The 57,056-nt window shown below is 67.3% G+C and carries 55 protein-coding genes (2 of these 55 running past the window's edge); 22 read left to right on the forward strand and 33 right to left on the reverse strand.

Annotated features, from left to right (window positions below):
- The 6 genes from rpsF to JF543_RS01625 all read right to left on the reverse strand — a co-directional run.
- Window positions 1–165: the 5' end (the start) of a 30S ribosomal protein S6 gene (gene rpsF, locus JF543_RS01600; RefSeq protein WP_179409612.1), read on the reverse strand. 201 nt of this gene lie to the left of the window's left edge; 165 of the gene's 366 nt are visible here — the first part of the coding sequence; the start codon lies at window positions 163–165; its stop codon lies off the left edge, out of view.
- A gap of 120 nt (window positions 166–285) precedes the next feature.
- Window positions 286–1,611, reverse strand: a complete 1,326-nt coding sequence (locus tag JF543_RS01605; RefSeq protein ID WP_206822545.1) for a DUF6716 putative glycosyltransferase — start codon at window positions 1,609–1,611, stop codon at window positions 286–288.
- Window positions 1,608–2,480 (reverse strand): N-acetylneuraminate synthase family protein, encoded by an 873-nt coding sequence (locus JF543_RS01610; protein ID WP_206822546.1) that lies wholly within the window; start codon window positions 2,478–2,480, stop codon window positions 1,608–1,610. Before JF543_RS01610 ends, JF543_RS01605 begins: the two co-directional genes overlap by 4 nt.
- Before the next feature lie 122 nt (window positions 2,481–2,602).
- On the reverse strand, window positions 2,603–3,892 hold the full coding sequence (locus JF543_RS01615) for an acylneuraminate cytidylyltransferase (RefSeq protein WP_206822547.1): 1,290 nt from the start codon (window positions 3,890–3,892) through the stop codon (window positions 2,603–2,605).
- Complete coding sequence (locus tag JF543_RS01620) at window positions 3,889–5,244, reverse strand: polysialyltransferase family glycosyltransferase (RefSeq protein WP_206822548.1); 1,356 nt, start codon at window positions 5,242–5,244, stop codon at window positions 3,889–3,891. Before JF543_RS01620 ends, JF543_RS01615 begins: the two co-directional genes overlap by 4 nt.
- Window positions 5,241–6,212 carry a glycosyltransferase family 2 protein gene (locus JF543_RS01625; protein WP_206822549.1) on the reverse strand — a complete coding sequence of 324 codons (972 nt, stop codon included), beginning with the start codon at window positions 6,210–6,212 and terminating at the stop codon, window positions 5,241–5,243. Before JF543_RS01625 ends, JF543_RS01620 begins: the two co-directional genes overlap by 4 nt.
- A gap of 185 nt (window positions 6,213–6,397) precedes the next feature.
- Between JF543_RS01625 and JF543_RS01630 the strand changes: the two genes are divergently transcribed.
- Genes JF543_RS01630 through JF543_RS01645 form a run of 4 tightly spaced genes read left to right on the forward strand, consistent with a single transcriptional unit; the run spans window position 6,398 to window position 10,234 of the window.
- The gene (locus JF543_RS01630) at window positions 6,398–7,354 is read left to right on the forward strand and encodes an ABC transporter substrate-binding protein (RefSeq protein WP_206822550.1); all 957 of its coding nucleotides are present in this window, start codon (window positions 6,398–6,400) and stop codon (window positions 7,352–7,354) included.
- Between the two features lie 40 nt (window positions 7,355–7,394).
- Complete coding sequence (locus JF543_RS01635; RefSeq protein ID WP_347401065.1) at window positions 7,395–8,399, forward strand: FecCD family ABC transporter permease; 1,005 nt, start codon at window positions 7,395–7,397, stop codon at window positions 8,397–8,399.
- A 3-nt stretch (window positions 8,400–8,402) separates the two neighbouring features.
- The gene (locus JF543_RS01640) at window positions 8,403–9,455 is read left to right on the forward strand and encodes a FecCD family ABC transporter permease (RefSeq protein ID WP_206822551.1); all 1,053 of its coding nucleotides are present in this window, start codon (window positions 8,403–8,405) and stop codon (window positions 9,453–9,455) included.
- The gene (locus JF543_RS01645) at window positions 9,452–10,234 is read left to right on the forward strand and encodes an ABC transporter ATP-binding protein (protein WP_206822552.1); all 783 of its coding nucleotides are present in this window, start codon (window positions 9,452–9,454) and stop codon (window positions 10,232–10,234) included. Before JF543_RS01640 ends, JF543_RS01645 begins: the two co-directional genes overlap by 4 nt.
- 83 nt (window positions 10,235–10,317) lie before the next feature.
- On the opposite strand, the gene JF543_RS01650 is transcribed toward JF543_RS01645, so the two are convergent.
- From JF543_RS01650 to JF543_RS01670, 5 genes are read right to left on the reverse strand one after another with little or no spacing between them, the layout of a single operon-like run.
- Window positions 10,318–11,175: an ABC transporter ATP-binding protein gene (locus JF543_RS01650; RefSeq protein ID WP_206821416.1), complete on the reverse strand. Its 858-nt coding sequence runs from the start codon at window positions 11,173–11,175 to the stop codon at window positions 10,318–10,320.
- Entirely contained in the window at window positions 11,168–11,959 is a 792-nt protein-coding gene (locus JF543_RS01655) for an ABC transporter ATP-binding protein (RefSeq protein ID WP_206822553.1), read from the reverse strand. The genes JF543_RS01650 and JF543_RS01655 overlap by 8 nt, the downstream gene beginning before the upstream one ends.
- Window positions 11,956–12,864, reverse strand: a complete 909-nt coding sequence (locus JF543_RS01660) for an ABC transporter permease (RefSeq protein ID WP_224818416.1) — start codon at window positions 12,862–12,864, stop codon at window positions 11,956–11,958. Before JF543_RS01660 ends, JF543_RS01655 begins: the two co-directional genes overlap by 4 nt.
- On the reverse strand, window positions 12,861–13,922 hold the full coding sequence (locus JF543_RS01665) for an ABC transporter permease (RefSeq protein ID WP_179409601.1): 1,062 nt from the start codon (window positions 13,920–13,922) through the stop codon (window positions 12,861–12,863). The genes JF543_RS01660 and JF543_RS01665 overlap by 4 nt, the downstream gene beginning before the upstream one ends.
- A 14-nt stretch (window positions 13,923–13,936) precedes the next feature.
- Window positions 13,937–15,532, reverse strand: coding sequence for an ABC transporter substrate-binding protein (locus tag JF543_RS01670; RefSeq protein WP_206822554.1), 1,596 nt, complete (start codon window positions 15,530–15,532; stop codon window positions 13,937–13,939).
- Between the two features lie 199 nt (window positions 15,533–15,731).
- Here JF543_RS01670 and JF543_RS01675 point away from each other — a divergent pair, with 199 nt between their 5' ends.
- Window positions 15,732–16,265 (forward strand): Lrp/AsnC family transcriptional regulator, encoded by a 534-nt coding sequence (locus JF543_RS01675; protein WP_179411729.1) that lies wholly within the window; start codon window positions 15,732–15,734, stop codon window positions 16,263–16,265.
- A gap of 41 nt (window positions 16,266–16,306) precedes the next feature.
- Here JF543_RS01675 and JF543_RS01680 read toward each other — a convergent pair whose 3' ends face one another.
- Window positions 16,307–16,663 (reverse strand): hypothetical protein, encoded by a 357-nt coding sequence (locus tag JF543_RS01680; RefSeq protein ID WP_274367950.1) that lies wholly within the window; start codon window positions 16,661–16,663, stop codon window positions 16,307–16,309.
- A 155-nt stretch (window positions 16,664–16,818) separates the two neighbouring features.
- Between JF543_RS01680 and JF543_RS01685 the strand changes: the two genes are divergently transcribed.
- Window positions 16,819–17,853: an NAD(P)-dependent alcohol dehydrogenase gene (locus JF543_RS01685; protein WP_179409599.1), complete on the forward strand. Its 1,035-nt coding sequence runs from the start codon at window positions 16,819–16,821 to the stop codon at window positions 17,851–17,853.
- A gap of 112 nt (window positions 17,854–17,965) precedes the next feature.
- Here the strand turns inward: JF543_RS01685 and JF543_RS01690 are convergent, their stop codons facing one another.
- Window positions 17,966–18,406, reverse strand: a complete 441-nt coding sequence (locus JF543_RS01690; RefSeq protein ID WP_206822555.1) for a hypothetical protein — start codon at window positions 18,404–18,406, stop codon at window positions 17,966–17,968.
- On the reverse strand, window positions 18,403–18,609 hold the full coding sequence (locus JF543_RS01695) for a type II toxin-antitoxin system VapB family antitoxin (RefSeq protein ID WP_179409597.1): 207 nt from the start codon (window positions 18,607–18,609) through the stop codon (window positions 18,403–18,405). Before JF543_RS01695 ends, JF543_RS01690 begins: the two co-directional genes overlap by 4 nt.
- Before the next feature lie 90 nt (window positions 18,610–18,699).
- Between JF543_RS01695 and JF543_RS01700 the strand changes: the two genes are divergently transcribed.
- The gene (locus JF543_RS01700; protein ID WP_206822556.1) at window positions 18,700–19,701 is read left to right on the forward strand and encodes a hypothetical protein; all 1,002 of its coding nucleotides are present in this window, start codon (window positions 18,700–18,702) and stop codon (window positions 19,699–19,701) included.
- A 9-nt stretch (window positions 19,702–19,710) separates the two neighbouring features.
- Here JF543_RS01700 and JF543_RS01705 read toward each other — a convergent pair whose 3' ends face one another.
- The 5 genes from JF543_RS01705 to JF543_RS01725 all read right to left on the reverse strand — a co-directional run bounded on the left by JF543_RS01705 (window position 19,711) and on the right by JF543_RS01725 (window position 25,331).
- On the reverse strand, window positions 19,711–20,103 hold the full coding sequence (locus JF543_RS01705) for a DUF779 domain-containing protein (RefSeq protein WP_206822557.1): 393 nt from the start codon (window positions 20,101–20,103) through the stop codon (window positions 19,711–19,713).
- Window positions 20,103–21,650, reverse strand: a complete 1,548-nt coding sequence (gene exaC / locus JF543_RS01710; protein WP_206550896.1) for an acetaldehyde dehydrogenase ExaC — start codon at window positions 21,648–21,650, stop codon at window positions 20,103–20,105. Before exaC ends, JF543_RS01705 begins: the two co-directional genes overlap by 1 nt.
- Before the next feature lie 130 nt (window positions 21,651–21,780).
- A complete protein-coding gene (locus tag JF543_RS01715; protein WP_206821410.1) occupies window positions 21,781–23,130 on the reverse strand; it encodes a GAF domain-containing protein in 1,350 nt (449 codons plus the stop codon).
- 81 nt (window positions 23,131–23,211) lie between these two features.
- Window positions 23,212–24,684, reverse strand: coding sequence for a CCA tRNA nucleotidyltransferase (locus JF543_RS01720; protein WP_206822558.1), 1,473 nt, complete (start codon window positions 24,682–24,684; stop codon window positions 23,212–23,214).
- Between the two features lie 26 nt (window positions 24,685–24,710).
- A complete protein-coding gene (locus JF543_RS01725; RefSeq protein WP_179409591.1) occupies window positions 24,711–25,331 on the reverse strand; it encodes a TetR/AcrR family transcriptional regulator in 621 nt (206 codons plus the stop codon).
- Between the two features lie 74 nt (window positions 25,332–25,405).
- Here JF543_RS01725 and JF543_RS01730 point away from each other — a divergent pair, with 74 nt between their 5' ends.
- Entirely contained in the window at window positions 25,406–26,635 is a 1,230-nt protein-coding gene (locus JF543_RS01730; protein ID WP_206822559.1) for an FAD-dependent oxidoreductase, read from the forward strand.
- A gap of 60 nt (window positions 26,636–26,695) precedes the next feature.
- On the opposite strand, the gene JF543_RS01735 is transcribed toward JF543_RS01730, so the two are convergent.
- Together JF543_RS01735 and JF543_RS01740 are read right to left on the reverse strand one after the other, a co-directional pair.
- Window positions 26,696–27,754: an LLM class flavin-dependent oxidoreductase gene (locus tag JF543_RS01735; protein ID WP_206822560.1), complete on the reverse strand. Its 1,059-nt coding sequence runs from the start codon at window positions 27,752–27,754 to the stop codon at window positions 26,696–26,698.
- A 29-nt stretch (window positions 27,755–27,783) separates the two neighbouring features.
- A complete protein-coding gene (locus tag JF543_RS01740) occupies window positions 27,784–29,289 on the reverse strand; it encodes a DUF7059 domain-containing protein (RefSeq protein ID WP_347401248.1) in 1,506 nt (501 codons plus the stop codon).
- A gap of 97 nt (window positions 29,290–29,386) precedes the next feature.
- Between JF543_RS01740 and JF543_RS01745 the strand changes: the two genes are divergently transcribed.
- The 4 genes from JF543_RS01745 (at window position 29,387) to trxA (ending at window position 34,577) form a co-directional block, all read left to right on the forward strand.
- Complete coding sequence (locus JF543_RS01745) at window positions 29,387–31,501, forward strand: DUF6049 family protein (protein WP_206822561.1); 2,115 nt, start codon at window positions 29,387–29,389, stop codon at window positions 31,499–31,501.
- Window positions 31,498–33,117 (forward strand): murein biosynthesis integral membrane protein MurJ, encoded by a 1,620-nt coding sequence (gene murJ, locus JF543_RS01750; protein WP_206822562.1) that lies wholly within the window; start codon window positions 31,498–31,500, stop codon window positions 33,115–33,117. The genes JF543_RS01745 and murJ overlap by 4 nt, the downstream gene beginning before the upstream one ends.
- 106 nt (window positions 33,118–33,223) lie before the next feature.
- Window positions 33,224–34,192 (forward strand): thioredoxin-disulfide reductase, encoded by a 969-nt coding sequence (gene trxB / locus JF543_RS01755; protein WP_206822563.1) that lies wholly within the window; start codon window positions 33,224–33,226, stop codon window positions 34,190–34,192.
- Window positions 34,193–34,253: 61 nt separating this feature from the next.
- The gene (gene trxA / locus JF543_RS01760) at window positions 34,254–34,577 is read left to right on the forward strand and encodes a thioredoxin (RefSeq protein WP_179409585.1); all 324 of its coding nucleotides are present in this window, start codon (window positions 34,254–34,256) and stop codon (window positions 34,575–34,577) included.
- 159 nt (window positions 34,578–34,736) lie between these two features.
- On the opposite strand, the gene JF543_RS01765 is transcribed toward trxA, so the two are convergent.
- The 11 genes from JF543_RS01765 to rpmH all read right to left on the reverse strand — a co-directional run bounded on the left by JF543_RS01765 (window position 34,737) and on the right by rpmH (window position 43,847).
- The gene (locus JF543_RS01765) at window positions 34,737–35,027 is read right to left on the reverse strand and encodes a tryptophan synthase subunit alpha (RefSeq protein ID WP_179409584.1); all 291 of its coding nucleotides are present in this window, start codon (window positions 35,025–35,027) and stop codon (window positions 34,737–34,739) included.
- A gap of 9 nt (window positions 35,028–35,036) precedes the next feature.
- Window positions 35,037–36,491 (reverse strand): sugar porter family MFS transporter, encoded by a 1,455-nt coding sequence (locus JF543_RS01770; protein ID WP_206822564.1) that lies wholly within the window; start codon window positions 36,489–36,491, stop codon window positions 35,037–35,039.
- A gap of 91 nt (window positions 36,492–36,582) precedes the next feature.
- A complete protein-coding gene (locus JF543_RS01775; protein WP_206822565.1) occupies window positions 36,583–37,620 on the reverse strand; it encodes a ParB/RepB/Spo0J family partition protein in 1,038 nt (345 codons plus the stop codon).
- A complete protein-coding gene (locus tag JF543_RS01780) occupies window positions 37,620–38,501 on the reverse strand; it encodes a ParA family protein (RefSeq protein ID WP_206550885.1) in 882 nt (293 codons plus the stop codon). Before JF543_RS01780 ends, JF543_RS01775 begins: the two co-directional genes overlap by 1 nt.
- A gap of 1,635 nt (window positions 38,502–40,136) precedes the next feature.
- Complete coding sequence (locus tag JF543_RS01785; RefSeq protein WP_179409580.1) at window positions 40,137–40,448, reverse strand: GIY-YIG nuclease family protein; 312 nt, start codon at window positions 40,446–40,448, stop codon at window positions 40,137–40,139.
- Window positions 40,449–40,645: 197 nt separating this feature from the next.
- A complete protein-coding gene (gene rsmG, locus JF543_RS01790; RefSeq protein ID WP_206822566.1) occupies window positions 40,646–41,287 on the reverse strand; it encodes a 16S rRNA (guanine(527)-N(7))-methyltransferase RsmG in 642 nt (213 codons plus the stop codon).
- Between the two features lie 156 nt (window positions 41,288–41,443).
- Entirely contained in the window at window positions 41,444–41,938 is a 495-nt protein-coding gene (locus JF543_RS01795; protein ID WP_179409579.1) for a protein jag, read from the reverse strand.
- Complete coding sequence (gene yidC / locus JF543_RS01800; protein WP_206821398.1) at window positions 41,938–43,002, reverse strand: membrane protein insertase YidC; 1,065 nt, start codon at window positions 43,000–43,002, stop codon at window positions 41,938–41,940. Before yidC ends, JF543_RS01795 begins: the two co-directional genes overlap by 1 nt.
- A 3-nt stretch (window positions 43,003–43,005) precedes the next feature.
- A complete protein-coding gene (gene yidD / locus JF543_RS01805; RefSeq protein ID WP_179409577.1) occupies window positions 43,006–43,356 on the reverse strand; it encodes a membrane protein insertion efficiency factor YidD in 351 nt (116 codons plus the stop codon).
- A complete protein-coding gene (gene rnpA, locus JF543_RS01810; RefSeq protein WP_206822567.1) occupies window positions 43,353–43,703 on the reverse strand; it encodes a ribonuclease P protein component in 351 nt (116 codons plus the stop codon). The genes yidD and rnpA overlap by 4 nt, the downstream gene beginning before the upstream one ends.
- A gap of 6 nt (window positions 43,704–43,709) precedes the next feature.
- Complete coding sequence (gene rpmH / locus JF543_RS01815; RefSeq protein WP_022879826.1) at window positions 43,710–43,847, reverse strand: 50S ribosomal protein L34; 138 nt, start codon at window positions 43,845–43,847, stop codon at window positions 43,710–43,712.
- A gap of 318 nt (window positions 43,848–44,165) precedes the next feature.
- Here rpmH and dnaA point away from each other — a divergent pair, with 318 nt between their 5' ends.
- The 7 genes from dnaA (at window position 44,166) to JF543_RS01850 (ending at window position 54,043) form a co-directional block, all read left to right on the forward strand.
- On the forward strand, window positions 44,166–45,560 hold the full coding sequence (dnaA, locus tag JF543_RS01820; protein ID WP_179409575.1) for a chromosomal replication initiator protein DnaA: 1,395 nt from the start codon (window positions 44,166–44,168) through the stop codon (window positions 45,558–45,560).
- A gap of 416 nt (window positions 45,561–45,976) precedes the next feature.
- Window positions 45,977–47,119, forward strand: coding sequence for a DNA polymerase III subunit beta (gene dnaN / locus JF543_RS01825; RefSeq protein WP_179409574.1), 1,143 nt, complete (start codon window positions 45,977–45,979; stop codon window positions 47,117–47,119).
- 63 nt (window positions 47,120–47,182) lie between these two features.
- Window positions 47,183–48,367, forward strand: coding sequence for a DNA replication/repair protein RecF (recF, locus tag JF543_RS01830; protein WP_206822568.1), 1,185 nt, complete (start codon window positions 47,183–47,185; stop codon window positions 48,365–48,367).
- Window positions 48,354–48,845, forward strand: coding sequence for a DUF721 domain-containing protein (locus JF543_RS01835; protein ID WP_179409572.1), 492 nt, complete (start codon window positions 48,354–48,356; stop codon window positions 48,843–48,845). Before recF ends, JF543_RS01835 begins: the two co-directional genes overlap by 14 nt.
- Window positions 48,846–48,964: 119 nt before the next feature.
- Window positions 48,965–51,013, forward strand: a complete 2,049-nt coding sequence (gene gyrB / locus JF543_RS01840) for a DNA topoisomerase (ATP-hydrolyzing) subunit B (protein ID WP_206822569.1) — start codon at window positions 48,965–48,967, stop codon at window positions 51,011–51,013.
- 43 nt (window positions 51,014–51,056) lie between these two features.
- The gene (gene gyrA, locus JF543_RS01845) at window positions 51,057–53,618 is read left to right on the forward strand and encodes a DNA gyrase subunit A (protein ID WP_206822570.1); all 2,562 of its coding nucleotides are present in this window, start codon (window positions 51,057–51,059) and stop codon (window positions 53,616–53,618) included.
- Window positions 53,619–53,638: 20 nt separating this feature from the next.
- Window positions 53,639–54,043 carry a DUF3566 domain-containing protein gene (locus JF543_RS01850; protein WP_179409569.1) on the forward strand — a complete coding sequence of 135 codons (405 nt, stop codon included), beginning with the start codon at window positions 53,639–53,641 and terminating at the stop codon, window positions 54,041–54,043.
- 58 nt (window positions 54,044–54,101) lie between these two features.
- Here the strand turns inward: JF543_RS01850 and JF543_RS01855 are convergent, their stop codons facing one another.
- Window positions 54,102–54,815 carry a VIT1/CCC1 transporter family protein gene (locus JF543_RS01855; RefSeq protein ID WP_206550876.1) on the reverse strand — a complete coding sequence of 238 codons (714 nt, stop codon included), beginning with the start codon at window positions 54,813–54,815 and terminating at the stop codon, window positions 54,102–54,104.
- 117 nt (window positions 54,816–54,932) lie between these two features.
- Here JF543_RS01855 and JF543_RS01860 point away from each other — a divergent pair, with 117 nt between their 5' ends.
- The 3 genes in view from JF543_RS01860 to JF543_RS01870 are tightly spaced (each overlapping or abutting the next) and all read left to right on the forward strand, a layout consistent with a single transcriptional unit that may run on beyond the window.
- The gene (locus tag JF543_RS01860; RefSeq protein ID WP_206822571.1) at window positions 54,933–56,258 is read left to right on the forward strand and encodes a sensor histidine kinase; all 1,326 of its coding nucleotides are present in this window, start codon (window positions 54,933–54,935) and stop codon (window positions 56,256–56,258) included.
- A complete protein-coding gene (locus tag JF543_RS01865; RefSeq protein WP_179409566.1) occupies window positions 56,246–56,917 on the forward strand; it encodes a response regulator in 672 nt (223 codons plus the stop codon). Before JF543_RS01860 ends, JF543_RS01865 begins: the two co-directional genes overlap by 13 nt.
- Window positions 56,917–57,056, forward strand: partial view of a DUF4097 family beta strand repeat-containing protein gene (locus JF543_RS01870; protein WP_206821392.1) — the 5' portion only. It continues 658 nt past the right edge of the window; 140 of the gene's 798 nt are visible here — the first part of the coding sequence; its start codon is at window positions 56,917–56,919; the stop codon falls past the right edge of the window. Before JF543_RS01865 ends, JF543_RS01870 begins: the two co-directional genes overlap by 1 nt.

Here is a 57,056-nt window from a genome sequence, read left to right on the forward strand (position 1 = left end):
CTTGTTGATCTCGTAGGCGAAACGGCGCTTGCCCCAGACGTCGACCTTGTCAATCGAGCCACCATCGTTGGTGATGACCTTCAGGAACTTGTCGAGGTTGGGGGCAACCTGGCGCTCGTCCAGCTCAGGGGTCAGAATGACCATGAGCTCGTACTGGTGCGTCACTTACCCACCTCCTTCGGACTAGAACGGCTCCCGGGACTTTCCCGGCAGCAGGAGGGTGTGTTGCACGTCGCCCGCCCGCGCATCCCGAATGGATGCCACAAGGCAGACAACCACAACAGTCTACCGGATACGCGGCGATGCTGCCGTCCGCCGCCGGATCGGCTCCACCAGCGGGCTCGGCGCCAGCGTGACGTCATCCATGACGGCATCCGCCCCTCCCGCGCGGCGATGCCGCACCCGCGCCAGCGCGGCAAGCAACGGAGTGACGGCGATCGACGCTGCCCACCCCGAGAACGTCGTGTCCTCTGCGCCGAGCACCTGACGGCGGTGCCAGGCGGCGTGCAGAGCGCCGCCGCGCTCGGCGGGCACGACCCGGGCGGGTAAGTCTCCGCGACGGCGCTGCGCGACCAGCATCCGCACCTGTGCCCACCACCCCGAGTCGCGAGGATCGTGGAAGTAGTTCGTCGCCGCCCAAGCAGGATCCGGATGCCGGAAGCGGCGCGCCACGACGTCATCGGCGCCACCGAGCAGGCCGCTGCCGGTGAAGACGTGGTTGAGCATCGCCGGTTGCACGCCGAACTCATCGAGCGCGATCACCGGTACACCGGCCGCCATCGCCTCGATCGCCGCGGTCGAGCTGACCGTGACCAGCCCCTCGGCGGTGTCGAGTGCCTCACGCATCGGCGCGAACGAGAAGATGAGGTTCTCGGGGGCGTTGTCGAGCAGGTCGGTGTAGCCGTCGCGCTCCTGGTGCGCCTCGACCTCACCGGGGCGGGAGCGCAGCTTGACCACGACCCGCCTGGTCGGGTCGGCGACCGCCGCCAGGCGCAGGATCTCAGCGATGCGACGACGATCCTCGCGCTGGGCGGGCACCAGCGCCTGTGCGGCGAAGACCAGATCGGTGCCGCCGCTGCGGGCATGCCTGCGCCCCGCGAACGGCAGCGTCGCCAGCGCGATCGGCACGTTCACGCCGAGCGCACGACCCAACCGTTCGAACGCGTCGACCTCGCGGTGCGAGTGCACGACCATCAGATCGCAGTGCCGGCGGTACTCCAACGCACCGCGCAACGCCGGGATCGACATGCCCGGCAGGCCCGATACGACGACCGGGCGTCGACGCAGTCGGTCGATCTCGCGACCCATCAGCCGCACGAACGGCGCCCGCCCGGCGAGCACCACCACGTCCGGGGCGTCCTTCGCGAGCCACGAGGTCACCTCGGAGAAGCGGATGCGGGTCACCGACCGCGGATGCCGCGCGAACCGGGTGCCCGCCAGCGCGGCGTCGCGCTGCGCGTCGCTGACGACCAAGGGTGTCTGCACCAGCAGAAGATGCTGGCTGATGTCATCGACCTGGTCGACGAGGTGCGCGGCCCACTTCACGAACGAGTCGGCGTCGCCGATCGCCACGACCCGCAGACGGGGCGGCGTGCTGCCGGGAAAGCTCATGCGCTGACGCGTCGCAGCTTGGCCATCGGGGCGAGCTCGCCCTGATAGACCCGCTTGACTCCGTCACCGAGTGCCTGCTCGATCACCCGAATGTCGCGCACCAGGCGTGCCAGTCCGCCCGGTTCGAGCGACGCGGCATGGTCGGATCCCCACATCGCACGGTCGAGGGTGATGTGCCGCTCGACGGCGACCGCACCGAGCGCCACCGCGGCCAGCGAGATCTGCAGACCACGCTCGTGACCCGAGTACCCGATCGGCACTCCGGCATAGCGGTCGCGCAGCGTCGGGATCATCTTGAGGTTCGCTTCGCCCGGCTCCATCGGATACGTCGACGTGGCGTGCAGCAGGATGGTGCGGTCGGTCCCGAGGGTCTCCAGGGCGCGGTCGATCTGCTCGATGGTCGACATGCCGGTGGAGAGGATCACCGGCTTGCCGCTGGCGCGCAGCGCCTGCAGCAGCTCGGTGTCGGTCAGGCTCGCGGAAGCGACCTTGTGCGCGACGACATTGAGGTCTTCGAGAAAGCCAACGCTCGGCACATCCCAGGGCGACGCGAACCAGTGCAATCCCGACATCGTCGCATAGTCGCCGATCTCGATGTACTGATCGCGGTCGAACTCCACCCGACGGCGGTAGTCGAGGTAGCTCATCGTGCCCCACGGCGTCTCACGCGGCACGTCGCGCATGTGCTCGGGCGTCGCGATCTCGGGGGTGCGCTTCTGGAACTTCACCGCGTCGGCACCGGCCTCGCGCGCGACATCGATCAGCCGCTTGGCGATCTCGACGTCGCCGTTGTGATTGAGTCCGATCTCGGCGATGACGTACGTGGGGTGTCCCCCACCGATCACGCGGCCCTCGATGCTCACGGTCATGACAACTCCATTCCCCCCGAGGCTGGGTGCTCCAGCCGGTTCATCCCGGTCTACGCAGGCGAGGTGAACCCGAGGCGGCGGCAGGGTGACGTTCGGCAGAAGCGTGGCGGTCGGACAGGTCGTCAGCGCGGCAGCATCCGCTCGATCACCTCGCGCACGGCACCGCGTCCACCGCCGCGACTGAGCACGACGCGCGCCACCGCCTTCACGGCAGGGTGCGCGTCGGCGACCGCGATCGGCCAGCCGACGAGGCCCAGCGGGCCGAGGTCGTTGACGTCGTTGCCGACATAGGCGATATCGGTCAGGGCGATGCCGTTCTCGTCCGCCCATGCGGCGAGCGCCGACGCTTTGTCGTCAACGCCGTGCAGCACCGGCACCTGCAACTTCTCGGCGCGGCGTGCGACCACCGGATTCTGCTCGGTGGACAGGATGAGCATCGGGATGCCCGCGCGCCGTAGCCGCGAAACCCCCATGCCGTCCTCCCGGCTGACGCGCACGGTCTCGCGGCCCTCGCTGTCGACGAAGGCGGTGTCGTCGGTGTGCACGCCGTCGAAGTCGGTCACGAGAACGGATGCCGGAATGCGGGCAGGTGCGGCGATGCCGGCAGGTGCTGGGTTTGTGGCATCCGCCCGCTCGGAGTTCTGCGCAGTTTCGGAACCATCCGCCGGGATCGTTCCGAGATTGTGCAGATCTCCGATGTTGTGCGGCGCGAGTGCATCGCCCGCCGCCCGCGCGAGCGCGTCGGCAAGGGCGAGCTGCTGCTCGTCGTCGATCTCGATCGCCGTCGACGCGGGCACCTCGACGATGCCGATGCGTCCGAAGAAGCGGTGCCCGGCAGCGCGGAACCCCTCGGCGTCGAACGCGTAGAACGCCCCCGTCTCGAGGTAGTGCGGCTCGCGATCCTGTCGCCGCGGCCGGTGCGCGGCGACGTGGTTGATCGCGACCGCGTTCCCGTCGCCGTCGCGGCGCCAGAGGAACCCGTAGGTCTCGTGAGCCGAGAACACGCTGTCGAAGCGCCCGGCGGCGATGTGCGCGGCGGCCTCGGCGATCCCAGCGCTGGGAAGGAACGGCGAAGTCGCCTGCACGAACACGACCGTGGCGACGCGGATGCCGTCCGCCTCGAGCACGTCGAGGGCATGCAGCAGGGCGCTCTCCGATGACGCGGTGTCACCCGACAACTCGGCAGGGCGGGCGATCGTGCGCGCGCCGGCGGCGTTGGCGACCGCAGCGATCCGTTCATCGTCGGTGCTGACCGCGACCAGGTCGATACCGTCGGCGGTGGCGGTCGCCCGCACTGCGCGCTCGACCAGGGACACCCCGCCGACACGGCGCAGGTTCTTGCCCGGAACACCCTTCGATCCGCCCCGCGCCGGGATGATCGCCACTGTGATGCCCGTCGTCGTCCCCGTCATCGTCCGCTCGCCGCCTTCCATACGCGCCCGGCGCGGCGCTTCGCGCCCACGACCGTCAGCCTCAGTTCTTCGATCCGGCCCACTCCCCCGCGCGGCAGCAGCAGACGTTGCAGCCGCGTGCGCGCTGGCGCCCCCGGCAGGTCAAGGGTGCGCAGTCGCGCGGGGGGCACGTAGCGTTCGCGCTCGCTCGGCGGCAGAGCGGCGAGCGTCCGCACCGCCCGCGGCCGCAGGTGTGCGACGATCTCGGGCTGCATGGCGTATCCGACCGCGTCGACGAGCTGTTGCAGGCGACCGTCCCACTCGGATCGGTTCATCGCGTCGACGATGGTCGCGGGCATCCGATTGCTGTTCTCGTAGGGGGTGAGGCCGGCAAGTACCTCGGCGGTCCCGACAGCGTGCACGGCCGTGCCGGCGATCGCCCGGATTGTGGGCAACGCCGTCGAGAACCCGGCGATGACGTCGGTGGCCCCCAGCCGCAGGGCGACGAACTCGGCCGGCTGGTCTCCGGTGTACGCATCGAACCGCAGGCCGCGGGCCGTGGCTCGGGCGGCGAGATCGACCACCAGCGATGGTGGCGCGGAGGGGTGCGGTTTGACGACGACCCGCTCGGCTCCGGCATCCGCGGCGCGGTCGATCATCCGTGCCTGCATCTGGGTCTCCTCGGCCGGCGTGACGAGCCCGAGCGCGGCCAGGTACTGGCCGATGACCAGGGCCGTGCGTTCCGACCCCGCGGCGAGCGCGTCGAGCGCCGGATCGGACCGCGCCTCCCCCACCTCGCGCAACACGGTGCCGAAGGTGGCGGCGGGTACGGGCACGCGTTCGCCCCCGGTCTCGACGAACACCAGCGGAGAGACGCCCGCGACCACGTCGGGGTACACGACGCGCGTCACGCGTTCGGTGATCTGCCGCGGCAGCAGGCTGCGGATCGGCGCATAGGTCATCAGTCCGTCACCGATGACGCCGAGGCGGGCATCGGCGAACAGCGCCATCAGCGTGCGGGCGGGCGCCACCTGCGGCGATTGCACGAACAGTTCGACCGGGGCGGCGCCGAGGTTCCATGCGCGGCGCAGCAGCCGCTCGATCATCGGCAGGTCCTGCGGGTCGGGATCCCAGGTCGTCGGATGCCGCGGATCGACCAGCGGGTTCAACGGTTCGACCGTGTCGAATCGTGCGCGCAGGCGCGCGAACCGGGGCGCGGTGGCGAGGTCGATCGCCGTCTCGGGCACGTGCGCGGTATTCATCGGCACCAGGATGCGCCGCTCGGCGTCGCCGAGCAGGCCCGCATCGAGCGCGGCGACGGCGGCCATCAGACCGTAGGGGCTGTGCAGGGCGAAGATCTGGATGCTGCTCATCGGGCCCCTCGCAGTGTGCGGGCGAGCACCCGTCGGCGCGGCCCGTCGAACCGGGCGATCGCGGCATCGGTCTGGTCTCGGGGCAGGCGGGCGAGCAGGTCGCCGATGCCGCGGCGCATCTCGCGGCGCACGGTGGCCGGCATCCGCCGTGACCGCACGAGGTGGTGCGCGCTGAGCGCGAGCACCGTGGTGACGGCTTTGGGCAGCATCCGCTCGGCCTCGCGATCCGACGTGACGATGTCGAGTACCTCGCCCATGGCGCGGGTGAAATGCAGCTGGCGTGCATCGGGGGCCTGAGACAGCGACCCGGGCAGGCCGCGCCGGTAGAGCAGGTGCGGGGCGTCGACGACGGCGAACCGTTGCGCGTGCAGGTGCAGCCGCCAGATCCAGGGGCGGTCCTCAGCCGTGAACAGGCCGTCGCTGAAATCGGCGAGGCCCTCGTCGATTACGCGCCGATGCAGCAGCCCCGCCCACGCGTAGGGGTAGTCGACCATGCTGCGGTCCTCGACCGGCAGCACCGCCGCGCGGGGGTCGGTGACGACGCCGCGATGGGTGAACGGCGCCCGCACCAGGCGGCGGTCGGCGCCGGTGACGGTGACGTGATCGGTGCGCACGAAGTCGCAGCCGAGGCCGTGCAGTGCGCGGGCGAGCACGGGCAGGCGGCCGGGCTGCATCCAGTCGTCGCCGTCGATGAAGCAGAACGCATCGCCCTCGACGTGCGCCAGCCCCTGGTTGCGGGCGGTGGCAAGGCCCCGAGGCACCTCGTTGCGAAGGACCTCGGCGTGCGCGAAGCGCTCGGCGTACTGCCGCATGATCTCGCCCGTACGGTCGCGGGAGCCGTCGTCGACCGCGACCAGTTTGAGTGCCCGGTCGTCGTCGAACTGTCGGGTGAGCGTCTCGAGTGTCGTGCCGATCATCGCGCCGGCGTCCTTGGCCGGCACGATCACGGTCATCGACGCGCCACGCACCGCCCCATCGTGCGACGCCGTCGTTACGCGTGTGCATCCGGCGGGTGAACGGGTGGTTGAGGGGTGAGCGGCGTGCACGCCACCCGCATTTCGAGTTAGGTTAGCCTTTGCTAATTTCTCAGATGCTGCCGTTCGCCTCGCACTACCTCGACAGGCAGCACCGATCCCGACTGAAAGGTCTCGTTGTGAAGCGATACGCCCTGCCCGCAGTCCTGTCCGTCAGCATCCTCGCACTGAGCGGGTGCGGTTCCAGCCCCGCCTCGTCGGATGCGTCCGACGAGACCGCCGACGAGATCGTGCTGACGCACCCCACCGAGGCGGGCCTGTCTATCGCGTTCGACGCGCAGCCCGAGACGCTGGTCATGGACTGCTATGCCTACAGTTCGCTGCACGAGTACGGCGTCGAGCCGGTGGCGCTGTTCGGCTACGACTGCGACAACCCGTTCGTCATGGGTGACATCGACATCAGCGACATCGAGCGCGTCGGGCAGGACGGCGAGATCGATGTCGAGAAGCTCGCCGCGCTGCGCCCCGATGCGATCCTGGGCCACGGCGGTGCCGACGGCTGGTCGTGGTTCGATGACGACGTCAACGCTCAGCTGACGCGGGTCGCGCCGTTCGTTCCGGTGCAGTACACCGACTCGGTGGATGCCGGGATCGCCGCCGTCCGCGACCTCGCCGCGTTCTTCGGCGCCGACGTCGAGGCCGACCACATCGTCGCCGCGGACGCCGACTATGAAGAGGCCAAGAAGACGTTCAGCGCCGCGGTCGCCGACAAGGACCTCGGCATCATGTTCACCAGCCCCGGAAAAGAGATGCTCTACACGGCCGTTGGCTTCGCCCCGTCGGATCTGCTCGCCGAGCTGGGCGCCACGGTGATCGGACCCGACAAGCCCGAGAGCGGCAACCCGTGGGGTCAGGTCGCCTGGGAAGAGGCATCGACCCACCCCGCCGACATCATCCTCGTCGAGGGGTACTCGGACGACTTCGCGTTCACGGCAGAGCTGTGGCAGAGCCTGCCGGCGGTGTCGGCCGGCCAGCTGGGGCCCTGGGGTTCGAAGGGTGCCATGACCAGCAGTGCGTATGCCGCGTGGCTGAACGCCATGGCCGAGCTGGTCACGGCGTCCGAGGACGTCGCCTGACACGTCGGTGAGAACCACGGATGCCACGGCGCAGCCACCTGTGACCACCGCGCCCACGCTGCGCGGCGTGGGGCTCATCCCCCTCGCGGCCCTGTGCCTCGCTGCTCTCACCCTGAGCATGCTGGTCGGGTCGCGAGGGGTGTCCCCCGCCGAGATCACCCAGTTCCTGTTCGCTCCCGACCCAGCCGACCCGCTGTCGAACGTGGTCTGGCAGTCGCGCGTTCCGCGCACGCTGCTGGTGCTGCTGGCCGGCGCCGCACTGGGCGTCGCCGGTGCGCTGATGCAGGCGGTCACCCGCAACCCCCTCGCCGACCCCGGCATTCTCGGCGTCAACGCCGGAGCCTCGCTCGCCGTCGTGTTCGGGCTCGCGTTTCTCGGCCTAACCGACGTCGCCGACTACATGTGGTGGTCGTTTGCCGGGGCCCTGATCACCTCGGTACTCGTCTTCGCCATCGGCAACAGCGGCCCGGTGCGATCAAGCCCCGTGCGCATGACTCTCGCCGGGGTCGCCCTCGGCGCCGTGCTGTCGGGGTTCGCCTCGGCCGTGCTGCTGTCGAACTCCGATGTACTCCGGCGCATGCGCGGGTGGTCGGCCGGCACGACGGCGTCGCAGTCCCTCGACGCCGTGCTGTCCATCGCCCCGTTCATCGTCATCGGGCTGGTCATCGCGCTGCTGAGCAGCCGCTCTCTTGACGTACTCGCCCTCGGCGAGGCATCCGCGATCGCCATGGGCGCCAAGCCCCAGCGCATCCGCCTGATCTCACTCGTCTCGATCGCGCTCCTCGCCGGCGGTGCCACGGCCGTCGCGGGCCCCATCGGGTTCATCGGGCTGATGGCTCCGCATCTTGCTCGGATGCTCGTGGGTCCGCATCAGGGGTGGATCATGGCCTACTCGATCGTGCTGGCGCCCACGGTGCTCGGCTTCGCCGACGTGCTCGGGCGGGTGCTTGTCGCCGGTGAGGTTCCCGTCGGTGTGGTCACCGCCTTCATCGGCGCCCCGGTGCTGATCGCGATGGTGCGCCGCGCACGAGTCCAGGAGGTCTGAACGATGACACAGCTCGATTTCGGTCGCACGGTCTATCGGGTCGGAAAGCCCGAGCGCCCCGTGCTGATGCTCGACGCCCGCTCGGTGGTCGTCTGCTCGGTGCTCTGGGTTGCCACGTTCGCCCTCGCCTGTTTCGCAATGGCCACCGGTTCGGCGCAGATCACCCTCGGCGAGGTACTGCAGGTGATCGCGGGGGCGGGCGATGACTACACGAACATGGTCGTCGCCGAGTGGCGCGCCCCGCGCATTCTGCTGGCGATCCTGTTGGGCGCCTGTCTCGCGATCAGTGGCGCGATCTTTCAGAACCTCACCGGCAACCCGCTCGGTTCGCCCGACGTGATCGGCTTTCAGACCGGCTCGTTCACGGGTGCGCTGATCGTGATGCTGGTGCTGCGCGGCGGCTCGGTCGAGACGATGATCGCCGCGCTGATCGGAGGCATGGCGACCGCGCTGGTGGTGTTCTCGCTCTCGATCACGCGCGGCGCTGTGCGCGGCGTGCGCCTGATCATCGTCGGCATCGGCGTCAGCGCGATGCTGGCCTCGTTCAACGTCTGGCTCATGCTGACCGCCACCGTCGAGGACGCCCTGATGGCGGGCCTGTGGGGTGCGGGCAGCCTGGCGGGCGTCACGTGGTGGCACGTCGCGCTGGCCGGTGCGGCCGCCGCTGTGTTCCTCGTGGCGGCCGGTCTGCTCTCGCGCCCGATGCGGCTGATGCGCATCGGCGCGCCGTTCGCCACGGCGCTGGGCCAGCGGGTGCGCTCGGTTCAGGTCGCGGCGGTCATCGTGGGTGTCGCGCTCACGGCGATCGCGACGGCGACGATCGGGCCGGTGTCGTTCATCGCCCTCGCCGCGCCGCAGATCGCGCGGCGGCTCGTGCCGAGCGACGGGCTCGCCCTCGCACCCACCGCCGCCGTGGGGGCGTTCCTGCTGTTGCTGGCCGACGTCGTGGCGCAGCGCATCCACCCCCATTCCCCGCTTCCCGTCGGCATCGTCACGGTGTGCATCGGCGGGCTCTACTTCTTGTGGTTGCTGATGAGAGAAGGCAAGACCCGATGACCCGACTGCTCGTAGAAGAGGCAACCCTCGGCTACGCCGACCGCACGATCTGCACAGACGTCTCGGTCGACATCCCCGACGGCCGGTTCACCGTGATCATCGGCCCGAACGCCTGCGGCAAGTCCACGCTGCTGAAGAGCCTGACCCGCCTGCTCACGCCCACCAGCGGGCGGGTGATGCTCGACGGCCATGCCCTGCACGCCCAGCCCACCAAGCAGATCGCGCGCACGGTGGGTCTGTTGCCGCAGGGTCCCGTGGCGCCCGATGGCATCCGCGTGGTCGATCTCGTGCAGCGCGGTCGATATCCGCATCAGCGGCTGTTCTCGCCGTGGTCACCCGAGGACGAGCGGATTGTCGCCGACGCCATGGACGCCACCGGTGTGCGGCACCTGTCGGGCCGGATGGTCGACGAGCTCTCGGGTGGGCAGCGGCAGCGGGTGTGGATGGCCGTGGCCCTCGCCCAGAGCACGCCGATCCTGCTGCTCGACGAGCCGACCACCTATCTCGACCTCAGCCACCAGTTGGAGCTGCTCGAGCTGTGCCGCGACCTGAATCGGAGTCACGGTCACACGCTCGTGGCGGTGCTGCACGACCTCAATCAGGCGGCCCGCTACGCCGATCACATCATCGCGATGCACGACGGCAGCGTCGTCGCCACCGGAGCCCCCGATGAGGTGATCACCGAGAGCCTGCTCGCCGAGGTCTTCGGTCTGGATGCCCGGGTGCTCACCGACCCAGAATCCGGCAGCCCGCTCGTGGTGCCCCGGTGGCACCACTGAGCGGGACCCGCGGGGTGGTGAGGGCGATCCGACACTGTCGGATCGCCCTCACCGTCCGACGTGGAATCGTCGCGGGATAGCGCTCAGCGCACGACCGCGGGCACGTCGGCCCACAGCGCCCGCTCGGCGGCTTCCGGTGCTGCCGGAATCCGCCCCGCGCCGTCGGGCTCGGGGATGGCTGCCAGCAGCGCCTGCGTGTACGGATGCTGCGGATCGCCCCACAGCTGATCGGTCGGGCCCGACTCAAGCACGCGCCCGGAGAACATCACGAACGTGCGGTCGGCGATGCGTCGCACCACGGCGAGGTCGTGCGAGATGAACAGCATTCCCGCGCCGGCTTCCGAGACGAGGTCGCGCATGAGCGCCGCGACGCTGGTCTGCGTCGACGCGTCCAGTGCCGAGATCGGCTCGTCGGCGACGAGCAGCTGCGGACGCGCGGCGAGTGCCCGCGCAATGGCGATGCGCTGCTTCTGCCCGCCCGAGAACTGGTGCGGGAACTTCGTGGCGGATGCCGTCGGCAGGCCGACACGCTCCAGCCACTCCTCCACACGCGAGCCTTCGGCTCCGCGGGCCAATGCGGTGGCGACGCCGTCCTGGATCTGATCGCCCACGCGGCGGCGCGGGTTCAGCGACGTCGACGGGTCCTGGAAGACCATCTGGATGCCCGTCAGGCGCTTCGGACGACGGCGCATGCGCAGCGGGGTGATCTCCTCACCACGAAAGCGCGCGCTACCGCCGGCGAGGCGCTCGATGCCGACGGCCGCGCGGGCCAGGCTCGACTTGCCACTGCCGGACTCGCCGACCAGGGCGACCGTCTCACCGGCGTGCACCTGGATCGAGACGTCGTTGACGGCGACGACGGGCGGGTGGCCCGGGTAGCTCACGACGATGTTCTGCGCGTCGAGAACGACGGTGTCGGAGGTGGCCTTCGCGTCAGGCATCCTGATCGTCTCCTTCGATGCTCGATCCGGGCAAGGCGGCCAGCAGCTGTCGGGTGTACTCGTGCTGCGGCGACCGGAAGAGGGTCTCGCGGTCGGCGCGCTCGACCAGACGACCGTCCTTCATCACGGCCACCTCGTCGGCAATCGCACTCATCACGCCGAGATCGTGGGTGACCAGCAGCACGGCGATCTGCCGTTCGTCGGCGAGTTCGCGCAGCAGGGTGAGGATGCCCGCCTGCACGGTCACGTCGAGCGCGGTGGTCGGCTCGTCGGCCAGCAGCACGTCGGGGTCGCACGCGAGTGCGCAGGCGATCGCGATGCGCTGACGCTGCCCGCCCGAGAACTGGTGCGGGTAGCGCTTGAGCGCCGCCTCGGGGGCAGGCACCTGCACGCGTTCGAGCAGTTCAATCGCCCGGGCGCGAGCGGCGTCCTTCTTGAGCCCGAGGTGCACCTTCATGTGGTCGGTGAGCTGACGGCCCACCTGGATCTGCGGGTGCAGCGACGCGGACGGGTCCTGGAACACCATGGCGATGCGACGGCCGCGCACCGTGTTCAGGGCGCGCCGACGCATGCCGATCAGCTCGGTGTCGCCGAGACGGATCGAGCCGCCCGTGCGCGCGTGACGGGGCAGCAGACCGAGCACGGCCATCGCCGTGAGGGTCTTGCCCGAACCGGATTCGCCGGCCAGGCCGTGGATGCGTCCGGCTTCCAGCGTCAGCGTCAGGCCCTTGACCAGCGGCCGGCCGATGTCGACGGTGAGATCACGGATGTCGAGGATGCTCATGCGCTGCCTCCGCTCGATGCGGCCAGGTCGCTCTGCTTCTCGTGCGTGACCTCGGCGGTCGGGTCGAGCACGTCGCGCATCGCGTCGCCGATGAAGTTGAAGGCGAGCACCACGGTGAGGATCGCCAGACCCGGGAAGACACCGAGCCACCAGGCGTCGAAGTTCTGCATGGCCGCCGAGATCATCGATCCCCATTCGGCCATCGGCGGCTGCGCGCCGAGGCCCAGGAACGACAGTCCCGACAGCAGCAGGATCGCCGTGCCGATGTCGAGGGTGGCCAGCACCAGCAGGGGGCCGGCGGTGTTGGGCAGAATGTCGACGAGCAGGGTGCGCGCCGGCGAGTGGCCGAGCAGTCGCCCGGCGATGACGTAGTTCTGGCCGCGCAACGACAGCACGATGCTGCGCATCACGCGGGAGTACTGCGGCCATGACACCACGACCGCGGCGATCACGGCGTTGAACAGCGACGGCCCGAGCGAGGCGGTCACGACCATCGCGAGGATCACGGTCGGGAACGCCATGAACAGGTCGGTGATGCGCATGAGGGTCTCATCGACCCAGCCGCCGAAGTATCCAGCCAAGGCGCCGATGGTGGCACCGATCACCAGGGCGGCGATCACCAGTGTCAGGGCGAGGGGGATGGTGACGGTCGCGCCGGTCATCAGGCGCGAGAAGATGTCGCGGCCGTTGCCGTCGGTGCCCAGCAGCGTGTCGATGCCCGGCTCCTGCAGGCGCGGCAGCACCTGAGCGTTGGGCGGGTAGGGCACCCACCACTGGGCGGTGAAGGCGACGATCACCCAGGCAATGGCGATGACCGAGCCGATGACGCCGAGCGGCGTACGCCAGGCCCGGGGCCAGCGCAGCTTCAGACGCCGCGGCATGCGGGGTTGTTCAAGGGTGCTCACGCGATCCTCACTCTCGGATCCAGCACTCCGTAGAGCAGGTCGACGATGAAGTTGATCAACAGGTAGATGATGCCGACGACGAGACCGACGCCCATGATGCCGGGCAGATCGAGGTTGGCCGCCGAGTTGTAGGCGTATGTGCCCAGGCCCGGCCAGGCGAAGACGGACTCGACGAGGACGGTGCCCGACAGCAGCGCCCCGAAGGCGACACCGACGACGGTCAGCACCGGCAGTGCCGCGCCGCGCAGCACGTAGTCGACGATCACGCGCATCGCGGGCAGGCCCTTGGCGCGGGCGGCGCGCACGTAGTCGCTGGCCAGCACTTCGAGCACCGAAGTGCGAATGAAGCGGGTGAGCAGGCCGATGGTCACCAGCGAGAGCACCATCACCGGCAGCGCCAGGTGTGCCATCGCGTCGGCCCAGCCCACGGCGTCGCCGTTGAGCAGATAGTCGATGGTGTACAGCCCGGTCACGCGGGGCGGCGGGATGATCGACGGTGAGATGCGTCCCGATCCCGGAGCGATGCCGAGGTTCAGGAAGAAGAAGTAGAAGCTGACCAGGGCCAGCCAGAACGTGGGGACGCTCAGCCCGATCAGGGTGACCACCCGCACGACCTGGTCTGTGACCAGGCCGCGCCGGTAGGCCGCCAGGGTGCCGAGCACGAGGCTGACGGCGAGACTGAGGATGATCGCGCAGATCGCGATCTCGATGGTCGCCGGTACGGCCTTGGCCAGGTCGGCGGTGACCGGCTGCCCGGTGACCAGGGAGGTACCCAGGTCACCGCGCAGCAGGTTGCCCATGTAAATGAAGTACTGCACGAACAGGGGCTGGTCGAGACCGTGTGCCTTGATGAAGGCCTCACGCGTCTCGGGGTTCTGCGACGCCCCCTCACCCAGTGCCGCGGAGACAGGGTCTCCGGGCACCAGGTTGGTGAGGAGGAACGTCACGATCGTGACGCCGAGCAGCAGCAGCAGAGACGTGCCGCCCCGGCGCAGCAGGTACCCCGCGAGGGGAGATTTCTTACGCTGCGCCTGAGTCTGCACAGCCACTGTCGTCATCACAGGGGGTCCTGTCAGCCCGCGGGCGTGATCTCGGCGATGTCCATCTCCCACACGGAGTTGTAGACAGCGCCCTCGACCTGGTCGGAGGAGGCGATGTTGCGACCGGGCACGATCATCGGAACGAACGGACCCTCGGCCTGCATGGCCTCGGCGAACTCGGTGAACGCGTTGGTGCGCAGCGCGGGGTCGGTTGCGGTGGCAGCTCCTGCGGCGAGACCGGCGATCTCGGGGTTGGCGTCAGCGGTCCAGCCCGAACGCAGGCCCACCTTCAGGCCCGGTGCGAACGGCAGGAAGTTGGCCGAGTCGGCGTAGTCGGGGCCCCAGAACCACAGTCCGAAGCCCTCCTTGCCGTTGACGTAGGCGTCGAGCTCGGTGGCGAACGGCGCGGGCGCCAGTTCGACGTTCACACCGGCATCCTTCAGCTGTGCCTGGATGCGCTCGGCAAGCGGGGTGAACTCCACGCCACCGACCGGGTAGTCGTTCGGGAACTGCAGGGTGAGGGTCTGGCCGGTGTAGCCGGCGGCCTCGAAGGCGGCGGCGGCCTTGTCGAGATCCTGCGTGATGCCCTCGTCCAGTGCGCCCTCGAATCCGGGCGGGATGACGCCGGTTGCCTGCACGGAGCCCGCGCCGGCGAGTTCCAGCAGGGCCGAGTAGTCGAGTGCGTAGCGGATGCCCTCGGCGAGCTTCACGTTCGCCAGGTCGCCGTTGATGTCGGCCGACTGGTTCAGCAGCAGGAAGATCGTCTGACCCGAGGGAACCGAGTCGACCGTGATGCCCTCGCCGAGGCCGGCGACCTGGTCACCGTTGAGGTCCATCGCGACGGTCGAGTCGCCACCCTTGAGGTTGGCGAGCTGCGTGGCGCTCTCGCTGACGTTGCGGATGACGACGCGGTCGTACGCGGGCTCTTCGTCGCCGTTGTACTCCTCGTTCGCCTTCAGCACGATCTGCGAGCTGAGGTCGAGGGTGTCGAGCACGAACGGGCCGGAACCGGCCGACGCGCCGTCAAGGAACGCCTGCGCGCTGTCGGTGCCATCGGTGGCACCGCCGTTCTCGATCACGACATCGGCGTTGACGATGCCCAGTGCGGGGTTGGCGAGGATGGCCGGCAGCTGCAGCAGCGGCGTCTCGGTGGTGAAGCTGATCGTCTTGGCGTCGACCTCTTCGATGGTGACCCCGCCGAGCAGGAAGTTCGGCTTGGCGTCGGTCATGCCCTGGATGCGCTGCAGCGAGAACACGACGTCCTTCGCCTCGATCGGCGAGCCGTCCGAGAAGACGCGACCGTCTTCGAGCGTGAAGGTGAACTCGGTGGCGCCGTCGTTGGCCTCCCACGATGCGAGTCCGGGGACCGGGGTCGAGACGTCGGAGCCTTCGAAGTCGACCAGGGTCTCGTAGATCGCCTTGGCGACCATGTTGCCGGTCGGGTCGTAGGTGTGCCCCGGGTCGGCGGTCTCGACCGAGAACGCGGTGTCGATGACAAGCGAGCCACCGGCGGAGTTCGAGCCGCCCGTGTTGCCGCTGTTGGCGGAGTTTCCTCCCGAGCAGCCGGTGATAGCGAGGAGCGACACCGCTCCGAGGGCAATCGCCGACTTGCGCAGCGTCGACAGCATGGATACCTCCATTGGCAGGGATGTGGGGTGCGGTCGACTCGGGTGTGGACGACCGTGTTCACATTCGCATGATGTGCGACGATCTGTCCAATGACTAACGTCATACAGACGAAACTTGTCGAACCAATGAAGGTGGGAATGCAGAATGTCCAGCACTGATGCGGAACGGGCGCGCGATTCTGGACGAAGTGCCACTCCCTTGGATGCTGTCTCATACCGAATCCTCGAACTTCTGCGCGAGAACGGACGGATTTCGATCGCAGCTCTCGCCGAGAAGGTGGGCATCTCGCGGGCGAACGCTTACGCCCGCGTCGAGGCACTTGTCAACGACGGGGTGATCAGCGGATTCAGCGCGCGCGTCGACCCGGCCCGCGCCGGGCTGTCGATCGGAGCCATGATCTTCGTCACGGTGCATCCGCAGGCCTGGGCGTCGTTCCGTGCGCAGATCGCCGAGATGCCCGATATCGAGTACTGCGCGGTGACGACCGGTGAGCACGATGCGATGCTGCTCATTCGCGCCACCGATGTCAGCGGTGTGCACGAGTTCTCGACCGGGGTGATCGCCCAGCTGCCCGAGGTGCGCACGGTGGTCAGCGTCGTGGTTCTGGACGAAGTGATCCGCCGGCCCTACCTGCTGCCGACGGATCTGCCCGAGCGAAGCCTCGAGGTTCCGCTGGGGATGACGCGGTGGACGCCGGCGAGCGCCGGCCGCAACACGCTGCCACCGCGCTGAAGAGATGATTCCCCCGCGCCGAGGCGCGGGGGAAGGGAGGGTCAGGCGGCGGTCTCGACGCAGACGCTCAGCTGAGGTGCGCCGTGCATCTCGTAGTGCTCGATCAGCTTCAGCATCCCGTCGTCGTCGACCTCGATGTCGCTCTCACCGTCTCCGGTGACGACCGAGCCGTCGGCGACGAGCACGTGCACGAACGAGACCCAGATGCGGTCACCGGTGCGGGTTCCGACGAACTTGCCGATCGTGACCGTGTCACCGGTGTAGTCGCCCCAGATGACCCCGTCCTGTTCGAAGTAGCGGAAGACGCTGGGCGCCTCGGGGTTCACGGCCGAGGTGGTCGACGAGACCATCTTGAAGATGCGGCCGTCGAGCGAAGGAAGGGTCTGAGTAACAGTCACCTCTCGATTATCACCGGCCCGCGAAGGTGCCGCGTACGCGGGGTCTGGGGTCGACTGGAGAAAAGCCCGCACCGGGAGGATGCTGGGATCAGTTGCGGCGTCGGTGTGCGGCGCCGCGGGTAGAGGGATTCACAGCCCCTCGGAGAGGAACAGGCATGAAGGCCATCCAGTACCGCGAGATCGGCAAGGGCCCCGAGCTCGTCGAGATCCCGACGCCCGAACCGGGTCCGGGTCAGATCCGATTGAAGGTGACCGCAGCCGGCCTGTGCCACTCGGACTGGTTCCTGATGGATCTGCCCGCTGACCAGTACATCTATCCGCTGCCGCTCACGCTCGGGCATGAAGGCGCCGGCGTCGTCGACAAGCTCGGTGATGGCGTCGAGGGCATCGAACTCGGCGGCTCGTACGCGATCTACGGACCGTGGGGCTGCGGGCAGTGCCACGCGTGCACGCAGGGCAAGGAGAACTACTGCACCCGGGCGGCAGAGCTCGGTATCGCCCCTCCTGGGCTTGGTGCCCCGGGTGCGATGGCCGAGTACGTGATCGTCGATGACGCCCGCCACCTCGTGCCGCTGGGTGACCTCGATCCCGTCGAGACGGTGTCGCTGACCGATGCCGGTCTCACTCCGTACCACGCGATCATGTCGTCGGCGTCGAAGCTGCGCGCCGGCGCGACGGCCGTCGTCATCGGCGCGGGCGGCCTGGGTCACGTGGGCATCCAGGTGCTGCGCGCGGTCTCGCCCGCCACGGTCATCGCGCTCGACATCAACGATGAGAAGCTGTCGTTGGCGCGCGAGGTGGGTGCTCACCACACGCTGATGTCGGACGAATCGGCGGTCGCGAAGATCCGCGAGCTGACCGGCGGAGTGGGCGCCGAGGCGGTGTTCGACTTCACGGGCATGCAGGCGACGCTCGACATCGCGCGGCAGGTCGTCGCGGTCGATGGAGACATCCAGATCGTCGGCATCGGCGGCGGGCTGCTGCCGACCGGGTTCTTCTCGACGCCGTTCGGCGCGTCGGTGCGGGCTCCCTACTGGGGCAGCCGCAGCGAGCTGGTCGACGTGCTCGACCTCGCCCGCACGGGCTCGGTGGGCGTGCACGTCGAGCGCTACACGCTCGATTCCGCCGTCGAGGCGTACGGCAAGCTGCACAGCGGCGCGGTGCGCGGCCGCGCGGTCGTCGTTCCCTGAGACTGAGTTCCCTGATACCGAGTTCTCTGACGCTGATCTGATGCCCCGGGCTCGCGGCCGTCGTGCCGCGGGCCTGGGTGCGTCCTGGCGAGAACGCGGCCGCGCGCACCGCTCACGCCACGGTGCCCCGCGGCACGATCCAGCGGTGCGCGAACTCGGGATGCACCCGCGCGATGTTCTCGAAGTCGGCGTCGTAGTGCACGACGGCGACCTGCTGTTGGGAGTTCGTGTGGCGAATCGCCGTGGCCGCGATCTGCAGGTCACTGACGCCGACAGATCGGCCGATCCCCGCAGCGAGCAGCCCCGCCTGCAGGTCGACGGCGAGCTCGGCGACCCGGGCATCGGGCGGCAGGAAGATCTTGGCCGCGTGATTCGCCCGCACGAGCGTGGCATGCTCATGCGGCGAGCGCGCCGAGTATCCCTCTTCCAGCAGCTGCGGCAGACAACTGCCGAGGTCACCGGTGTCGAGGAGCGCCCCCAGCGCCGCCGCGACCTCAGTCGAGCGGTGCACACGTTGCACCACAGAGTTGTCAACCAGGTGGATGACCTTCACCGTTGGGCGCCCTCGGTCACGTCTGTTCGGTCGAGTTCGATGGCCGCTCCCCCGCGAAGCAGGTCGATATAGCCGAGCGCTGCACCTCGGCGTGCGGCCTGCGCCAGTGCTTCGTTCACCGCGGCTTTCTTCGTCGTCGCGCCGGTCAGTTCCATGACGCGAGCGAGCAGGTCGTCGTCGACATCGATGAGCGTCTTGGTCATGGCATCATCCTTTGGCTTATATCCGAATAGTTTTCAGTATATATCCGCAGGTCCCCGTCAAGGTCGTCCCACCCGGGTACCGTGGGTGCCATGGATTGGATCGCCGATGTCTCGCAGGGTGACTGGCTGCGCCCGCTGCTCGATGAGGGCTACGGCACCATGCACGGGGTCGTGCCGCGCGGCTACGCCGCCTACGCACGCGTCTTCCACCCAGCTGTCGTGCGGACGCTGCCCGGTCGCGCGGTTCCCACGCAAGCGGAGTACAAGCGGATGCCCGATGCCGAGGCTCAGGGGCTGATCGACCAGTACGTCGACCGGCCGGCCACGTGGGCCGATGCCGCCGATGCTTTCGGCACCGTCATGCACCCACTTGCGCAGTGGGGCAGCGTGGTGCGCACGCCGCCCGAGGGAGATTGGAGCACGCGCGTCGCACCGGACGGACGTGAGTTCTCCGCACCGTACGAGGGCGAGATGGAGCCGGCGCAGCTCGCCCGGATCGCCGCGCACCTCGCCACGCACACCGAGACGCCGGATGCCGGTGTCGCTGCCGTCTGGGCGGGATACGGCGGGCTTCTCGGGTTCTACGGCGAGTCGCCGTCACGCACCTTCCTGTCGTTCTCGTCCGATGACGACACCTCCGATACACCCGACGCACAGGCGCTCGCGCATCAGGAGATGCTGGCGCGCAGCATCCACGATCCCTTCAACAATGTGTTCCGCAAGCCGACTTGGCAGCCCGGCATTCTCTCGGATGAGATCTCGAAGGGCCCGCAGCTCGAGCTGCCCGACCGGGAGTACGTGCTGTTCTCGGCGCCGCCGGCGGCGTTCGTCGACCCGGCGTGGATTCTCGACGCGACCTGGCGCGACCTGCCCGGCGAAGAGCACGGGTTCGCGCCGTCGGCGCAGCATCCGAACATCCTGTGGCCCACCGATCGCGCCTGGGTGATGGTCAGCGAGATCGACTTCGACTCGACGATCGTGGCTGGTTCGGCCGAGCTGATCGCGGCGCTGTGCGCCGATCCGCTGCTCGAGGCCGCCCCGATCCCGGTCAACGCCGACCTGAGCTGGCAGGCCGATCTCATCAACCGGTGACGACGACGCCTACGCCGACGCCGCCAGACCGAAGTGCTGCAGTTCGGGCTCTGTCAGCATCCGCGAGCGGATCAGGAACCGCTTGCCGGTCGGTCCTTCCACACTGAACCCGGCACCGCGCCCTTCGACGGCGTCGATGGTGAGGTGCGTGTACTTCCAGTACTCGAACTGCGACTCCGACATGTAGACCTGGATGGGGTCGAGCCCGTCGATGTCGAGGGTGCCGAGCAGCACGTCGCTCGGACCGGTCACGAACATGCCGATCGGGTAGCACATGGGCGACGACCCGTCGCAGCATCCGCCCGACTGATGGATCATCAGCGGACCGTGCTGCGCCGTCAGCTGCCGCAGCAGGGCCGCCGCGTCGTCAGACACGGCGACCCTGCTCATCTGGTCGGGCATCAGAAGAATCCCATCGGACCTTCGGCGTACGACACCAGCAGGTTCTTCGTCTGCTGGTAGTGATCGAGCATCATCTTGTGGTTCTCGCGGCCGATGCCCGACTGCTTGTACCCGCCGAACGCGGCGTGCGCCGGGTACTGGTGGTACGTGTTGGTCCACACACGGCCCGCCTCGATGGCCCGGCCCGCACGGTAGGCGGTGTCTCCGCTGCGGCTCCAGACGCCGGCACCCAGACCGTACAGGGTGTCGTTGGCGATCGAGATCGCGTCGTCGTAGTCCTTGAAGCTGGTCACCGACAGCACCGGGCCGAAGATCTCCTCCTGGAAGATGCGCATGTCGTTGGTGCCCTCGAAGACGGTCGGGGCGACGTAGTAGCCCTCGCTCAGGTCGCCACCGAGGTCGACCCGCTCGCCACCGGTGAGCAGACGTGCACCGCCCTGCTTGCCGATGTCGATGTAGCTGAGGATCTTCTCGAGCTGGTCGTTCGAGGCCTGAGCGCCGATCATGGTGTTCTTGTCGAGCGGGTTGCCCTGAATGACCTTGCCGACGCGCTCAAGGCCGTCCGAGATGAAGCCGTCGTAGATCGACGCCTGGATGAGCGCACGCGACGGGCACGTGCAGACCTCGCCCTGGTTGAGGGCGAACATCGTGAAGCCCTCGAGCGCCTTCTGGTAGTACGGGTCGCTGGTCGAGCTGGCCACGTCTTCGAAGAACACGTTGGGCGACTTGCCCCCGAGCTCGAGCGTGACCGGGATGAGGTTCTGCGAGGCGTACTGCATGATCAGGCGGCCCGTGGTGGTCTCACCGGTGAAGGCGACCTTGCGGATGCGCTTGTGCTGGGCGAGCGGGGCGCCAGCCTCGATGCCGAAGCCGTTGACGATGTTGACGACGCCGGCCGGCAGCAGGTCACCGATGATCTCGAACAGGAAGAGGATGGATGCCGGGGTCTGCTCGGCCGGCTTGATGACGATGCAGTTGCCGGCGGCAAGTGCGGGAGCCAGCTTCCACACGGCCATCAGGATCGGGAAGTTCCACGGGATGATCTGGCCGACGACGCCGAGCGGCTCGTGGAAGTGGTACGCGACGGTGTTCTCGTCGAGCTGGCTGATGCCGCCCTCCTGCGCGCGAAGCACGCCGGCGAAGTAGCGGAAGTGGTCGATCGCGAGGGGGATGTCGGCCGCGAGCGTCTCGCGCACGGGCTTGCCGTTCTCCCAGGTCTCGGCGACGGCGATCTTCTCGAGGTGCTGCTCCATGCGGTCGGCGATCTTGTTCAGCACCACAGCGCGCTGGGCGGGGCTGGTCTTGCCCCAGCTCGCGAATGCCTGCCAGGCCACGTCGACCGCACGGTCGACGTCTTCGGCGGTTCCGCGGGCGACCTCGGTGAACGGCTTGCCGTTGACGGGGCTGATGTTCTCGAAGTACTGCCCCTTGAGCGGCTCGACGAACTCTCCGCCGATGTAGTGCCCGTAGCGGGCGCGATAGTTCGCGATGGCCCCGGCCTGCCCGGGTGCGGCATAGGTCGATGAGGTCTCTTCGACGATGGTCATGGTGTCTCCTTCGACAAGGCGGCGTCAACGCCGCGGGTCCCTGTGCGAAGAAACCTACGCCCGGCCACGTTGCACGCCGATGCGCTACGTTGCATCGAGTTGCATACGTCGGATGCCCGCTTCGGGCGCGCTAGGCCCGGTCGAGCTTCTCGATGCGGGCGACCAGCCCGGGACGGCGCGGCGACCTCGCCGGCAGCATCTCCAGGCACAGGCGCAGCACGGCGGCATCCGAGGCGCCTTCGGGGATCTCGGCGTACGCGAGCAGCACCTCGACGCTGGCCTCGGTGAGCATCGTCTCGCGCAGCACGCCCCGCAGGCTCTCGCGCAGTTCGATCACTCCCGGCGCCTCGGAGTCGGGTAGCACCGGGCCGCGGTAGGCCGACAGCGCCACCCGGTGGGCGCCACGATCGAGCAGTGAGAGCACGTTCTGCGCATCGGTGTCGAGTGCGATCGGCAGGCGGTACGGGCGCGACTGCGGCACGAGCTGGGGCGAGATGCGTTCGAGCACCTTGCGCAGGCGCACCATCTCGGGGCGCAGGGTATCGGCGGTCGACCCCTCGCCGTAGACGAGCTCGGCGAGCCTGTCGGCCGACAGTCCCTGCCGATGAGTGGCGAGCATGAGCAGGATCTCGGCGTGGCGCGCGCTGAGGTCGATGACGATCTCGGTGTCGGCGCCGCTCACGTCGAGGCGCGCCCGGTCGCGGCCCAGCACGTGCAGTTGCACGCGCTGCGGCGTCTCGCGCACGGTGCGGCGAGGGCGCACCGATGCCGGCTTCTTGCCTCGGGAGTCGCCTCCCTGAGCCCGCGCGCGCAGGCGCGACACCATCAGCTCAGACTCCACGGCCCGAGCGGTGGCATCCACCAGCATCCGTGCCTGCGGGGTGACCGCCTCGTCACCGCCGGTGACGTCGATGACCCCGAGCACGCGACGCGTCTCGGGGTCGAACACGGGCGCAGCGGTGCACGACCACGGCTGCACGAGCCGGTTGTAGTGCTCGGCCTGTCGGATCTGCACGGATTCTCCGAGCGTCAGCGCGGTGCCGGGGGCCGAGGTACCCACGGCCGCCTCTGACCAGTTCGCCCCTTCGACGAAACCCATCTCGCCCGACAACATCCGCTGCTGAAGGTCTCCCTCGACCCACAGCAGCCGTCCGGCGTGGTCGCCGACGGCGACCACCACGCCCGAATCGTCGGGGGCGCCGGGCAGCAGCAGTGTGCGGATCAGTTCGATCGCGCCGGCGAGCGGATGCCCGGTGCGGTAGGTCTCGAGCGCTTCGGGCGTGAACTCCAACGGCGGCAGACCTTCGGCGCCCACGCGGTCCTGCCAGGCGCGCTGCCATGAGGCCCGCACGAACGGGCGTACCTGTTCGAGACGGCGGTCGTCGAGATTACCGGCGACGAGCTCTTCATGGGCTCGCTCGATGATCAACCGGGAGGTCTCCGGCGGGTTCTCACGCGATGACGACCAAGGTGAGGGCACTGAACTCCGATCAACGCTGACGGTGTGCTCAAGTGTAGGTCGGAAAGCGGCTTCGCGGCCGGTGAATGCGCCGTGAGCGGATCAGTCGCGCGCGGCCCACCAGTCGCGCAGGCGCTGCTCGGCGACATCGGCGCCGAGGGGACCCTCATCGAGGCGCATATCCATCAGGAACCGGTACGCCTCGCCGACCTCGCGGCCCGGCTTGATGCCGAGGATCTGCTGAATCTGGTTTCCGTCGAGGTCGGGGCGGATGCTGTCGAGCTCCTCCTGCTCGCGGAGTTCAACGATGCGCCGCTCGATGTCGTCGTAGGCCGAAGCGAGCCGGGCCGCCTTGCGACGGTTGCGGGTCGTGACATCCGCGCGCACCAGGATGTGCAGGCGCTCGACGAGGTCACCCGCGTCGCGCACGTACCGGCGCACGGCGCTGTCGGTCCAGGCCCCTTCGGCGTAGCCGAAGAAGCGCAGGTGCAGCTCGACCAGCTTGGCGACAGCATCCGTCGTGTCACCGTCGAAGCGCAGCGCCTGCAGACGCTTGCGCGCCATGCGCGCGCCGACCACATCGTGGTGGTGGAAGGTGACTCCCCCACCGGCCTCGAGCTTGCGCGTGCGGGGCTTGCCGATGTCGTGCAGCAACGCCGCCAGGCGCAGCGGCACATCGGGAGCGGCGTCGGGGTTGCGGCTCTTCTCAAGCTCGATCGCCTGCCGCACCACGGTCAGCGAGTGCTCGTAGACGTCTTTGTGATGGTGGTGCTCATCGACCTCGAGACGCAGCGCGCTGACCTCGGGCAGGAACTGCTCGATCAGGCCGGTATCGACGAGAACGCGGATGCCGCGCACGGGGTCGTCGGTCTGCATGAGCCGCACGATCTCGCCCTGGATCCGCTCGGGGCTGACGATGCTCAGCGTGCCGCGCAGACGCTCGATCGCGGAGAAGGTGGCCTCGTCGAGGGCGAAGTCGAGCTGCGCGCTGAAGCGCGCCGCGCGCAGCATCCGCAACGGATCGTCACCGAAGCTCACGTCGGGATCGATCGGAGTGCGCAGGATGCCGGCGATCAGGTCTTCGACACCGCCGGTCGGGTCGACCAGTCGCGGTCCCGGTGCGACCTCGGTGCCCTCAGCGGGCGGGGTGACCTGCAGGGCCATCGCGTTGACGGTGAAGTCGCGACGCTGCAGGTCGCCGTCGATGCTGTCGCCGAACTCGACGACCGGCTTACGGGTGGTGCCGTCGTAGCTGTCGGCGCGGTACGTGGTGATCTCGACCTGCTCGGCGGGACCGCCGGGGTTCTGCACGCGCGCACCGATGGTGCCGAAGGCACGGCCGATGTCCCACTGGGTGGTCGAGATGGGCGTGACGATCCGCAGGATCTCGTCGGGCTGCGCGTCGGTCGTGAAGTCGAGGTCGTTGGTCGCGCGCCCCAGCAGGGCGTCGCGCACCGGACCCCCGACGACGGATAGCTCGTAGCCCGCTTCGGCGAACGCCGTCGACAGGGTGGCGACGACGGGATGCGCGGCAAGCGCGCCGAGTCGGGACAGTCCCTCGGCCATATTGAGCATGGGTTCCAGATTACCGGCTGGTGTTGTCAGGCCCCGGCGGGCGGCTGAGGACGCCCCAGCATTCCGCGCAACAACAGGCCCGGTGCGCCGGCGTGATCCAGAGCGGTTGGCGGCGCCTGCGGCTCTCCCGCGCCGAGCGCCCACTCGTCCAGGCCGCGCAGCATGCCGAAGGTCGCCGCGGCAAGGGCGTCGACGGGCACATCTTCACGAACCGCTCCGGTGCGCACGCCCACCCGCAGCACCTCGGCGACCCAGGCATGCACGGCGTCGAGCAGAGCGGTGCGCGCATCGACGGCCCCGGCCGCAGGCAGGTAGAAGATACGCCCGAGCAGTCCGAGCGCGGGATCGGCCGCGGCCAGCTCGCCGAGATCGGTGAGCACGGCGTCGAGGCGGGGCCAGAAGTCGGCACCGGAGAACAGTTCGGGCGCCGGTGGAATCCAGTGCGCGCGCACGTCGGCGATCAGGGTCTCGACGACGGCATCGAGCAGTTCTGCCTTCGAGCCGACCGCGTGGTAGAAGGAGCTCTTGCTGATGCCGGCCGCCTGGATGATCCGGTTCAGCGACGCCCCCTCGTAGCCGACCGAGGCGAACTCGGCGACGGTCGCCTCGATGAGGCGGTCGCGGTGGTGTCCGGTGAGCGTTGCCATGCGGTCAGCCTACTGGACCAGTCAGTCCAGAGAGCGTACAGTGAACACTGGACCAGGTGGTCCAGAGGAGGAACATGCTCACCGATACCCCGCTCGACGCCCAGATCACGGCCCAACGGAACGATCGCTTGAGAGTGCTCATCGTGGGCGCCGGCGTCGCCGGCATCACGCTCGCGCAACTGCTGCGCCGGGATGGGCTGCACCCGGTGCTCGTCGATCGGATGCCCGAGATGAACCACCCCGGCTACATGCTCGCCCTCATGCCGACGGTCGATCAGGCCTTCGTCGACCTCGGCGTGCACGACGACTATCTCGCCGCGGGCACCCCCATGGAGCGCTACGCGTTCCGTTCCCACCGCGGCACGATGCTGCGCTCCGATTCGATGAGCGACCTGCTGCGCGTCTACGGCTCCTACAACGGGATCTCACGGGGAGCCCTGATCGACGTGCTCACCGAGAGCGGATGCCCGGTGACGTTCGGCACCACCGTGCAGCAGGTGATCGATCGCACGGCCCGTTTCGTCGACCGCGACGGGGCTTCCACCGGTGAGGCGGAGTTCGATCTGATCGTGGGTGCCGATGGCATCCGCTCGCACATGCGGTCTGTGCTGGGTTCACCCGCGCCGCAGGTGGTCAGGACGGGCTGGTCGGGCTGGGTCGGGTGGGCGGAGGATCTCAGCGACCCGACGCTCGGTGAAGAGGTCTGGGGCAACGGGTTCTTCCTCGGCGCCTACCCCGTGAAGGGTCGACTGGGCGTGTTCCTCGGCGGCCCGGACGCCGATCTCTCCGACGGACCGGCGGCGTTCGCCGCCTCCATCCGGCGGCGGGTCGATACCCTCGGGCCCCGTCTGGAGGCATCGTTGCGAGCGATCGAGGCGGCTCCGGATCCGTATCTGTGGCGGCTCGACGACGCCCGCGCCGCGCGATGGGTGTTGCCCGACGGGGTGCTGCTCGGCGATGCGGCCGCGGGCTTCCTGCCCACGGCCGGGATCGGCGCCGGGATGGCGATCGAGGCGGCTTGGATGCTGGGCAGGATGCTCGCGCACGCCGACCGCGAGTCGCTGCCGGCACTGCTCGAAGCATGGGAGCGGGTGGAGCGGCCGCGCGTCGAGGCGGCACAGTCGAATTCGCGGATGCTCGCGAGGCTCATGTTCCGGCGCGGACGAATACTCGCCTGGCTGCGTGAGACCACGCTTCGACGACTGAGCGTGCGGGCCGTACTGGGACCGATCGTCAAGCTCGTCGCCGGACGGCCCGATCCCGACGCCGTCGCCCACCAGGCGTTGCGCGGAATGCGGTCATAGCGGCCGGCACACGCCCCTCCCCGCGACGGCGCTTGCTGGGGGTGTCGGCGAAGATCGCCGTCACCTGATGGTGTCTCCCTGCACAGGCCCTTCCGTGTTGGGCTGCCATCCCAGCGCGGGCGCGACGTGCGTCGCGAACGCCTCCAGCACGTGCAGGTTGTACTCCGGGCCGAGCTGGTTGGGGATCGTCAGCATCAGGGTGTCAGCCGCCATCACGGCCTCGTCGGCCTTGAGCTGCTCGATGAGAACGTCGGGCTCGGCCGCGTAGGTCTTGCCGAAGGTCGATCGCAAGCCGTCGATCACACCGACCTGGTCGCCGTTCTCGGCACTGCGCAGACCGAAGTAGGCGCGGTCACGGTCGTCGATCAGCGGAAACACACTGCGACTCACCGACACCCGGGGCGCACCGGTGTGGCCGGCCTCGCGATAGGCGGCACGGAACAGATCGATCTGCTCGCGCTGCAACTCGTGGAACGGCTGCCCGGTCGCCTCGGTGACCAGCGTCGAGCTCATCATGTTCAGCCCCATGCGGCCGGTCGTCTCGGCGGTGGCTCGTGACCCCGACCCCCACCAGATGTGGTCGCGCAGGGTCGGCGACTGCGGCTCGATCGCCAGGTAGTGCCCGGCCCCGACGGTGCGCGGGTCACCGGGTGCGATCCGCTCGCCCTCGATCGCCCGCAGAAACTGGTCGAACTTCTCGCGGGCCAGCACGCTGCCGCGCTCGCTGTCTTCAGCATCCACGTAGCCGAACGACTCGTAGCCGCGCAGCGCCGTCTCGGGTGACCCGCGGCTGATGCCCAGCGCGATCCGCCCGTCCGCGATGAGGTCCAATGCGGCCGCCTCCTCGGCGAGCTGCAGGGGGTTCTCGTACCGCATGTCGATCACCCCCGTACCCACCTCGATGCGCTGGGTGCGTGCAGCCATCGCCGTCAGCAGAGGCATGGGCGAGGCCGCCTGCCGCGCCCAGTGGTGCACGCGCACGTAGGCACCGTTGACACCGATCTCGTCCGCACCCTGCGCGATCTCGATGGTCTGCCGAAGCATGTCGCCCGCAGTGCGCGTGGCCGAGCCCGGCACTGCGCCGTAGTGCCCGAACGAGAGAAATCCGAACGCCTTCATGATTCATGCAAACGCATGATCATCGGATGCTATTCCGCCGGCAGCAGCAAACCGTCGAGCACCAACTCGCGAAGACGCGGCTCGAGATCAGCCCACAGGTCGGCCAAGGGCACCTCGAACAGGTCGGCGAGGGCCGCGACGATCTGTGCGACGGTGAGTTCGCCGTCGCACGCGCCGACGAGCCCCGCGAGCGCCGGATCGACCCGCACCGTGCGACCGAAACCGCCACCCTGCCGCAGTTCGATCACGCTCGGGTCATCCTCGCCGGGCATGAAGTGCCGTGCCTCGGTGACGTCGGGGGCGACGAGCAGTCGCTCGGGAACACCGTGCGCGAGGGCGTCGTGCGCCTGAAGGCCCCGGCCGAGCGCCCGACCGAGATCGGTGACCGGCTGCGCCGCCGTCTCGAACCGGCGCAGCACCGCCGCCCCCGCCGACGGGCGGCGAAGCACGATGTATCCGAACCCGACGGCGGTCACGCCGCGGTGGTCGAAGTCGTCCAACCACGCGGTGAGCAGGCGGGTGAACTCGTCGTCGCGCGGCAGCGTGCCGCCGTCACGGATCCACAGTTCGGCGTAGCCGAGGGGACTCAGCTCTTCGCGCTGGATCACCCAGGCATCCAGATCATCGTCGACCCACGAACGCACCCGGTCCAGGCCCGTCACGTCAGCGGAGGACTCCCAGTTGCCCAGCAGCTGCGCCACCCCACCGGGAGAGAGATGCGTCGGCACCTCGCGCAGGAAGCGCTCGACCAGGGCGTCGCCGATGAGTCCGCCATCGCGGTACTCATAGGCGGGAACACCCGCGACGCGCGGCGTGATCACGAACGGCGGGTTCGAGACGATCAGATCGAACGACTCGCCCGCGACGGGCTCGAACAGGCTCCCCAGCCGGAACTCGATGTTGCGCACACCATTGAGGTAGGCGTTGAGTTCGGCGTAGGCCAGTGCGCGCTCCGAAATGTCGGTGGCGACAACCGCGCCGGCATGACGAGAGACCAGCAGGGCCTGGATGCCACAGCCCGTGCCGAGATCAAGCGCGCGCTCCACGGGCGTCGGGATGACGAGTTCGGCCAGCGTGCGCGACGCACCGCCCACGCCGAGCACGTGATCGGCGGGCAGTGCCCCTCCGAGCGCGCCCTCATCGAGATCGCTGGCGATCCACCATTCGCCCACGCCGTCGGCATCCACGAACGACTGCGGGGTGATCAGCGCCAGTGGCGCGACCCGATCGTCTTCCCGCGCGGCCAACCCCATCGCCACCAGTCCGTCGATCCCCGTGCGCGGCAGCGCGCGCTCGACGACGCGAAGCGCCTGCGGCATCCCGAGAACCCAGAACCGGCCCAGCGTTGACAGCGGATCATCCCGGTCGGCCAGTGCCCGCAGGATCGGTGAGCGTAGCCCCCGGGCGAGCGCGTCGTCGGCCTCGCTCCCCCACAAGGTGCGCAACGCATCCGAGCGGAAGTCGGCGGCATCCAGATCGGCGGCGAGAGCCTGCGCGAGAACGAGATCAGGGCGGGGGCGGGAGTGGTCCGGCACGGGCGTCACTCTACGCGCCTTCAGGGTTTCGCACGGCTTCCCGCCTAGACTCGGGGGCGTCGTCCTCGCCGCTTCCTTGGCGTCGACGACCCCGATCATGACCACGACGCACCTTCGCGAAGCCTCACGACCGCGCGCGCGCCGGCTGTTGAGCCGCCTCGCCGCGGCGATCGTCGTCGGCACCCTCGCCTTCGGTGGCGCGTCCGCGGCATCCGCCGACGACGAGACGGATGCTCCCACACCGGCCGACCCCATCGTGCGGCTGTCGGTCTCGACCGGATCGGGCACGCCCACCGCGCCGGGCGGCCCGCTGGTGAGCACCATCACGGTCACGAATGACACCTCGTCGCCGCTCAGCGCCGGAACGGTGTCGCTGCAGGTCGGTCGGGATGCCCTCGCCGACGGTGAGGCCCTCGACCAGTGGCTGGACGACGATGCGACCAGCGCCCCTTTCCACACCCTGGCGAGCGAAGCGACCCCGGTCATCGATCGCGAGGCGTCCGGCACCGTGAACGTCGTGGTGGATGCCGTCGAGCTCGGCGATCTCGACGCGGGCGTCTACCCCGTCAGAGCTCGGCTGTCGGGGGCCTCGACGCAAGTCTCGGGCGAGGATGCCCTGCAGTGGAACCTGACCGCGAGCACCGTGCTGGTCATCGCCGAGTCCACCGCGCGCAACAGCGCCGTTCTCGTGCCGATCACCGCAACCCCCGAGAGCGGTTCGCTGCTCACGGCCGACGAGCTCTCGGCCTTGACGGCCGAGGGTGGCGCCCTCGCCGGCCAGCTCGATGCGGTCTCAGGCACGACCGCCGTGCTGGCGATCGACCCGGCGATCCCGGCCGCGATCCGGATTCTCGGAACCCGGGCCCCCGACACCGCGACACGCTGGCTGAGCGAGCTCGAAGCGCTGCCGAACGAAGTGTTCGCCCTACAGTTCGGTGACGCGGATGCCACGGTGCAGGCTCACGCCGGGTTGCCCGAGCCCCTCGCCACCCCTGACCTGACTCCACTGCTGCTGGCCGATGACTTCCCGCCGGCGGAAGAGCTCGTCGACGCCACCCCCGCGCCCACGTCCACGGCGGATGCCGAAGCGACCTTCCCCGACAACGAGCAGCTCACGACCCTCATCGGCGCCGAACAGGGCCTGCTCTGGCCGCGGTCAGACGTCACCACGGCCGACCTGGCGGTGTTCGGCGACTACTTCGGCGAGGACGTCACAACGATCCTGCCCTCGACGTCGTTCATCGGCGCGTCAGCGGGACGCATGACCGTCGACGGTCACGACGCTCTGGTCGCCGATGCGACAGCATCCGCTCGTCTCTCGGCCGCCGTCGAGGCGACCGATCCCGCCGTGCTCGATCGGGAGCTCACCGCCGCGGCCGGCCACCTGTTCTTCGCGGCCGGCGGCGCGACCCCCACGATCCTGGCGCTCGACCGTTCCGAGACGCGATCGCCCTCTGCCGTGCGCGCGGCTCTCAGCGCTTTCGCCTCGCCCGCTGTCACGCTCGATGAGCTGCGGGCAGCGCCGCCGTCATCCGCGACGCCGACGCGGGCCGATTCCATCGACCGCGTCCCCGGGCTGAACGCGATGCTCGCCGATGAGGAGCGACTCACCGAGTTCGCCACCATTCTCACCGAGCCCGCGCAACTGCTCAGTCCCACCCGCATCCGCGTTCTGCGCGCAATCGGGGTCGGACTGGACGACGCCGCGTTCACCGCCGCCGTCGCTGCTCAGGAAGAGCGGGCGCGCACCACCCTCGACGCGGTGGGCATCCAGCAGCCGAAGCCCGTGCAGCTGTTCACGTCTGCGGCGCCCCTGCCGGTGTGGGTGCGCAACGATCTGCCGTGGGACGTGAACCTCTCACTGCTCGGCACGCCGTCAGACCTGCGCCTTGACATCCAGCCGGTCACCGAGGTGACGGCACCCCCGGCGGGCAGCACCCGTGTCGACATCCCCATCGAGGCCCGCGTCGCCAGCGGCGACGTGCAGGTGACCTTCCGTCTCGCCAGCCCCACCGGTGTCCCGATCGGCCAGGCGGCGACCGCCGACGTCACGCTGCGCGCCGACTGGGAGGGCATCGGCCTCGGCATTCTCGGCGGCGTGATCGCGCTGCTGCTCGTGCTCGGAACGATCCGCACCGTGCGCCGTCGGCGCACACAATCGGATGCTACCGACGAAGCCGAACCCGCTATCGACGACGCAGGAGAACGATGACCAGTCTCGGCCGCGCCAGCGCCATCCTCGGAGCGGGCACCCTGATCTCGCGCGTCACCGGCCTGATCCGGACCATTGTCCTCGTCGCGGCGATCGGCAGTATCGGTCAGGCCAGCGACGCGTTCGCGGTCGCGAACCAGCTGCCGAACAACGTCTTCACGATCATCCAGACCGGCATCCTCACCGCCGTGATCATCCCGCAGATCGTGCGCTCGGCCAGCCACAAGGACGGCGGCAGCGCCTACATCTCAAAGCTGTTCACGCTCGGCACCGTCGTGTTCCTCGCGGTAACCGCCCTGGCGATGGTCATCGCCCCGTGGCTGGTCGCGCTGTACGGCGAGAAGTTCAGCGCCGACCAGCTCGCCCTGGCCACTGCGTTCGCGTACTGGTGCCTGCCGCAGATCTTCTTCTACGGCTTGTACGCGCTGATCGGCGAGACCCTCAACGCCAAGCGGGTATTCGGCCCGTACACGTGGACCCCGGTCGCGAACAACATCATCTCGATCGCCGGGTTCCTGATCTTCATCGCGCTGTTCGGCGGCAACCAGAACATCGTCGATGCGTGGGATCCGACCATGATCGCCGTCCTTGGCGGCACGGCCACTCTCGGTATCGCCGTGCAGGCAGGGCTGCTGCTGTTCGCCTGGCGGCGCACCGGTCTCAGCCTGCGCCCCGACTTCCGCTGGCGCGGTGTGGGCCTGCGGCAGGTCGGCGGGCTCGCGGGCTGGACCTTCCTGATGGTCATCGCCGGTCAGATCGCGGGCCTGATCCAGACCCGCGTGGTCTCGGACGCGTCCGGCGAGCACCCGTCCACGGCACTGATGATGGCCGCCTGGCTGGTGTTCATGCTGCCGTACTCGATCTTCGCGATCTCGATCGGCACCCCGTACTTCACCCAGATCGCTGAGCACGCCGCCGAGGGTCGCGACGACGATGTACGCAGCGACGTCGCCCAGTGCATCCGTGCCGTGTCGCTGTTCGTCGTCGGCTCGGGCGTGGCCCTGGCCGTCGCCGCCGTCCCCGCCACCCGGATCTTCACCGACAGCGCTGAGCAGGCCGTGCAGGCCGCGCCCGTGCTGGTCTGCTACCTGGTCGGGTTGCTGCCGTTGTCGGTGCTGTTCATCGTGCAGCGCGCGTTCTACGCCTACGGCGACACCCGCACACCGTTCCTGTTCACTCTCGTGCAGGTCGCACTGATCATCGGCTTCTCGTACATCGCCGCCGCGGTCGCCCCGCTCAGTCAGCTCGCCGCCGCCGTCGCCCTGGGGCAGTCGCTGGCCGGACTCGTGCAGACGATCATCGCCGTCTGGATCCTGCGCAACCGCCTCGGCGGACTTCAGCTGCCGCAGACCCTGCTGTCGCTCGGGCGCTTCTTCATCGCCGCGATCCCCGCCGGCTTCGCCGGGTGGGGCCTGTACGTGCTGATGGGTGCCGGCGCGGGCTGGACCGCCGGGCAGACCGGCAACACCCTTGTCGACAAGCTCTTGGGTGCCGTCGGCACCGGCGTGGTCGGACTGGCCGCCGTCATCGTCTACGGCATCGTCCTGCTGTTGCTGCGCGCACCCGAGCTGTCGGCGGTGACGCGCCTTACCCGCCGCTTCCTGCCCTCGCGCTGATCCGAAGCTGCTCTCGCCGTACCCAGCGGGCGGGAATGTCGCGCGGTTACGATTGGTTCTATCCAGTCGGTGCGGATATTCCAGCATCCGCGATCAAGGAGAGCACATGCGTCAGGTCATCATCATCGGCTCCGGTCCCGCTGGGTTCAGCGCGGCCATCTACGCGGCGCGCGCAAATCTGCAGCCGCTTCTGATCGCGAGCAGCGTGCAGGTCGGCGGTGAGCTGATGAACACCACCGACGTTGAGAACTTCCCTGGCTTCCCCGAGGGCATCCTCGGCCCCGACCTGATGACCAAGATGCAGGAGCAGGCCGAGAAGTTCGGCACCGAGATCGTCTACGACGACGTCGTCGAGCTCGACGTCGACGGCCCCGTCAAGAAGGTCACGCTCGGCGGTGGCGCCGTGCACGAGGCATCCACCATCATCTACGCGACAGGCTCGGCCTACCGCAAGCTCGGCATCGAGGGCGAAGAGCGCCTCTCGGGCTACGGCGTCTCGTGGTGCGCGACCTGCGACGGCTTCTTCTTCCGCGAGAAGACCATCGCCGTGGTCGGCGGCGGCGACTCCGCCATGGAAGAGGCGACGTTCCTGACCCGTTTCGCGTCGAAGGTGTACGTCATCCACCGCAAGGACACCCTGCGCGCCTCGAAGATCATGCAGGAACGCGCGTTCGCGAACGACAAGATCGAGTTCATCTGGAACACCGAGGTCGCCGAGGTGCTCGGTGGCGACGCCGTCTCGGGCGTGCAGCTGCGCTCGACCGTCGACGGATCGCTGCGCGAGCTCGAGCTCGACGGACTGTTCATCGCGATCGGCAACGACCCGCGCACCCACCTGGTGCACGACAAGCTGAAGCTCACCGAAGACGGCACAATCTGGGTCGACGGTCGCTCGTCGCGCACCTCGGTGCCGGGCATCTTCGCCGCCGGCGATGTCATCGATCCCACCTACCGTCAGGCGGCAACCGCCGCCGGCTCGGGTGTCGTCGCCGCCCTCGATGCTGAGCACTTCATCGCCGACCTCGAAGACGCTGCGGCAGCCACGCCGTCCGCCGCTGAGGTCCTCGCCGGCTGAGGCCGGGAACATTCCGTCCACGCCCGGCGTTCGACCGGGTGACACCGAACAAGGAGATGCAATGACTGCCAAGGCAACCACGCAGGCCACCTGGGAACAGGACGTGCTGCAGGCCGATGGTCCGGTGCTGGTCGACTTCTGGGCGGCATGGTGCGGTCCGTGCCGCATGGTCGCACCGGTGCTCGACGAGATCCAGGCCGAGAACCCCGAGAAGATCACCATTCTCAAGCTCAACGTCGACGAGAACCCCGACCTCGCGATGAAGTACCAGATCACCTCGATCCCCGCGATGAAGGTGTTCCAGGGCGGCGAGGTGAAGGCGACCATCATCGGCGCCAAGCCCAAGCCCGCACTCCTGCAGGATCTCGCGCCGTTCATCGGCTGATCCTCCCCTGATCGACGAAAGCCCGCCACCTCTCGAGGTGGCGGGCTTTCGTGTTCTCGGATGCTGCCGTCCAGCGTTCAGTGGCGCAGGCCGTGCTCAGTGGCGCAGGCCGTGCTCAGTGGCGCAGGCCGTGCTCAGTGGCGCAGGCGGTACCGCGGCTCAGGCGGCGAGCATCCGCCACACGGTGGGACTGAGCTCGGGGTACTCCAACGCGATGCGGCGCAGGACGCCGTCGTTCCATCCGCGGTCCGCGATCGTGCCGCCTTGATCGGCTGCGACGTCGGCGCGCAGCAACAACACGACCAGTTCGTCGGTCGTGGGAAGCTCGCTCATGAAGTCCCACGGGTCCTCACCGAAGCGCAGACGCTCGTGCACGAGCACCGACCGCTCATCGGCGGCCTCGGCGCGCAGCACCTCTAGGCTGGCTCGGCGCGGAAAGTCATCACTCACCCATCAAGCCTACGCGCGATAACGAGCACCCCGGCGTTGCACGATCACTTCCTCGGTCATCGATTCGAGCTCGCGCCCCTTGGTCTCGGCGACCTTGAAGTACACGAAGAAGAACGACAGCAACGCGAAGAACGCGTAGAAGCCATACGCGAACGTCAGACCGATCTCAGCGAAGGCCGGGAACGTGGTCGAGATGAAGAAGTTCGCCACCCACTGAGCGGCCGCAGCGACCGCGAGAGCCCCCGCACGGATCGAGTTCGGGAACATCTCCCCCAGAAGCACCCAGACCAGCGGCCCCCACGTCGCCCCGAAGAAGACCACAAAGGCGTTCGCCGATACCAGCGCGATCGTCGACCACGGCTCGGCCAGCGCGACCTCGCCTGCAGCATCCACCGTCCCGAACGAGAACGCCACGGCCATCAAACCCAGGGTCGCCGCCATGCCGATCGACCCGACCATCAGCATGAGGCGACGACCGACGCGATCGACGAGCAGGATCGCCACGATCGTCACGACGATGTTCGTCACCGACGTGATCACGGTGATCGTCAGGGCATCGGACTCATCGAAGCCAACCGATCGCCATAGCGTCGTCGAGTAGTAGAAGATCACGTTGATGCCGACGAACTGCTGGAACACACTCAGCAGGATGCCGACCCACACGATCGGCTTAAGTCCGAAACGGTGTCCCCGGAGGTCGCGCAGCGACTCCTGCCGCTCGGTGTTGATCGTGCCAGTGATCTCGTCGATCTTCGCGCCGACGTCGATCTCACCGGTGACATCCGTGAGCACCTGCCCGGCGCGCTCGAGATGGCCACGCGCGACCAGATAGCGCGGCGACTCAGGCAACCGCAGGGCCATGAGTCCGTAGACGAGAGCCGGGATCGCCTCGGCCATGAACATCCATCGCCACGCCTGCAGGCCCCACAACGAACCGGCTGCTCCCCCGGCGAAGTTAGCGAGCATGGCATCCGACAGCAGTGCGACGAAGATGCCCGTCACGATCGCGAGCTGCTGCAGCGAGCCGAGGCGGCCGCGCACCCGCGCCGGTGACACCTCGGCGATGTACGCCGGCGCGATCACCGACGCCGCGCCCACACCCAGGCCGCCGATCACACGCCAGACGATCAGATCGATCACACCGAACGCCAGGCCGGATCCGATGGCCGAGATGAAGAACAACACCGCCGCGGTGACCATCGTCGGCACGCGGCCGAGCCTGTTTGCGAGGGGTCCTGCAAACCAGGCACCCAGTGCGCAACCGATCAACGCCGACGAGACGGCGAATCCCTTCAGCGCGACACCGAGATCGAAGGCGTCAGACAGGGCATCCACGGCGCCGTTGATCACGGCCGTGTCGAATCCGAACAGGAATCCACCGAGCGCGGCGGCGATACTGACGCCGATCACACGGCCGTGGATCGCGCCCGGTTGCCTTGCGTGAGGTTGCCTTGCGTCAGCCATCATTCCCCCCGGTGCGATCGACAGTATGCAGGTGCCCGGATACTATCCGAGCCGACCCGCTCACGGAAGAGCGTTCTCGGGGGGCGATGCGTCAGCGGCTGCCGTACTCCTCTTCACCGAGCTCGGCGAGAATGCGATTCAGGTCCTGGATCGAGGCGAACTCGATCTTGACCTGGCCCTTGCGCGCACCCAGCGCGATCTGCACGCGGGTGTTCAGACGGTCACCAAGCTTGGTCGACACCTCGTCGAGGTATGCACGGCGGGCGCCGGCCTTCGGCTTGACGGAGCGCGACGAATCGGCCGGAAGACTTTTGGCAGCCGCCTCGGTGGCGCGCACCGAAAGATCCTCGTTCACAACCTTGTCGGCCAGACGCTGCATCTGCTCAGGGTCGTCGACCGAGAGAATCGCGCGTGCGTGGCCGGCCGAGAGCACACCGGCAGCGACACGCTGCTGCACCGGAACGGGAAGACGCAGCAGACGGATGGTGTTGCTGATCTGCGGGCGCGACCGACCGATGCGAGTGGCCAGCTCTTCTTGCGTGATCCCGAAGTCCTCGAGCAGCTGCTGGTAGGCAGAGGCCTCTTCTAGCGGGTTGAGCTCCGAACGGTGCAGGTTCTCGAGCAGTGCGTCGCGCAGCAGATCCTCATCGGCGGTCTCGCGCACGATTGCGGGGATCGCCTCGAGGCCGGCCTCGCGTGCGGCTCGCGTGCGCCGCTCCCCCATGATCAGCTCGTACTCGCCACCGCTGTTGCGGCGGACGACGACGGGCTGCAGAACGCCGAACTCCTTGACGCTGTGCACGAGCTCGGCGAGGTGGTCCTCGTCGAAGTGGGTGCGCGGCTGGCGGGGGTTGGGGACGATGAGCTTCGGGTCGACCTGGATCAGGCGGATGCCCGGGATCTCTGCGAGGGCGGCGTCGGCGTCCGTGGTGGTCTCGTCTGTAGCATCCGAGGTCTTGGCCGGACGCGCGGTCTTTGCCTTGGTCTTGGCATCCGCGGCGTCGGGAGCGACCGTCTCGGTCGCGATCTTGACGTTGCCGGGGAAGAACACGTCGACCGGGCGTTCGGTCTGATCTGCTGTCGGAATGAGCGCGCCGATGCCCCGTCCGAGTCCAGTGCGTTTGGCCATCATGCTCCCTTGTTCTGAGCGGATTGCTGACCCCGCTGAGCGATTTCCACTGCTGCCTCCCGATACGCGACCGCGCCGGCAGATGTGCCGTCGTACGCGATGACGGTCTGTCCGAAGCTGGGAGCTTCCGAGACGCGCACCGACCGTGGGATCACGGCGTCGAGAATCTGCTGCGGGAAGTGGGCGCGTACCTCGTCGGAGACCTGCTGCGCCAGACGCGTGCGGGCGTCATACATCGTCAGGAGGATCGTCGAGAGGGTGAGTTCGGGGTTGAGGTGCTTCTGGATCATCTGGATGTTCCCGAGCAGCTGGCTCAGGCCCTCGAGCGCGTAGTACTCGCACTGGATCGGGATGAGCACCTCGGTCGCCGCGGTGAAGGCGTTGATCGTGAGGAGTCCGAGCGAAGGCGGGCAGTCGATGATCACGACGTCCTTCGGGTTCTCACGCAGGTAGATCTCGAGCGCGCGACGCAGGCGGAACTCCCGCGCGACCTGCGACACCAGTTCGATCTCAGCGCCGGCGAGATGAATGGTGCTCGGTGCGCAGAACAGGTTCGGCGACTCGGGGCTCGGCTGGACGATCTCGCCGAATGGTTGATCGTTGATCAGCACGTCGTAGATGCTGGCGGTCTCGGCGGTGTGCGTCACACTCAATGCCGTGGAGGCGTTGCCCTGCGGGTCAAGGTCGATCACGAGGACTCTTGCGCCGAGCTCGGCAAGTGCGGATGCCAGGTTGACGGTCGTCGTTGTCTTTCCGACTCCGCCCTTCTGGTTCGACACCGTGAAGATTCGGGTGTCACCGTCGAAGGAGACCTTGACCTTGCTGAGGGCTTTGCGTCGGGAGGCCAGATCGGCCAGCTCCCGCGCGAGCGGGGTATCCATCCCGAGATCGGTGTTCGGCGATGCGTTGTCGGATGGTTTCACGTGAAACATCGACTCCTTTCGGGACCGTCATCCACTCTAACCGAGGCAGCTGTCTGCTTCGGTCATTGAGCGCGGCTGCGCCCCCACTCCCCCGGTCATCGAGCGCGGAGCGAAGCGACGAGACGAACTGAGGCTGCGCCCTCGAGGGATACTCGTTTCGGATCGCTCCGCTCGCTCAACGTCCGAGTCCTCTCACCCGGTTATTGAGCGAGGAGCGCAGCGACGAGACGAAATGCCCGCCTCCACAGGGCGCACGTTTCGACTCCCCTCGCCCGGTCATTGAGCGAGGAGCGAAGCGACGAGACGAAATGAACGCCTCCACAGGGCGCACGTTTCGACTCGCTCCGCGCGCTCAACGACCGTGACCACCGCGCGTTTCACGTGAAACACCACCCGGTCATTGAGCGAGGAGCCCAACACCGAGACGAAATGAGCCTGCGCCCTCGAGGGATACTCGTTTCGACTCGCTTCGCTCGCTCAACGACCGAGTCCTCTCGCCCGGTCATTGAGCGAGGAGCGAAGCGACGAGACGAAATGAACGCCTCCACAGGGCGCACGTTTCGACTCGCTTCGCTCGCTCAACGACCGTGACCACCGCGCGTTTCACGTGAAACACCACCCGGTCATTGAGCGCGGAGCGAAGCGACGAGACGAACTGAGCCTGCGCCCTCGAGGGATACTCGTTTCGACTCGCTTCGCTCGCTCAACGACCGTGCGTGCGGTCATTGAGCGAGGAGCGAAGCGACGAGACGAAATGAACGCCTCCACAGGGCGCACGTTTCGACTCGCTCCGCTCACTCAACGACCGTGACCACCGCGCGTTTCACGTGAAACACCACCCGGTCATTGAGCGCGGAGCGAAGCGACGAGACGAAATGAGCCTGCGCCGTCGAGGGATACTCGTTTCGACTCGCTTCGCTCGCTCAACGCCCGAGTCCTCTCGCCCGGTCATTGAGCGAGGAGCGAAGCGACGAGACGAAATGCCCGCCGCCCGTTGCAATGCGTTTCGACTCGCTCCGCTCGCTCAACGACCGAGTCCCCTCCCCTGTCAAACCTCTCCGCAGACGCCCGGCGATGGCTGCCGTTTCACGTGAAACACCACCGGTCATTGAGCGAGGAGCGCAGCGACGAGACGAAATGAACGCCACCGCAGGGTGTGCGTTTCGACTCGCTCCGCTCGCTCAACGACCGGAGGGCTCGCATGCGTGTCGACCATGGAAGGAGAAACACCGCGCTGTGACGACCCGGGCCGGACTCTCGAGGAGGAAGCGTGTCGACTCGCTCCGCTCGCTCAACGACCGCGGCGTCACTTCCGGCCACACTGCGGAACTCAGTACCGGCACCCGTTTCACGTGAAACACCACCACCGGTCATTGAGCGAGGAGCGAAGCACCGAGTCGAAATCTGCGCCCCCAGTAGTCGCGCACGTTTCGACTCGCTCCGCTCGCTCAACGACCGAGGAAGCACTGCCGGATCTGCTTGGCGGCACTCATCAGACGCAAGTTTCACGTGAAACACCACCGGTCGTCAAATGAGGAGCGCGGCGACGAGACGAAACGTGCCCCCTCAGTAGTCGCGCACATTTCGGCTCGCTCAACGACCGGAGGTGCCACCGCGGCGGAGAGCACGCTCGCGTGCACTCCAGCCCTTGATCGCGTCGTAGCCGCCCTCCATGAACGCCAGACGCTTCGCGTGACTCCACCCCTGCATTCGCTTCTCGAGAGCAAACGCCTCATCAATGCGATCGAACTCGGCCCACCAAACCAGTGTCACCGGTAGCCGGCACGATGTGTAGTCACTCCCCAACCCCTGCGCGTGGGTCTGCACTCGGGTATCAAGGTGTTTGGTGCTGCCGACGTAGAACGTACCGTCCGAGCAGCGGAGAACATAGGTGTATCCGACCATGGTCGGACACTATGCGCACCGGGGAGTACGGCGATGTCGAGATCACGGCAGCTGTGGATGTTTCACGTGAAACGTGGAGTTGGGGAGAGCGAGGATTTCGGGGGCGCTAGTGGTGTTCGCGTTTCGTCTCGCTCCGCTCGCTCAACGACCGAGGAGAGATCCGCTCGCGTACTTGCGTTTCGTCTCGCTCCACTCGCTCAACGACCGGGGGTCGCGCGGACGCGAGCGCGGAACACACGCGTCGGCTCGGCAAGCACTCCCTCTCCGAGCACTTCCACTGTGGCGTCCGACACCTTGAACTTCTTGAACACCTTCTGAGCGGCATCGATCTCGGCAGGCACGTTGTGCCCCTTCAGCAAGATCAACTCACCGCCGTCCTTCACCAACGGAGCAGTAATCGGGATCAACGTGCGAAGTGCACTCACCGCACGTGCCGTGACGGAATCAAACTCCAGTCCGACATCCTCACCACGAGCGCGCATGACACGTACGTTGTCCAGCCCCAGAGCCTCGACCTGCTCCGTCAGCCATGCCACACGACGCTCCATCGGCTCGATCAGCGTGAAATGGACATCCGGACGAGCAATCGCGAGCACAAGACCCGGCAACCCCGCACCGGAACCGACATCGGCAACCGAGCCATTGAACAACGGCGCAGCGATCGCAGAGTTCAGAACATGACGCGTCCAGATGCGTGGCAGCTCGAGCGGGCCAATCAAACCGCGCGTCTCCCCCTCCGCGACCAACGCATCGGTGAAACGACGCGCAAGATCAATGCGTGCGCCGAAGAGCTCCGCGGCGACGGAGGGTTCAGGTTCAGGTTCAGGGGTGTGGGACATTTCGTCTCGCTTCGCTCGCTCAATGACCGGGAGTTGGGGCGGTGCTGGAGGTTCCGGGCATTTCGTCTCGCTTCGCTCGCTCAATGACCGGAAAAGGGGCCCGTTCAATAACCGGGGACCGGGGCGGCTATGCGCATCACCGTTTCACGTGAAACATCACCGACGGGTGATGACCGTGTGGCGGTCTGCTCCCTCGCCGTAGGACTCCGACACCAACCCCCGCTCCGAGACGATGTCGTGCACGACCTTGCGCTCGTAGCTCGACATCGACGGCAGCGATGCCTGGCTGGCACCGCCATCAAGCTTCACAACCGCAGCGTCAACCAAGGCCTCGAGCTGCCGGCGACGCGTGTCGCGCGAACCACCGATGTCGAGGATCATCCTCGAGAACGAGCCCGTCTTGTTCTGCACGGCGAGGCGAGTGAGCTCCTGCAGAGCCTGCACGGTGTCGGGGGCCGACAGTACCGAAAGCCCCTCGCTCTCGGCCTCAACCGAGACATATGCCCGCCCCTGCCGCACATCGAGGTTCAGATCACCGTCGATGTCGGCGATATCGAGCAGCTCCTCGAGAAAGTCGGCTGCGACATCCCCTTCACGCTCGAGATCCTCCACCGAGGGAACCGACGAGGTTTTCACGTCTTCAACGGTCATCAGTTCGAGCCCTTCTTCTTGGCACGCTTCTTGCTCATCGGCTGCTCACGCTTGGGAGCCTCCGCCTTGGCGCGCTCCATCTCTTCGAGCTTGCGCTGCTCCTCTGCCCGCACGACCTCGATCGGAACGATCTTGCCCTCGGCGTTGATGGCCTTGCCCTTGCGCGCAAGGCGCTCTTCACGCGCCTTCGCCGCCTCGGATCCCGGCGTGGGCATCTCGCGGATGACCAGGAACTGCTGACCCATGGTCCACAGGTTCGATACGAACCAGTACATGACGACACCGAGCGGGAAGAAGACACCCGAGAAGATGAAGCCCAGCGGCAGCACATAGAGCATGATCTTCTGCATCTGGTACGCCTGGCCGGTCTTGGCCTCGGGCGAGAGGTTCTTCGAGATGATCTGCAGCTGGGTGAAGAACTGCGACACGATCATCAGGACGACGAGAATCGCCAGCAGCACGATCGCCGGCGTGTTCCCAGCCGACCAGGCCTCGCCCAGCGTCTCGTGCAGCGACACCGATCCGAACAGCGTCGCATCGTAGAACTGCTTCGTCAGCTCGGGGCTGAGCATCCCGACACCACCGACACCGGCCTCGGCCTGTGTCTTGACGTCGCGCAACACACTGAACAGCGCGAAGAAGATCGGCATCTGCACCAGCAGCGGCAAGCAGCTCGACATCGGCGTCGTGCCGTGCTTCTTGTACAGGGCCATGGTCTCGCGGCTCATCGCCTCGCGAGATAGCTGATCCTTCTTGCCCTTGTACTTCTCCTGAACCTTTCGCAGGTCAGGAGCGATTTCCATCATCTTCCGCTGGCTCTTGATCTGCTTCACGAACAGCGGGAAGACCGCCGCGCGAACCACAATCACCAGACCGACGATCGACAGCACCCAGGTGATGCCGTCGGCCTCGGGCATGCCGGCGGCCGTCAGCAGCCAGTGCCAGGCGACGAGGATGAGCTCGACGGCCCACTTCAGCGGCCAGAGAATGGCACCGAACAGGTCGAAGCCGCCGCCGGAGTCCTCGGCGGCAGGGGTGCTTGCGAGCAGGAGGTCAAGACCCACTGTTCAGTCCTTTCGAGCAGGTACGACGAAACCACGGGCGGTCAAGTCGTATCGGAAGTGAGCGTGCGGGCGGACGTCGTCAACGCCGCCTTTGCTCCAGGGATTGCAACGCAGGATGCGCCATGCCGAGAGCATCGCTCCCCACACGGCGCCGTGCTGCTGCACCGCTCCTACAGCGTACGCGGAACAGGACGGGTAATACCTGCACACGTCGCCATACAGCGGAGAGATGATCGCCCGATACACGACGAGGAACGCAAGCACCGCGTTACGCGGTAGCACCAGCAGACCCCGAAAGAGATCGGATGCCCGGAACCGCGCCGTTCCGAAGGCGTAGGAGGGCAGTGCGCTCATGAGCTCACCGCATCGGCGAACCGTTTGTTCAGGCAGCGTGCCACGTCTGCCCGCAGCGAGGAGAATTCGGCGGTCGCAGACGCAGGAAGGGCACGGATGACGACATCCGTGCCCTCAGGAACCATGTCGACGAACTCCGCGCACACGGCTTTGAGCCGTCGACGAACGGTGTTGCGAACCACAGCGGTTCCTACCTGCTTGCTGATGATGAACCCGAACCGAGGGGGCCGCGCGTCGGTGCTCACGAGCACCGAGATGATGAGTCGCGGACCGCCGCATCGTGTGCCCCGGCGAACAGCCTGACGATAGTCAGCGCCGCGGGTCAGACGATTCGGTCGGGCGAGCACTGGGCGTTACGCCGAGAGCTCGGTGCGGCCCTTCGCGCGGCGTGCCGACAGGATGGCGCGGCCGGCGCGGGTACGCATACGGGCGCGGAAGCCGTGCTTCTTGGCGCGACGACGGTTGTTGGGCTGGAAAGTGCGCTTGCTCATGGAATCACTCCGGGACTGGTGTCACCGGTATCAGACATCCGGAGACAGGGGGTACTGCCGTTAGGCATAAGTCAACCGATTAAGGGTACGACTCGCCGACGCACAGAGCAAATCGTGTGCGAAGACCGCCATCGGCGCTGAGAGTTACGCACAGCCATTATCCACAACTGTGGAAACGCGTTCCATCTCTGGAAGATCCGCGTATTTCCGCGGACGGCTTGCCGTTCGCGCCTTCGGTGACTACCGTTGCATCCATCGTTATCCACAGGGGGAGATCACGCTTCAAGGCGACCTTTCCACAACCTCGCCCGGAGCACCATGAGCGCAGCAGAACAGCCCGATGTACCGATCTGGTCGACGGTGCTCGAGAAGCTGACCGCCGATGAGCGGGTCAGCCCGCAGTTGCACGGCTTCCTGAGCCTGGTCGTTCCGGCCGGCGTCATGGGCGGCGTTCTCTATCTCGATGTGCCGAACGATCTGACAGCGGCGCAGATCAACAAGCGTCTGCGCGCTCCGCTGATGGAGGCGCTCTCAGCGAGCGGAAACGAGGTCACCTCGTACCGCACGGTCGTGAACCATGAGCTCGCCGACCAGCCCACGGCGCCGATCAGCGTTCCCGACTTCACGACACCGGAGCCACTTCGCGTCGAGTCGCCGATCGAGCAGCATCCGACCCCGGTTCGGCACGAATCACGTCTCAACCCGAAGTACACCTTCGACAACTTCGTCATCGGTCAGTCGAACCGTTTCGCGCACGCGGCCGCGGTCGCGGTCGCCGAAGCGCCGGCCAAGGCGTACAACCCGCTGTTCATCTACGGCGACTCGGGTCTGGGCAAGACTCACCTGCTGCACGCGATCGGCGACTACGCGCAGTCGCTGTACGCGGGAGTGAAGGTCAGGTACGTCTCCAGCGAGGAGTTCACGAACGACTTCATCAACTCGATCGCGAACAACCGCGGTGCCGCGTTCCAGAGCAGGTACCGCGAGGTCGACATCCTGCTCATCGACGACATCCAGTTCTTGCAGGGGCGCGCCGAGACGCAGGAAGCGTTCTTCCACACGTTCAACCAGCTGCACGACCACAACAAGCAGGTGGTCATCACCAGCGACGTCGCGCCGAAGCTGCTCACGGGTTTTGAAGACCGCATGCGCAGTCGGTTCGAGTGGGGTCTGATCACCGACGTCCAGGCGCCCGACCTCGAGACCCGCATCGCGATTCTTCGCAAGAAGGCTCAGAGCGAGTCGCTGCACATCCCCGACGAGGTGCTGGAGTACATCGCCAACGTCGTCTCGTCGAACATCCGAGAGCTCGAGGGCGCACTCATCCGCGTCTCGGCGTTCGCCAGCCTCAACCGGTCCTCGCTCGATATCGCCCTGGCCCAGACGGTGCTGCGCGACATCGTCGACACCACCGAGGACAACGTGATCTCGCCGACCGACATCATCACGGCGACGGCGGCGTACTTCAAGCTCACGGTCGATGACCTGTACGGCTCGAGCCGCTCGCAGCAGATCGCGACGGCCCGGCAGATCGCAATGTACCTGTGCCGTGAGCGCACGAGTCTGTCGTTGCCGAAGATCGGTCAGCTGTTCGGCAACCGCGATCACACCACCGTCATGTACGCCTGCAAGAAGATCAGCGAGCTCATGAAGGAGCGACGTTCGATCTACAACCAGGTGACCGACATCACCACCCAGATCAGCCGTCGCTGATCCCGCGAAACGCCTGTCCGCACGCGGTTACCGTGTAGTTATCCGCAGTGGGTGTGGATAACTTGTGCAGAACTCGACGTTCGGATGCCCGTTTCGCAACGCACTGTGGATAACTCGAGCTCGAGGCCTCAGACCGGGTTCCCCCGAATCCCGCGGATTCCTCAGCGTTTCCACAAGTCACACGGCTGTAGTTTCCTACTCTCGAGCGCTATCCACCGAGTTATCCACAGAATCCACAGTTGTTAACACCGTTAAGAGATTTTCAGTGAATTCAGGTGGTTCGATCACCGGACGGATGTGGACAGATCCCTCGAGCCGCTCGCAGAACGGTAGCGTCACGCCGACAGCGTGCGGCTAGCATGGGATGGCTTGCGGTGGGCCCACCGCAAGCGCAGATGTGCAACGAGGGAGCGCCCGTGAGGTTTCAGGTCAACCGCGATGTGTTCAGCGAGGCTGTGTCCTTCGTCGTCAAGCTGCTTCCGCAGCGCAATCCGCAGCCGATCCTCGCGGGAGTGCTGATCGAGGCGAACGAGAACGGACTCACGCTCTCGGCCTTCGACTACGAAGCATCCGCGCGCACCACGATCGAGGCGACAGTCGATGAGCCGGGCACGATCCTCGTGCACGGGCGCCTGCTCTCCGACATCGCGAGTCGGCTTCCGAACGCTCCCATCCAGATCGCTGTCGAGGAGGATGGCGGCATCGCCGTCACCTGCGGGTCTGCCCGCTTCACGCTGGCATCCATGCCGGTAGAGGAATATCCCTCGATCCCCGAAGTCGCTGGTGCAACGGGTGTCGTTCCCGCCGAAGAATTCGGCACCGCGATCGCTCAGGTCGCCTTCGCCGCCTCGCGCGACGATGTCACACCCGTGCTCACCGGTGTGCAGCTCGAGGTCTCGGGACAGACGCTCAGCCTGGTCGCGACCGACCGCTACCGCGTCTCGCTGCGCGACGTCCCGTGGGACGGCGCCGAGGCAGAGCAGACCGCGCTCGTTCCGGCGCGTACCCTGACCGAGGTCGGCAAGACCTTTGCGCACGCCGGCACGATCGAGATCTCGTTCTCGGGTGGCGGCGATCGCGAGATCATCGCGTTCACGGCGGGCAACAAGACCGTCACTTCGTTGCTGATCAAGGGCAACTTCCCGCCGGTCCGGCGACTGTTCCCCGAGCAGACCGACCACTACGCCGTGATCAACACCGCCGACCTCGTCGAGGCCGTCCGCCGTGTTGCCCTCGTGCTCGATCGGTCGGCCCCGCTGCGTTTCACCTTCAGCAGCGACAGCGTGACGATGGATGCCTCGGGCAGCGAGCAGGCACGGGCATCCGAATCGGTGGACGCGCACCTCAACGGCGGCGACGAGGTCACGCTCGGTCTGAACCCGCAGTACCTCCTCGAGGCGCTCGGTGCCGTCAAGAGCGAGTTCACGCGTGTGACGTTCACCTCGAGCGACAACGCCAACAAGCTCAGCCCCGTGCTGGTCACCAGCCAGACCTCGGTCGACCAGGCGGGTCTTGACTCGTTCAAGTACCTGCTGCAGCCGAACCTGCTGCTGCGCTGAGGCCTCGAGCCCGCCCAACGATTCCGCCGGGCCGATGTCGGTCGCCGAAGGTAGGCTGATGCGGTGATTGTGGAGCACCTGAACCTGGTCGATTTCCGCAATTACGCGACCGCCGACCTCACACTGCATCGCGGCCCGAACGTGCTCGTCGGCAGCAACGGGCAGGGAAAGACCAACCTCGCCGAGGCGATCGTCTTTCTCGCGACGCTCGGGTCCCACCGGGTGTCATCGGATGCGCCAATGGTGCGAGATGACAAGGATTTCGCCGTTGTGCGCGCCCGGCTGGTGCATGGAAAGCGCACCGTTCTTGTCGAAGTGCAGATCAATCGACAGGGGTCCAACCGGGCTCGCATCAACGGGTCGCCGTCGAAGACCAATGAACTGCCGCGCTACGCGCACGTCGTGCTGTTCGCCCCGGAGGATCTGCAGATCGTGCGCGGTGACCCGTCGGCCCGTCGACGCTTCGCCGATCAGCTGCTGATCCAGCGCACCCCGCGCATGGCCGGTGTGATCGCCGACTACGACCGGGTGCTGCGCCAGCGAACGGCGCTGCTGAAATCCGCTCGTGCACGCGGTGTGCGTGGCGAAGGGCTGAGCACCCTCGACGTGTGGGACGACAAACTGGTCGCGCTGGGTTCCGAGATCATCCATGCGCGGCTGCGCCTCGCCGCGGATCTGCGCGGTCCATTGGCCGAGGCGTATGCGGCCATCGCCGGGGCCGATCACCAGCCCGAACTCGAGTGGGCGCTGTCGGTGCGCGGCGCGGATCCGGATGCTGACGATTCCGCGGCCGATGCACCGGCATCCGACGATGGCGACATCCCGACCATGTTCCGCGCCGCGCTGCAGCAGCGCCGCGCGAAAGAGATCGAGCGGGGTCTCACCCTGGTCGGCCCGCACCGCGATGACCTGCTGCTGCGGGTACGCGATCTGCCGGTGAAGGGGTACGCCTCGCACGGCGAGTCGTGGTCGGTGGCGCTCGCCCTACGGCTCTCGTCTGCGGAGTTGCTGCGTTCCGAGTCCCCGGCCGGCGATCCGGTGCTCATCCTCGATGATGTCTTCGCCGAGCTCGATGCCGACCGCAGGCGTCGCCTGGCGACGTTGACCGCCGGATACGAGCAGGTGATCGTCACCGCCGCGGTCGAAGCCGACATCCCCGAAGCGTTGCACCGTCACGTGGTGCGGATCAGCGCCGGCACGATCACCGATGAGAGGGACACAGACGAGAAGGAGGATGCCGATGACTGATCCGCAACCCCCGGAGACGGTCGCCACCTATCTGCGCCTGCGCGGACTCAAGCCGAGTTCGACGAACTGGAAGCGCAAGAAGCGTCTCGTCGTCGATGATGACAACGCCCCGTTCACGAAGGGGCGGGATCCGGGAACGCTCGGCGACGTTCTCGCCAAGCTCACGCGCGATTCGGGCTGGGAGAAGACGCTCGCCGCCGAGGATCTCGTACGCCAGTGGGCCGAATTGGCCGGGGCAGACACTGCCAAGCACTCCGAACCGGTGTCGCTCGAGCGCGGGGTACTCACAGTGAAGTGCGATTCGACGGCGTGGGCGAAGAACCTGCAGTTCATGCGCGCGGTCATCATGACCGAGATCACGAATCGGTATCCGGATGCCGGTGTGCAGAACCTGCGGTTCATCGGACCGGACGTTCCGTCGTGGAAGTGGGGACCGCGGGTGGTGCCCGGACGCGGCCCACGGGACACCTACGGGTAGGGCATCACGCGCGCACCCTCAAGCGCTCAGAACGCCCCACACGGCCTTAGAGCCGCATCTCGATGCTCGAAACCCGCTAGAATGGCAGCGACCTTTCGAAGTGTGGAGATCTACCTCTGATGACGTCTGAAACACCTGCCGACGACAACGAGCGCTCGACGAACCCCGAGACCGCGAACGGGCAGGCGCCCAGCGATTACGGCGCGGATTCGATCCAGATCCTCGAGGGGCTGGAGGCCGTCCGCAAGCGTCCCGGTATGTACATCGGTTCGACGGGTCCTCGAGGCCTGCACCACCTGGTGTACGAGATCGTCGACAACTCGGTCGATGAGGCGCTGGCGGGCTATGCCGATCGCATCCGCGTCACCCTGCTCGCCGACGGTGGCGTGCGTGTGGTCGACAACGGTCGCGGTATTCCCGTCGATCCGCACTCCTCCGACCCCACGAAGTCGACCGTCGAGGTCGTACTCACGATCCTGCACGCCGGCGGCAAGTTCGGTGGCGGCGCCTACGCCGTGTCGGGTGGTCTGCACGGTGTCGGGTCGTCGGTCGTGAACGCGCTCTCGACCCGTTTCGAGGTCGAGGTCAAGCAGAAGGGCTACGTCTGGCGGCACAGCTTCGCCGATGGTGGCACCCCGCAGCAGTCGCTCGAGCAGGGCGAGGCGACCGACGAGACCGGAACCACGATCACGTTCTGGCCGGATGCTGAGATCTTCACCGAGACCGTCGAGTTTGACTACGACACGCTGCGCACGCGCTTCCAGCAGATGGCGTTCCTCAACAAGGGGCTCCGCATCTCGCTCAGCGACGAGCGTCCGGCATCCGCCTACGAGGTCGAGGAAGAGGGCGCGCTCATCAGCAAGCAGCCGTCCGATGACTTCCTCTACGAGCGCGGTCTGGTCGACTACGTCGAGTACCTGAACAAGGTGCGCAAGGCCGAGCCGGTCAGCGAAGAGATCATCGACTTCGAGGCCGAGGACACCGAACGCAAGATCTCGCTCGAGGTCGCCATGCAGTGGACGACCTCGTACAACGAGAACGTCTTCACGTACGCCAACACGATCAACACGCACGAGGGTGGAACCCACGAAGAGGGATTCCGCGCTGCGCTCACGAGCCTGGTCAACCGCTACGCGCGGGCGAACAACCTGCTCAAAGAGAAGGACGACAACCTCTCGGGTGATGACGTGCGCGAGGGACTGACGGCGGTCATCTCGATCAAGCTCGGCGAGCCGCAGTTCGAGGGGCAGACCAAGACCAAGCTCGGCAACACCGAGGCGAAGACGTTCGTGCAGAAGATCGTCAACGAGCAGCTCGGCGACTGGCTCGACCGCAACCCGGCGCAGGCCAAGAACGTCATCCGCAAGGCGATCGATGCGGCGACGGCGCGTCTCGCCGCACGTAAGGCGCGCGAGACCGCACGCCGCAAGAGCGTGTTCGAGTCGGCGGCGATGCCCGACAAGCTCAAGGACTGCACCAGCAAGGACCCGTCGATCAGCGAGATCTTCCTCGTCGAGGGTGACTCTGCAGGCGGTTCGGCCGTGCAGGGTCGCGACCCGCACACGCAGGCGATTCTGGCGCTGCGCGGCAAGATCCTGAACGTCGAGCGCGCGCGACTCGACAAGGCGCTGGCCAATAAAGAAGTCCAGGCGATGATCCAGGCCTTCGGCACGGGCATCGGTGAGGACTTCGACATCGAGAAGGCCCGGTACCACAAGATCGTCCTGATGGCGGATGCTGACGTGGACGGCCAGCACATCACGACGCTGCTGCTGACGATGCTGTTCCGCTACATGCGCGGGCTCATCGAGGCGGGCTTCGTGTATCTCGCGATGCCGCCGCTGTACCGCCTGAAGTGGACCAATTCGCCCCACGAGTACGTGTACTCGGATGAGGAGCGCGATGCGCTGATGGCCTACGGGCAGGAGAACGGCAAGCGCCTGCCGAAGGATGCCGGCATCCAGCGCTACAAGGGTCTCGGCGAGATGAACGCCAAGGAACTCTGGGAGACCACGATGGACCACACCACGCGCACGCTGCGTCAGGTGTCCATCGACGACGCGGCCACGGCCGGTGAGATCTTCAGCGTGCTGATGGGTGAGGACGTCGAGTCTCGACGCACTTTCATCCAGCGCAACGCCAAGGATGTCCGCTTCCTCGACATCTGAGCGCGTCGCCTCGTACGTGAACGACCGGAACTGAAAGACACTCATGACTGACGAAGAACGCCCCGAGCCGGCCCACGAGCACGGCCGCATCAACCAGGTCGACCTGCAGGCCGAGATGCAGCGCAGCTATCTTGACTACGCCATGGCTGTCATCGTCGGTCGTGCGCTGCCCGACGTGCGCGACGGACTCAAGCCCGTGCACCGCCGCGTGATCTACGGCATGTACGACGGCGGATTCCGCCCCGACAAGTCGTTCTCGAAGTGCGCGCGTGTGGTCGGCGAAGTGATGGGTCAGTATCACCCGCACGGTGACTCGGCGATCTACGACACCCTCGTGCGTCTGGTGCAGCCGTGGTCGCTGCGCTACCCGCTGGCGCTCGGCCAGGGGAACTTCGGCTCCCCCGGCAACATGGGCGCTGCCGCGCCCCGGTACACCGAGACCAAGATGGCTCCGCTCGCGCTCGAGATGGTGCGAGACATCGAAGAGGAGACCGTCGACTTCTCGCCGAACTACGACGGGCAGACGCAGGAGCCCGACGTACTGCCGGCGCGGTTCCCGAACCTGCTGGTCAACGGCTCGATCGGTATCGCGGTCGGCATGGCGACGAACATCCCGCCGCACAACCTGCGTGAGGTCTCGGCCGCCGCGCTGTGGGCACTCGACAACGCCGGAATCAGCCGCGAGGAGTTGCTCGAGGGCCTGATCCAGCGCATTCCCGGCCCGGACTTCCCGACCGGCGCGCAGATCCTCGGCACCAAGGGCATCCACGAGGCGTACCGCACCGGACGCGGGTCGATCACGATGCGCGCCGTCGTCGAGATCGAAGAGATTCAGGGGCGCACGTGCCTGGTCATCACCGAGCTGCCGTACCAGGTCAACCCCGACAACCTCGCGGTGAAGATCGGTGAGCTGGCTCGCGACGGCAAGATCACCGGCATCGCCGACATCCGTGACGAGTCCTCGGACCGCACCGGACAGCGCCTGGTCGTCGTGCTCAAGCGCGACGCGGTCGCGAAGGTCGTGCTGAACAACCTGTACAAGCACACCCAGCTGCAGGACAATTTCGGTGCCAACATGCTGGCGATCGTCGACGGCGTCCCGCGCACGCTGGCCCTCGACGGCTTCATCACGCACTGGCTCGACCACCAGCTCGACGTGATCGTGCGCCGCACGATGTACCGCCTGCGCAAGGCAGAAGAGCGCATGCACATCCTGCAGGCATTCCTGAAGGCGCTCGACGCGCTCGACGAGGTCATCGCGCTCATCCGTCGCTCGCCCACGGTCGCCGAGGCGAACGAGGGGCTGCGCGAGCTGCTGACCATCGACGAGAAGCAGGCGGATGCCATTCTGCTGATGCAGCTGCGTCGTCTCGCGGCGATGGAGCGCCAGAAGATCATCGACGAGGCCACCGAGCTCGAGGCGAAGATCGTCGACTACAAGGACATCATCGCCACCGAGGCCCGCCAGCGCGACATCGTGCGCACCGAGCTCACCGAGATCGTCGACCGTTTCGGCGACGAGCGCCGCACGCACATCCTGCACGGCTTCGACGGCGACATGTCGATGGAAGACCTCATCCCCGTGGAAGAGATGGTCGTCACCGTCACCCGCGAGGGCTACATCAAGCGCACGCGCAGCGACAACTACCGGTCGCAGCACCGCGGTGGCAAGGGCGTGAAGGGTGCGCAGCTGCGCGCCGACGACCTGGTCGAGCACTTCTTCGTCACCACCACGCACCACTGGCTGCTGTTCTTCACCGACAAGGGCCGCGTGTACCGCACGAAGACCTACGAGGTGCCCGAGGCCGGCCGCGACGCGAAGGGCCAGCACGTGGCGAACCTGCTCGCGCTTCAGCCGGACGAGAAGATCGCCCAGGTGCTCGCCGTGCGCGACTACGAGGCCAAGGAATACCTGGTGCTCGCCACCCACGACGGTCTGGTGAAGAAGACGCGCCTCAGCGACTACGACACCAACCGCCAGGGCGGCGTGATCGCCATTCGCCTGCGCGAGAACGACGAGCTGGTCAGCGCCAAGCTGGTCGACGCCGACGAGGACATCCTGCTGATCAGCGCCAAGGGCATGTCGGTGCGTTTCCACGCCACCGACGATGCGCTGCGCCCGATGGGCCGCGCGACCGAGGGTGTGCGGGGTATGAAGTTCAAGGATGACCAGGATCACCTGCTGTCAGCATCCATCGTCGACGAGGACTCGTACGTGTTCACCGTCACCGACGGTGGCTACGCCAAGCGCACCTCGGTGTCGGAGTACAAGGTGCAAAAGCGCGGCGGAACCGGCATCAAGGTCGCCAAGCTGAGCGACGAGCGGGGCGAACTCGCGGGTGGTCTGATCGTCTCTGAGGACGACGAGGTCTTGGTGGTTCTGTCCAGCGGCAAGGTGGTACGCTCTGCCGTGGCCGAGGTGCCCGCCAAGGGTCGCGACACCATGGGAGTGGTGTTCGCCCGCATGACGAACGGGGATCGCATCCTCGCCGTCGCCCGCAACAGCGAGCGGGTGGTCGCCGAAGACGACAACGAGGGCGAGGCACCCGAAGCCCCGAGCCCCGAGACCCCCGAAGCCCCGAGCCCCGAGACCCCCGAAGCCTGATCTGAAGAGAGCAACGACACATGAGCACAGTCGCGGACAAGCTGGCGAAGAAGTCCACCCGCAAGACCGCCGGCAAGCAGGTTCGCCTGCGCCTGGTCTACGTGGACTTCTGGTCTGCCGTGAAGCTGTCGTTCCTCGGGGCGGTCGCCCTGGCGATCGTGACCATGGTGTCGTTCTTCTTGATCTTCATGGTGCTGCAGGCGACGAATGTCATCGCGCAGGCGGGTGAGATCCTCACGACACTCACCGACGGCAGCGTCGACCTCGAGAGCCTGCTGGGTCTGCCGCAGGTGATGGCCTTCGGCGCGGTCGTGTCGATCCTGAACCTGATCGTGTTCACGGTGCTGGGCGCCGTGATCGCCGGTATCTACAACCTCGCGGTCAAGGTGACCGGCGGTTTGCTCGTCGGCTTCATGTCGAACTGACGCAGCGGGGTTGAACCCCGCCGCGGGAGTAAACCCGCCGAGCCGGCGACTTCGGGGGTCAGACGACTCCGGTCGTACCCAGCAGGGTACCGATGACCCAGGTGACCAGCAGCGCCAATGCGCCTCCGACCACCAGGCGCACGGTTGCTCGCACCGGTGAGGCGCCACCCACCTTCGCCGAGATCACCCCGGTGAACGCGAGGGCGAGCAGCACCGCGACGAAGGTCACGGGCACGCGCAGTTCGGGTGGCGGAAGCAGGATCGCCAGCAGCGGCAGCAGCGCGCCGATGGTGAACGAGATGGCTGACGAGATCGCCGCGTGCCACGGGTTCACCAGATCATGCTGATCGATACCCAGTTCGATGTCGAGGTGCGCCGCGAGAGCATCGTGCTCGGTGAGCTCGGTGGCCACCTGACGGGCCGTGCTCTCGCTGAGACCGCGCTGGCGGTACAGCTCGGTGAGCTCATCGAGCTCCTGCTCGGGCATGGTGCGCAGCTCTTCGCGCTCCTTGGCGATCAGTGCACGCTCGCTGTCGCGCTGGCTGCTGACCGACACGTACTCGCCGAGGGCCATCGAGATGGCTCCACCGACCAGGCCGGCGATTCCCGCGATCAACAGCGGCGCCGAGTCCGTCGACGCGCCGGCGACACCGACCACGAGGGATGCCACCGAGACGATGCCGTCGTTCGCGCCGAGCACTCCGGCGCGCAACCAGTTCAGTTTCTGACCGAGACCTGCTCCGTGCGGCTCGGCGGGATGCGTAGCGCTCATGCCCCCATGATGGCCGAGTTCGGCCCCGATCACAGCCCGAAGGGTAGGGAAAACCCGAATGGGGCTCTCGGGCTGGCCCCGTGTCGGGAAATGACGAACGACCGTAGCGTTGTTGACATGACCACGAATCCGTCTCCCCCGCCGCCACCGGTGCCGTCGGTTCCCCCGGCACCCGCACCGCCCGTGGCCGATGCCCAGGCCAAGGACGGCAACACGCCACCGTTGCGTCTTCTGCTCACCATCCTTGAGCTGGCCGCTCTCGGTGCCATCGGCACCGGGGTCATCAGTGTGCTGGCGGGCGCTCTCGGCGTCGGTGTCGGGCTGTTGTTCGCCTTCGGTATCGGAGCGATCGTTCTCGTGGGTGTGGTGTACGGCCTGTTCGGCGTCGCCTGGTTCGAAGTGCGTCGCGTGAGCACGCTGTACGACATCGACCTGCCTGATCTGAGATGGCGCGCGTTCGCCAAGCCCGGTTTCAGCGGCTGGCTCGGATCTCTCGCACGGCAGTCGATCAGCGGCCCGATGTGGCGCGCGGTCGCGAACTTCACGCTCGCCTGCATCGCAGGTTCGCTGGTGATCCGCCTGTTCGGGGGCATGATCTGGTCAGCGTTCTTCGCGTTGTCGCCCTTGACCGGACAGGACACCACCCCGGGGCCGTTCGGTGCAGTGATCCACTCCGCATGGGCGCCGTTCGTCGGCATCCTCGGTGTACTCGCGGCGGGCGCCGCGATCGTCGGCCTGGCGTTGCTGCATCGCGTCATCAGCCGTGCTCTGGTGGTTCCCAACCGTGAGGCCGAGCTGACCGCGCAGGTGCGCACGTCCAGCGCGCAGCGCGCGGGCGCGGTGCGCGCCGCCGAAGTGGAACGCACCCGCATCGAACGTGACCTGCATGATGGCGTCCAGCCCCGGCTCGTATCGGTGGGCATGACCCTCGGCCTGGCACAGCAGAAGATCGACAATGATCCCGCCGCGGCCAAGGAGCTGATCGGCGAGGCACACACCTCGACGAAGGCTGCGATTACTGAACTGCGGCAGCTGGCCCGTGGCATCCACACCTCAGTGCTGGACGATCGCGGACTCGACGCGGCGCTGTCGGCGCTGGCGGGGCGCTCACACATCCCCGTGCATCTCGACGTGCGTATCGAGCCGGGTGCGGTGGGCGGATGCCGGGACGCCGAGGCGGCCGTGTACTTCGCGATCGCCGAGTCGTTGACCAACGCCGCCAAGCATTCGCGCGCCAGCGAGTGCCGTGTCGTGGTGCGTAGTCGAGACAACGGTCTGTGGGCCCGTGTCGAGGACAACGGACTGGGTGGTGCCCAGGTGCAGCCCGGTGGTGGCCTCGACGGCATCACCAACCGGGTGCTGGCGGCCGGCGGAACGTTCCGCCTGGAGAGCCCCGCGGGCGGTCCGACGAGCTTGGAGGTGACGGTGCCATGCGCATCCTGATCTGCGAGGACTCCGTGCTGTTGCGTGAGGGGCTGGTACGTCTGCTCGAAGACGCCGGTCACGAGGTGGTCGCGGCCCTGCCCGACACCGACGGACTGATGGATGCCGTTGTCGAGACCGCACCCGATCTGTGCATTCTCGATGTGCGCCTGCCGCCGTCGTTCACCGACGAGGGCATCCGTGCGGCTCTGGCGCTGCGCGCCGGGCATCCGACGCTCCCCTTGCTCGTGCTCTCGCAGTATGTCGAGGAGCGGTACGCGAGCGAGCTGATCGCCGCGCAGGGTGGCGCGCTCGGGTACCTGCTCAAGGATCGTGTCGCCGACGTCGGTGACTTCGTGGGATCGGTGGAGCGGATCGCGGCGGGCGCAACCGAGCTGGATCCCGAGGTGGTCGCGCAGCTGCTGACGCGTCGCAATCGCGACGAGCGGATGCTGCGGCTGACCGAACGGGAGCGCACGGTGCTTGCGCTTATCGCCGAGGGCAAGTCGAACGGCGCGATTGCCGGATTGCTCTTCCTCAGCGAGGCGAGCGTCGAGAAGCACATCACGTCGATCTTCCAGAAGCTCGGGCTCGACCCTGCGGACGGCAACCGTCGGGTGCTGGCGGCGCTCGCGCACATCGACAACACGAACAATGGCAAGGAACAGGGAGGCCAGTGATGGCGAGCAAAGCGGTGACGATCGTGCTGGCCGTGGTCGGTGGAGTGGTGCTGATCAGCGGCGGGACCATGGCTGCGGTCGCAGCAGTGGGTGCCATGGCACCGGTGTCGGAGGTCAGGGACGTCGACATCAGCGGAGT

The organism is Microbacterium esteraromaticum (assembly GCF_017303215.1).
Taxonomy (GTDB): Bacteria; Actinomycetota; Actinomycetes; order Actinomycetales; family Microbacteriaceae; genus Microbacterium; species Microbacterium esteraromaticum_C.

Bases quoted from the DNA above. Each gene is read 5' to 3' on its own strand.
- JF543_RS01650 (WP_206821416.1), bottom strand. From the start codon at position 11,175: ATGCCTGACGCGAAGGCCACCTCCGACACCGTCGTTCTCGACGCGCAG.
- JF543_RS01640 (WP_206822551.1), top strand. From the start codon at position 8,403: ATGACACAGCTCGATTTCGGTCGCACGGTCTATCGGGTCGGAAAGCCC.
- JF543_RS01855 (WP_206550876.1), bottom strand. From the start codon at position 54,815: ATGAGCGCTACGCATCCCGCCGAGCCGCACGGAGCAGGTCTCGGTCAG.
- gyrA (WP_206822570.1), top strand. From the start codon at position 51,057: ATGACTGACGAAGAACGCCCCGAGCCGGCCCACGAGCACGGCCGCATC.
- JF543_RS01785 (WP_179409580.1), bottom strand. From the start codon at position 40,448: ATGGTCGGATACACCTATGTTCTCCGCTGCTCGGACGGTACGTTCTAC.
- JF543_RS01705 (WP_206822557.1), bottom strand. From the start codon at position 20,103: ATGCCCGACCAGATGAGCAGGGTCGCCGTGTCTGACGACGCGGCGGCC.
- JF543_RS01775 (WP_206822565.1), bottom strand. From the start codon at position 37,620: ATGGCCAAACGCACTGGACTCGGACGGGGCATCGGCGCGCTCATTCCG.
- JF543_RS01620 (WP_206822548.1), bottom strand. From the start codon at position 5,244: ATGAGCAGCATCCAGATCTTCGCCCTGCACAGCCCCTACGGTCTGATG.
- JF543_RS01860 (WP_206822571.1), top strand. From the start codon at position 54,933: ATGACCACGAATCCGTCTCCCCCGCCGCCACCGGTGCCGTCGGTTCCC.
- JF543_RS01655 (WP_206822553.1), bottom strand. From the start codon at position 11,959: ATGAGCATCCTCGACATCCGTGATCTCACCGTCGACATCGGCCGGCCG.
- JF543_RS01645 (WP_206822552.1), top strand. From the start codon at position 9,452: ATGACCCGACTGCTCGTAGAAGAGGCAACCCTCGGCTACGCCGACCGC.
- trxA (WP_179409585.1), top strand. From the start codon at position 34,254: ATGACTGCCAAGGCAACCACGCAGGCCACCTGGGAACAGGACGTGCTG.
- JF543_RS01780 (WP_206550885.1), bottom strand. From the start codon at position 38,501: ATGGATACCCCGCTCGCGCGGGAGCTGGCCGATCTGGCCTCCCGACGC.
- JF543_RS01665 (WP_179409601.1), bottom strand. From the start codon at position 13,922: ATGACGACAGTGGCTGTGCAGACTCAGGCGCAGCGTAAGAAATCTCCC.
- JF543_RS01695 (WP_179409597.1), bottom strand. From the start codon at position 18,609: ATGACCAAGACGCTCATCGATGTCGACGACGACCTGCTCGCTCGCGTC.
- rsmG (WP_206822566.1), bottom strand. From the start codon at position 41,287: ATGTCCCACACCCCTGAACCTGAACCTGAACCCTCCGTCGCCGCGGAG.
- dnaA (WP_179409575.1), top strand. From the start codon at position 44,166: ATGAGCGCAGCAGAACAGCCCGATGTACCGATCTGGTCGACGGTGCTC.
- JF543_RS01735 (WP_206822560.1), bottom strand. From the start codon at position 27,754: ATGAAGGCGTTCGGATTTCTCTCGTTCGGGCACTACGGCGCAGTGCCG.
- JF543_RS01850 (WP_179409569.1), top strand. From the start codon at position 53,639: ATGAGCACAGTCGCGGACAAGCTGGCGAAGAAGTCCACCCGCAAGACC.
- JF543_RS01730 (WP_206822559.1), top strand. From the start codon at position 25,406: ATGCTCACCGATACCCCGCTCGACGCCCAGATCACGGCCCAACGGAAC.
- JF543_RS01615 (WP_206822547.1), bottom strand. From the start codon at position 3,892: ATGACGGGGACGACGACGGGCATCACAGTGGCGATCATCCCGGCGCGG.
- JF543_RS01700 (WP_206822556.1), top strand. From the start codon at position 18,700: ATGGATTGGATCGCCGATGTCTCGCAGGGTGACTGGCTGCGCCCGCTG.
- exaC (WP_206550896.1), bottom strand. From the start codon at position 21,650: ATGACCATCGTCGAAGAGACCTCATCGACCTATGCCGCACCCGGGCAG.
- gyrB (WP_206822569.1), top strand. From the start codon at position 48,965: ATGACGTCTGAAACACCTGCCGACGACAACGAGCGCTCGACGAACCCC.
- JF543_RS01770 (WP_206822564.1), bottom strand. From the start codon at position 36,491: ATGGCTGACGCAAGGCAACCTCACGCAAGGCAACCGGGCGCGATCCAC.
- JF543_RS01610 (WP_206822546.1), bottom strand. From the start codon at position 2,480: ATGACCGTGAGCATCGAGGGCCGCGTGATCGGTGGGGGACACCCCACG.
- JF543_RS01720 (WP_206822558.1), bottom strand. From the start codon at position 24,684: ATGCTCAATATGGCCGAGGGACTGTCCCGACTCGGCGCGCTTGCCGCG.
- JF543_RS01795 (WP_179409579.1), bottom strand. From the start codon at position 41,938: ATGACCGTTGAAGACGTGAAAACCTCGTCGGTTCCCTCGGTGGAGGAT.
- rpmH (WP_022879826.1), bottom strand. From the start codon at position 43,847: ATGAGCAAGCGCACTTTCCAGCCCAACAACCGTCGTCGCGCCAAGAAG.
- yidD (WP_179409577.1), bottom strand. From the start codon at position 43,356: ATGAGCGCACTGCCCTCCTACGCCTTCGGAACGGCGCGGTTCCGGGCA.
- JF543_RS01605 (WP_206822545.1), bottom strand. From the start codon at position 1,611: ATGAGCTTTCCCGGCAGCACGCCGCCCCGTCTGCGGGTCGTGGCGATC.
- JF543_RS01670 (WP_206822554.1), bottom strand. From the start codon at position 15,532: ATGCTGTCGACGCTGCGCAAGTCGGCGATTGCCCTCGGAGCGGTGTCG.
- JF543_RS01835 (WP_179409572.1), top strand. From the start codon at position 48,354: ATGCCGATGACTGATCCGCAACCCCCGGAGACGGTCGCCACCTATCTG.
- JF543_RS01745 (WP_206822561.1), top strand. From the start codon at position 29,387: ATGACCACGACGCACCTTCGCGAAGCCTCACGACCGCGCGCGCGCCGG.
- JF543_RS01685 (WP_179409599.1), top strand. From the start codon at position 16,819: ATGAAGGCCATCCAGTACCGCGAGATCGGCAAGGGCCCCGAGCTCGTC.
- JF543_RS01865 (WP_179409566.1), top strand. From the start codon at position 56,246: ATGCGCATCCTGATCTGCGAGGACTCCGTGCTGTTGCGTGAGGGGCTG.
- trxB (WP_206822563.1), top strand. From the start codon at position 33,224: ATGCGTCAGGTCATCATCATCGGCTCCGGTCCCGCTGGGTTCAGCGCG.
- murJ (WP_206822562.1), top strand. From the start codon at position 31,498: ATGACCAGTCTCGGCCGCGCCAGCGCCATCCTCGGAGCGGGCACCCTG.
- JF543_RS01725 (WP_179409591.1), bottom strand. From the start codon at position 25,331: ATGGCAACGCTCACCGGACACCACCGCGACCGCCTCATCGAGGCGACC.